Annotated in this window: 75 protein-coding genes (1 of these 75 running past the window's edge); 3 read left to right on the top strand and 72 right to left on the bottom strand. The window is 60.2% G+C overall.

Going from position 1 to position 50,177, the window contains the following annotated elements; translation table 11 throughout:
• The 72 genes from Q0Z69_RS07810 to Q0Z69_RS07455 all read right to left on the bottom strand — a co-directional run.
• Positions 1-172: the 5' end (the start) of a CHAP domain-containing protein gene (locus Q0Z69_RS07810; protein WP_298031730.1), read on the bottom strand. The gene continues 641 nt to the left of window position 1, outside the view; only the first 172 of its 813 coding nucleotides appear in the window; its start codon is at positions 170-172; its stop codon lies off the left edge, out of view.
• 3 nt (positions 173-175) lie between these two features.
• On the bottom strand, positions 176-379 hold the full coding sequence (locus Q0Z69_RS07805) for a hypothetical protein (RefSeq protein WP_367272264.1): 204 nt from the start codon (positions 377-379) through the stop codon (positions 176-178).
• Positions 380-392: 13 nt separating this feature from the next.
• Positions 393-701 (bottom strand): hypothetical protein, encoded by a 309-nt coding sequence (locus Q0Z69_RS07800; RefSeq protein WP_298031726.1) that lies wholly within the window; start codon positions 699-701, stop codon positions 393-395.
• A gap of 65 nt (positions 702-766) precedes the next feature.
• Positions 767-1,228: a hypothetical protein gene (locus Q0Z69_RS07795; protein WP_298031725.1), complete on the bottom strand. Its 462-nt coding sequence runs from the start codon at positions 1,226-1,228 to the stop codon at positions 767-769.
• Positions 1,225-1,602: a hypothetical protein gene (locus tag Q0Z69_RS07790; protein ID WP_298031722.1), complete on the bottom strand. Its 378-nt coding sequence runs from the start codon at positions 1,600-1,602 to the stop codon at positions 1,225-1,227. The genes Q0Z69_RS07795 and Q0Z69_RS07790 overlap by 4 nt, the downstream gene beginning before the upstream one ends.
• Entirely contained in the window at positions 1,544-2,767 is a 1,224-nt protein-coding gene (locus tag Q0Z69_RS07785; protein ID WP_298031719.1) for an RNA-directed DNA polymerase, read from the bottom strand. Before Q0Z69_RS07785 ends, Q0Z69_RS07790 begins: the two co-directional genes overlap by 59 nt.
• A gap of 1 nt (position 2,768) precedes the next feature.
• The gene (locus Q0Z69_RS07780; protein ID WP_298031716.1) at positions 2,769-3,032 is read right to left on the bottom strand and encodes a hypothetical protein; all 264 of its coding nucleotides are present in this window, start codon (positions 3,030-3,032) and stop codon (positions 2,769-2,771) included.
• A 217-nt stretch (positions 3,033-3,249) separates the two neighbouring features.
• Positions 3,250-5,943 (bottom strand): hypothetical protein, encoded by a 2,694-nt coding sequence (locus Q0Z69_RS07775; protein WP_298031714.1) that lies wholly within the window; start codon positions 5,941-5,943, stop codon positions 3,250-3,252.
• A gap of 14 nt (positions 5,944-5,957) precedes the next feature.
• On the bottom strand, positions 5,958-6,551 hold the full coding sequence (locus Q0Z69_RS07770; protein WP_298031712.1) for a phage tail protein I: 594 nt from the start codon (positions 6,549-6,551) through the stop codon (positions 5,958-5,960).
• Complete coding sequence (locus Q0Z69_RS07765; protein WP_298031710.1) at positions 6,538-7,698, bottom strand: baseplate J/gp47 family protein; 1,161 nt, start codon at positions 7,696-7,698, stop codon at positions 6,538-6,540. Before Q0Z69_RS07765 ends, Q0Z69_RS07770 begins: the two co-directional genes overlap by 14 nt.
• Positions 7,688-8,008: a GPW/gp25 family protein gene (locus Q0Z69_RS07760; protein ID WP_298031709.1), complete on the bottom strand. Its 321-nt coding sequence runs from the start codon at positions 8,006-8,008 to the stop codon at positions 7,688-7,690. The genes Q0Z69_RS07765 and Q0Z69_RS07760 overlap by 11 nt, the downstream gene beginning before the upstream one ends.
• 6 nt (positions 8,009-8,014) lie before the next feature.
• Positions 8,015-8,416, bottom strand: a complete 402-nt coding sequence (locus Q0Z69_RS07755; protein ID WP_298031706.1) for a phage tail protein — start codon at positions 8,414-8,416, stop codon at positions 8,015-8,017.
• Positions 8,417-8,418: 2 nt separating this feature from the next.
• Entirely contained in the window at positions 8,419-8,763 is a 345-nt protein-coding gene (locus Q0Z69_RS07750; RefSeq protein ID WP_298031702.1) for a hypothetical protein, read from the bottom strand.
• Positions 8,763-10,085 carry an SH3 domain-containing protein gene (locus Q0Z69_RS07745; protein WP_298031699.1) on the bottom strand — a complete coding sequence of 441 codons (1,323 nt, stop codon included), beginning with the start codon at positions 10,083-10,085 and terminating at the stop codon, positions 8,763-8,765. The genes Q0Z69_RS07750 and Q0Z69_RS07745 overlap by 1 nt, the downstream gene beginning before the upstream one ends.
• The gene (locus Q0Z69_RS07740) at positions 10,082-10,294 is read right to left on the bottom strand and encodes a tail protein X (protein WP_298031697.1); all 213 of its coding nucleotides are present in this window, start codon (positions 10,292-10,294) and stop codon (positions 10,082-10,084) included. Before Q0Z69_RS07740 ends, Q0Z69_RS07745 begins: the two co-directional genes overlap by 4 nt.
• A complete protein-coding gene (locus Q0Z69_RS07735) occupies positions 10,291-13,827 on the bottom strand; it encodes a phage tail tape measure protein (RefSeq protein ID WP_298031694.1) in 3,537 nt (1,178 codons plus the stop codon). Before Q0Z69_RS07735 ends, Q0Z69_RS07740 begins: the two co-directional genes overlap by 4 nt.
• Before the next feature lie 18 nt (positions 13,828-13,845).
• Positions 13,846-14,004 (bottom strand): hypothetical protein, encoded by a 159-nt coding sequence (locus Q0Z69_RS07730; RefSeq protein ID WP_298031690.1) that lies wholly within the window; start codon positions 14,002-14,004, stop codon positions 13,846-13,848.
• A gap of 41 nt (positions 14,005-14,045) precedes the next feature.
• Positions 14,046-14,489 carry a phage tail assembly protein gene (locus Q0Z69_RS07725; protein ID WP_298031687.1) on the bottom strand — a complete coding sequence of 148 codons (444 nt, stop codon included), beginning with the start codon at positions 14,487-14,489 and terminating at the stop codon, positions 14,046-14,048.
• Positions 14,490-14,531: 42 nt separating this feature from the next.
• Positions 14,532-15,047 carry a phage major tail tube protein gene (locus Q0Z69_RS07720; protein ID WP_298031684.1) on the bottom strand — a complete coding sequence of 172 codons (516 nt, stop codon included), beginning with the start codon at positions 15,045-15,047 and terminating at the stop codon, positions 14,532-14,534.
• An 18-nt stretch (positions 15,048-15,065) separates the two neighbouring features.
• Positions 15,066-16,481, bottom strand: coding sequence for a phage tail protein (locus Q0Z69_RS07715; RefSeq protein WP_298031681.1), 1,416 nt, complete (start codon positions 16,479-16,481; stop codon positions 15,066-15,068).
• A 13-nt stretch (positions 16,482-16,494) separates the two neighbouring features.
• Positions 16,495-16,857, bottom strand: coding sequence for a hypothetical protein (locus Q0Z69_RS07710; RefSeq protein ID WP_298031678.1), 363 nt, complete (start codon positions 16,855-16,857; stop codon positions 16,495-16,497).
• Positions 16,823-17,344 (bottom strand): hypothetical protein, encoded by a 522-nt coding sequence (locus tag Q0Z69_RS07705; RefSeq protein WP_298031675.1) that lies wholly within the window; start codon positions 17,342-17,344, stop codon positions 16,823-16,825. Before Q0Z69_RS07705 ends, Q0Z69_RS07710 begins: the two co-directional genes overlap by 35 nt.
• 3 nt (positions 17,345-17,347) lie before the next feature.
• Positions 17,348-17,920, bottom strand: a complete 573-nt coding sequence (locus tag Q0Z69_RS07700) for a hypothetical protein (protein WP_298031672.1) — start codon at positions 17,918-17,920, stop codon at positions 17,348-17,350.
• On the bottom strand, positions 17,917-18,282 hold the full coding sequence (locus Q0Z69_RS07695; RefSeq protein ID WP_298031669.1) for a hypothetical protein: 366 nt from the start codon (positions 18,280-18,282) through the stop codon (positions 17,917-17,919). The genes Q0Z69_RS07700 and Q0Z69_RS07695 overlap by 4 nt, the downstream gene beginning before the upstream one ends.
• Entirely contained in the window at positions 18,279-18,737 is a 459-nt protein-coding gene (locus Q0Z69_RS07690; RefSeq protein WP_298031667.1) for a hypothetical protein, read from the bottom strand. The genes Q0Z69_RS07695 and Q0Z69_RS07690 overlap by 4 nt, the downstream gene beginning before the upstream one ends.
• Positions 18,738-18,895: 158 nt before the next feature.
• Positions 18,896-19,252 (bottom strand): hypothetical protein, encoded by a 357-nt coding sequence (locus Q0Z69_RS07685; protein ID WP_298031664.1) that lies wholly within the window; start codon positions 19,250-19,252, stop codon positions 18,896-18,898.
• Positions 19,252-20,337, bottom strand: coding sequence for a major capsid protein (locus Q0Z69_RS07680; protein WP_298031661.1), 1,086 nt, complete (start codon positions 20,335-20,337; stop codon positions 19,252-19,254). Before Q0Z69_RS07680 ends, Q0Z69_RS07685 begins: the two co-directional genes overlap by 1 nt.
• 15 nt (positions 20,338-20,352) lie before the next feature.
• On the bottom strand, positions 20,353-20,748 hold the full coding sequence (locus tag Q0Z69_RS07675) for a head decoration protein (protein WP_298031656.1): 396 nt from the start codon (positions 20,746-20,748) through the stop codon (positions 20,353-20,355).
• Positions 20,749-20,753: 5 nt separating this feature from the next.
• The gene (locus Q0Z69_RS07670; protein WP_298031654.1) at positions 20,754-21,995 is read right to left on the bottom strand and encodes a head maturation protease, ClpP-related; all 1,242 of its coding nucleotides are present in this window, start codon (positions 21,993-21,995) and stop codon (positions 20,754-20,756) included.
• Positions 21,992-23,647: a phage portal protein gene (locus Q0Z69_RS07665; protein WP_298031650.1), complete on the bottom strand. Its 1,656-nt coding sequence runs from the start codon at positions 23,645-23,647 to the stop codon at positions 21,992-21,994. The genes Q0Z69_RS07670 and Q0Z69_RS07665 overlap by 4 nt, the downstream gene beginning before the upstream one ends.
• Positions 23,648-23,752: 105 nt before the next feature.
• The gene (locus Q0Z69_RS07660) at positions 23,753-24,010 is read right to left on the bottom strand and encodes a hypothetical protein (protein WP_298031648.1); all 258 of its coding nucleotides are present in this window, start codon (positions 24,008-24,010) and stop codon (positions 23,753-23,755) included.
• A gap of 10 nt (positions 24,011-24,020) precedes the next feature.
• The gene (locus Q0Z69_RS07655) at positions 24,021-25,964 is read right to left on the bottom strand and encodes a phage terminase large subunit family protein (protein WP_298031645.1); all 1,944 of its coding nucleotides are present in this window, start codon (positions 25,962-25,964) and stop codon (positions 24,021-24,023) included.
• Positions 25,954-26,514: a hypothetical protein gene (locus tag Q0Z69_RS07650; protein ID WP_298031643.1), complete on the bottom strand. Its 561-nt coding sequence runs from the start codon at positions 26,512-26,514 to the stop codon at positions 25,954-25,956. The genes Q0Z69_RS07655 and Q0Z69_RS07650 overlap by 11 nt, the downstream gene beginning before the upstream one ends.
• A gap of 297 nt (positions 26,515-26,811) precedes the next feature.
• Positions 26,812-27,333, bottom strand: coding sequence for a ParB N-terminal domain-containing protein (locus Q0Z69_RS07645; RefSeq protein WP_298031640.1), 522 nt, complete (start codon positions 27,331-27,333; stop codon positions 26,812-26,814).
• Positions 27,326-28,489 (bottom strand): phosphoadenosine phosphosulfate reductase family protein, encoded by a 1,164-nt coding sequence (locus tag Q0Z69_RS07640; protein ID WP_298031637.1) that lies wholly within the window; start codon positions 28,487-28,489, stop codon positions 27,326-27,328. Before Q0Z69_RS07640 ends, Q0Z69_RS07645 begins: the two co-directional genes overlap by 8 nt.
• Positions 28,480-29,079, bottom strand: coding sequence for a ParB/Srx family N-terminal domain-containing protein (locus tag Q0Z69_RS07635; protein ID WP_298031635.1), 600 nt, complete (start codon positions 29,077-29,079; stop codon positions 28,480-28,482). The genes Q0Z69_RS07640 and Q0Z69_RS07635 overlap by 10 nt, the downstream gene beginning before the upstream one ends.
• Positions 29,076-29,861: a phosphoadenosine phosphosulfate reductase family protein gene (locus Q0Z69_RS07630; RefSeq protein ID WP_298031632.1), complete on the bottom strand. Its 786-nt coding sequence runs from the start codon at positions 29,859-29,861 to the stop codon at positions 29,076-29,078. The genes Q0Z69_RS07635 and Q0Z69_RS07630 overlap by 4 nt, the downstream gene beginning before the upstream one ends.
• Positions 29,858-30,850, bottom strand: coding sequence for a hypothetical protein (locus Q0Z69_RS07625; protein WP_298031630.1), 993 nt, complete (start codon positions 30,848-30,850; stop codon positions 29,858-29,860). The genes Q0Z69_RS07630 and Q0Z69_RS07625 overlap by 4 nt, the downstream gene beginning before the upstream one ends.
• Before the next feature lie 237 nt (positions 30,851-31,087).
• Entirely contained in the window at positions 31,088-31,480 is a 393-nt protein-coding gene (locus Q0Z69_RS07620) for a hypothetical protein (protein WP_298031625.1), read from the bottom strand.
• 21 nt (positions 31,481-31,501) lie between these two features.
• Positions 31,502-31,756, bottom strand: coding sequence for a hypothetical protein (locus Q0Z69_RS07615; protein ID WP_298031620.1), 255 nt, complete (start codon positions 31,754-31,756; stop codon positions 31,502-31,504).
• Positions 31,749-31,928, bottom strand: a complete 180-nt coding sequence (locus tag Q0Z69_RS07610) for a hypothetical protein (RefSeq protein WP_298031618.1) — start codon at positions 31,926-31,928, stop codon at positions 31,749-31,751. The genes Q0Z69_RS07615 and Q0Z69_RS07610 overlap by 8 nt, the downstream gene beginning before the upstream one ends.
• The gene (locus Q0Z69_RS07605; protein WP_298031616.1) at positions 31,928-32,227 is read right to left on the bottom strand and encodes a hypothetical protein; all 300 of its coding nucleotides are present in this window, start codon (positions 32,225-32,227) and stop codon (positions 31,928-31,930) included. Before Q0Z69_RS07605 ends, Q0Z69_RS07610 begins: the two co-directional genes overlap by 1 nt.
• Positions 32,224-32,751, bottom strand: coding sequence for a J domain-containing protein (locus tag Q0Z69_RS07600; RefSeq protein ID WP_298031613.1), 528 nt, complete (start codon positions 32,749-32,751; stop codon positions 32,224-32,226). Before Q0Z69_RS07600 ends, Q0Z69_RS07605 begins: the two co-directional genes overlap by 4 nt.
• Positions 32,729-33,094, bottom strand: coding sequence for a hypothetical protein (locus Q0Z69_RS07595; protein ID WP_298031610.1), 366 nt, complete (start codon positions 33,092-33,094; stop codon positions 32,729-32,731). Before Q0Z69_RS07595 ends, Q0Z69_RS07600 begins: the two co-directional genes overlap by 23 nt.
• A 17-nt stretch (positions 33,095-33,111) precedes the next feature.
• Positions 33,112-33,339 (bottom strand): hypothetical protein, encoded by a 228-nt coding sequence (locus Q0Z69_RS07590; RefSeq protein WP_298031607.1) that lies wholly within the window; start codon positions 33,337-33,339, stop codon positions 33,112-33,114.
• 12 nt (positions 33,340-33,351) lie between these two features.
• Complete coding sequence (locus Q0Z69_RS07585) at positions 33,352-33,744, bottom strand: hypothetical protein (protein ID WP_298031604.1); 393 nt, start codon at positions 33,742-33,744, stop codon at positions 33,352-33,354.
• Positions 33,741-34,175 carry a YopX family protein gene (locus Q0Z69_RS07580; protein ID WP_298031602.1) on the bottom strand — a complete coding sequence of 145 codons (435 nt, stop codon included), beginning with the start codon at positions 34,173-34,175 and terminating at the stop codon, positions 33,741-33,743. The genes Q0Z69_RS07585 and Q0Z69_RS07580 overlap by 4 nt, the downstream gene beginning before the upstream one ends.
• 7 nt (positions 34,176-34,182) lie before the next feature.
• The gene (locus tag Q0Z69_RS07575) at positions 34,183-34,347 is read right to left on the bottom strand and encodes a hypothetical protein (protein WP_298031599.1); all 165 of its coding nucleotides are present in this window, start codon (positions 34,345-34,347) and stop codon (positions 34,183-34,185) included.
• Positions 34,344-34,814, bottom strand: a complete 471-nt coding sequence (locus Q0Z69_RS07570) for an ASCH domain-containing protein (protein ID WP_298031596.1) — start codon at positions 34,812-34,814, stop codon at positions 34,344-34,346. The genes Q0Z69_RS07575 and Q0Z69_RS07570 overlap by 4 nt, the downstream gene beginning before the upstream one ends.
• Positions 34,811-35,038, bottom strand: a complete 228-nt coding sequence (locus Q0Z69_RS07565; RefSeq protein WP_298031593.1) for a hypothetical protein — start codon at positions 35,036-35,038, stop codon at positions 34,811-34,813. Before Q0Z69_RS07565 ends, Q0Z69_RS07570 begins: the two co-directional genes overlap by 4 nt.
• Positions 35,035-36,369 carry a ParB/RepB/Spo0J family partition protein gene (locus Q0Z69_RS07560; RefSeq protein WP_298031591.1) on the bottom strand — a complete coding sequence of 445 codons (1,335 nt, stop codon included), beginning with the start codon at positions 36,367-36,369 and terminating at the stop codon, positions 35,035-35,037. Before Q0Z69_RS07560 ends, Q0Z69_RS07565 begins: the two co-directional genes overlap by 4 nt.
• A 50-nt stretch (positions 36,370-36,419) precedes the next feature.
• Positions 36,420-37,277 carry an N-6 DNA methylase gene (locus Q0Z69_RS07555; RefSeq protein WP_298031588.1) on the bottom strand — a complete coding sequence of 286 codons (858 nt, stop codon included), beginning with the start codon at positions 37,275-37,277 and terminating at the stop codon, positions 36,420-36,422.
• A gap of 3 nt (positions 37,278-37,280) precedes the next feature.
• A complete protein-coding gene (locus tag Q0Z69_RS07550; RefSeq protein WP_298031585.1) occupies positions 37,281-37,514 on the bottom strand; it encodes a hypothetical protein in 234 nt (77 codons plus the stop codon).
• Positions 37,507-38,214, bottom strand: a complete 708-nt coding sequence (locus Q0Z69_RS07545) for a DNA translocase FtsK (protein WP_298031583.1) — start codon at positions 38,212-38,214, stop codon at positions 37,507-37,509. The genes Q0Z69_RS07550 and Q0Z69_RS07545 overlap by 8 nt, the downstream gene beginning before the upstream one ends.
• A gap of 17 nt (positions 38,215-38,231) precedes the next feature.
• Positions 38,232-38,744 carry a Holliday junction resolvase RecU gene (locus tag Q0Z69_RS07540; RefSeq protein ID WP_298031582.1) on the bottom strand — a complete coding sequence of 171 codons (513 nt, stop codon included), beginning with the start codon at positions 38,742-38,744 and terminating at the stop codon, positions 38,232-38,234.
• Positions 38,741-38,941, bottom strand: a complete 201-nt coding sequence (locus tag Q0Z69_RS07535; RefSeq protein ID WP_298031579.1) for a hypothetical protein — start codon at positions 38,939-38,941, stop codon at positions 38,741-38,743. The genes Q0Z69_RS07540 and Q0Z69_RS07535 overlap by 4 nt, the downstream gene beginning before the upstream one ends.
• Before the next feature lie 2 nt (positions 38,942-38,943).
• The gene (locus Q0Z69_RS07530) at positions 38,944-39,486 is read right to left on the bottom strand and encodes a hypothetical protein (protein WP_298031575.1); all 543 of its coding nucleotides are present in this window, start codon (positions 39,484-39,486) and stop codon (positions 38,944-38,946) included.
• 71 nt (positions 39,487-39,557) lie between these two features.
• Positions 39,558-40,109: a replicative helicase loader/inhibitor gene (locus tag Q0Z69_RS07525; protein ID WP_298031571.1), complete on the bottom strand. Its 552-nt coding sequence runs from the start codon at positions 40,107-40,109 to the stop codon at positions 39,558-39,560.
• Positions 40,106-40,834 carry a hypothetical protein gene (locus Q0Z69_RS07520; RefSeq protein WP_298031567.1) on the bottom strand — a complete coding sequence of 243 codons (729 nt, stop codon included), beginning with the start codon at positions 40,832-40,834 and terminating at the stop codon, positions 40,106-40,108. Before Q0Z69_RS07520 ends, Q0Z69_RS07525 begins: the two co-directional genes overlap by 4 nt.
• A 28-nt stretch (positions 40,835-40,862) precedes the next feature.
• Positions 40,863-41,393 (bottom strand): single-stranded DNA-binding protein, encoded by a 531-nt coding sequence (locus Q0Z69_RS07515; protein ID WP_298031564.1) that lies wholly within the window; start codon positions 41,391-41,393, stop codon positions 40,863-40,865.
• Positions 41,383-41,649, bottom strand: coding sequence for a hypothetical protein (locus Q0Z69_RS07510; protein WP_298031561.1), 267 nt, complete (start codon positions 41,647-41,649; stop codon positions 41,383-41,385). The genes Q0Z69_RS07515 and Q0Z69_RS07510 overlap by 11 nt, the downstream gene beginning before the upstream one ends.
• On the bottom strand, positions 41,642-42,019 hold the full coding sequence (locus tag Q0Z69_RS07505; protein ID WP_298031558.1) for a DUF3268 family zinc-finger domain-containing protein: 378 nt from the start codon (positions 42,017-42,019) through the stop codon (positions 41,642-41,644). The genes Q0Z69_RS07510 and Q0Z69_RS07505 overlap by 8 nt, the downstream gene beginning before the upstream one ends.
• Positions 42,016-42,234 (bottom strand): hypothetical protein, encoded by a 219-nt coding sequence (locus Q0Z69_RS07500; RefSeq protein WP_298031555.1) that lies wholly within the window; start codon positions 42,232-42,234, stop codon positions 42,016-42,018. The genes Q0Z69_RS07505 and Q0Z69_RS07500 overlap by 4 nt, the downstream gene beginning before the upstream one ends.
• Positions 42,231-42,773, bottom strand: coding sequence for a hypothetical protein (locus Q0Z69_RS07495; protein ID WP_298031551.1), 543 nt, complete (start codon positions 42,771-42,773; stop codon positions 42,231-42,233). Before Q0Z69_RS07495 ends, Q0Z69_RS07500 begins: the two co-directional genes overlap by 4 nt.
• The gene (locus Q0Z69_RS07490) at positions 42,770-43,381 is read right to left on the bottom strand and encodes a hypothetical protein (protein ID WP_298031549.1); all 612 of its coding nucleotides are present in this window, start codon (positions 43,379-43,381) and stop codon (positions 42,770-42,772) included. The genes Q0Z69_RS07495 and Q0Z69_RS07490 overlap by 4 nt, the downstream gene beginning before the upstream one ends.
• Positions 43,381-44,334 (bottom strand): ATP-binding protein, encoded by a 954-nt coding sequence (locus tag Q0Z69_RS07485; protein ID WP_298031546.1) that lies wholly within the window; start codon positions 44,332-44,334, stop codon positions 43,381-43,383. The genes Q0Z69_RS07490 and Q0Z69_RS07485 overlap by 1 nt, the downstream gene beginning before the upstream one ends.
• 2 nt (positions 44,335-44,336) lie before the next feature.
• The gene (locus Q0Z69_RS07480; RefSeq protein WP_298031543.1) at positions 44,337-44,564 is read right to left on the bottom strand and encodes a hypothetical protein; all 228 of its coding nucleotides are present in this window, start codon (positions 44,562-44,564) and stop codon (positions 44,337-44,339) included.
• A complete protein-coding gene (locus Q0Z69_RS07475) occupies positions 44,561-44,932 on the bottom strand; it encodes a hypothetical protein (protein WP_298031541.1) in 372 nt (123 codons plus the stop codon). Before Q0Z69_RS07475 ends, Q0Z69_RS07480 begins: the two co-directional genes overlap by 4 nt.
• Before the next feature lie 185 nt (positions 44,933-45,117).
• Positions 45,118-46,182 carry a DUF932 domain-containing protein gene (locus Q0Z69_RS07470; protein ID WP_298031539.1) on the bottom strand — a complete coding sequence of 355 codons (1,065 nt, stop codon included), beginning with the start codon at positions 46,180-46,182 and terminating at the stop codon, positions 45,118-45,120.
• Between the two features lie 13 nt (positions 46,183-46,195).
• On the bottom strand, positions 46,196-46,405 hold the full coding sequence (locus Q0Z69_RS07465) for a hypothetical protein (RefSeq protein WP_298031536.1): 210 nt from the start codon (positions 46,403-46,405) through the stop codon (positions 46,196-46,198).
• Positions 46,406-46,409: 4 nt separating this feature from the next.
• On the bottom strand, positions 46,410-46,760 hold the full coding sequence (locus Q0Z69_RS07460) for a BRO family protein (RefSeq protein ID WP_298031533.1): 351 nt from the start codon (positions 46,758-46,760) through the stop codon (positions 46,410-46,412).
• A 15-nt stretch (positions 46,761-46,775) separates the two neighbouring features.
• Positions 46,776-46,982 carry a helix-turn-helix transcriptional regulator gene (locus Q0Z69_RS07455; protein ID WP_298031531.1) on the bottom strand — a complete coding sequence of 69 codons (207 nt, stop codon included), beginning with the start codon at positions 46,980-46,982 and terminating at the stop codon, positions 46,776-46,778.
• A 151-nt stretch (positions 46,983-47,133) separates the two neighbouring features.
• Between Q0Z69_RS07455 and Q0Z69_RS07450 the strand changes: the two genes are divergently transcribed.
• From Q0Z69_RS07450 to Q0Z69_RS07440, 3 genes are all read left to right on the top strand, one after another.
• Positions 47,134-47,664 carry a helix-turn-helix domain-containing protein gene (locus Q0Z69_RS07450; protein ID WP_298031528.1) on the top strand — a complete coding sequence of 177 codons (531 nt, stop codon included), beginning with the start codon at positions 47,134-47,136 and terminating at the stop codon, positions 47,662-47,664.
• A 229-nt stretch (positions 47,665-47,893) separates the two neighbouring features.
• Positions 47,894-48,337 (top strand): hypothetical protein, encoded by a 444-nt coding sequence (locus Q0Z69_RS07445; protein WP_298031525.1) that lies wholly within the window; start codon positions 47,894-47,896, stop codon positions 48,335-48,337.
• 205 nt (positions 48,338-48,542) lie between these two features.
• Complete coding sequence (locus Q0Z69_RS07440; protein ID WP_298031522.1) at positions 48,543-50,108, top strand: recombinase family protein; 1,566 nt, start codon at positions 48,543-48,545, stop codon at positions 50,106-50,108.
• Positions 50,109-50,177: the final 69 nt, after the last annotated feature.

The following is a 50,177-nucleotide window of genomic DNA, read 5'->3' as shown; positions in this document are numbered from 1 at the left end:
AGCCGTTCTTGCGGCCGTTGTAGACGCCCAGGGCGTCCAGGTCGCGGGCATACTTGGTCCAGTTGTTGTCTCCGACATTTGCGGTAGGGTCGTCCAGGTCTTTGTTGGTCTCCTTCTCCAGATAGCCGATTTCGGCGCGGGCGGTAGCAAGGAGCCTTTCAACGGCAGTCATATGTCAGCCCTCCTCGCCGCTGGAATCGCCGGAGGATTTCTGGCTTTGCGTCCCGAAATAGAACGCAATAATAACCGCGTAGATGGTCATAAAATCCTGAGCGATATTGCCGGTAACGGCCAGATAGGCAAATACGGCGGTCAGGGTCAGAGTGACGATGGACTTCACGCTGGCCAGCCGCTTGATGACTTTGTCCTTGATGCTCATAAACAATTCCTCCTCAATTCAGATGGTCGGTCGCCTGTTCATTTAGGAAAGCCAGGTATTTGGCCCTGGCCTTTTCGTAGGCATCAACCGCGTCCTCGACCTCGCCGTTGGCGTGGCCTCTTTTCATGGCCATGGCCACTGCGTAGGACATCTTGGCTGTGGCCATTTGCATCTCCAAGGACAACAGGCTTTCTTTCTTCCGGGCGTTGGCCCGGGCGTCGGTTTCCTCCTCCCGTTTCTTCCAGCGGGCATTGATAAGCAACATGGCGATGCTGACGCAAAGCGACGGGAGGACCGCGACAAAAAGGGTTTCGATGGTCATACTCATACCTCCTGGGGGCGCAAAAAAGACAGCCCCCGGAGGGGCTGCCTTGGCGCTCTGTTTTGTTACTCTACCCGGTCCCAGTTGGCCGAGTAGGCGCTGGGGGAAAAAGCGTTGTTGTCCACCTTGGAGCGGTAGACGGCGGCGGGGTTCTCTGCGTCGGGATCTGTGCAGCACTCCCCGGTCATGTATACGCCGCTGGTGCCGAGCGGAGCCACATAGGGCTTCGCCCGCGCGGGGTCTTTGGTATGTGCCAGCCCCCAGATTGACCGGAGGCCGGAGGGCCGCCCCTCATAATGGGCGGCATTGTACGGCTGGAGAAGCGTCCAGACCTGGCCCTCGTCCTGCACCGGCGCACCCCGGGGCCAGCTGGAGTAATCCTTTTGCGGGTCGAAGGCTGGCACCTTGTCCTCTTCGGCAATCAGGGCGGTGCCGTCCATGTCGGCGGAGCGGGCGCGCAGATCCAGGGCGTCGGCACGGCCGCGGGCGCGCATCATCTCCAAGATCATCTCCTGGCTGCTGTTCATGCCTGGTTCACCCCCTCGCTGTACGCGGTGGCCATTTGGTCCCAGACGGCCTGCACATCGTCCTTGCTGGCGGAGTTCTCCTCCAGGTAGGACACGCGGCCCTCTAGGTCTCCAGGCTCGCCGCCGGGATCTGCGGCCTTGGCCTGTTCCAACAGGGTGTCGAAGTTGCTGGCGATGTCCTCCTGCAAGCTGCCGGTGTCGGCCAGCTCCAGGTGATACTCGTCATACTCCCAGCCCTTGATGGTCAGCCCGTCATGGTCCTCCTGGAACTGCCTGGCGTTCTCATAAAAGCGGACGAGGAAAAAGCCCGGCTTTTTAGGCTGCTCCTCCAGCGTAAAGGCGCCGCTGGGCGGCAAGTCGCCTCTTACCTTCATAGCGCACGACCTCCTTCAAGTTTCGTACCCCTATGGGGTCAACATATTTGATGCGCACATTGTGGCTGTCACAATGCTTGAGCTGCCCGATCCGGCTGAGCAGCGCGGTTGCCTGGTTGTAGGATATCGGCTGGCCGGAATCCAGCTTCTTTTGCACCCGCCGGCATTGGCGGGTAAAGCGGAGGAAATTCCGCTTGCGCATGGTGATGTAGCTGTGGCCAAAGCGGTAGCCGACCGCTGCTACCATTCGCGGGTGCCGGAGCTGCCGCTGGCGGTCTGTCATGGTGAGCCGGCGCCGCTGCGCCTTGCGGGTAAAGGTGGTGCGGTACACCTGCCAGTCCCCTTTTAGCCTCAGCTCCAGGGTCTGAAGCACCCGCGCCGTTTCCCGCATGGCGGCGTGGAGCAGCTTCTTATTCGGCCCGGTGGCCACGATGTTGTCCATGTGCCGGGTCGTAAACTTCACGCCCGGGTGAGCCAGGAGCATGCGGTCAAGCGGCTCCAGGTAGAAATTGGCCAGCCATTGGTCGATGTAAAGGCCGATATACAGGCCGACGCGCCCCCGGGTGATGTCGCGCCAGGAGAGGCCCCTGTCCAGGGCTTCCCGCAGGGTGATTTGCTCGCAGGTGATGCAGATGGCCACCAGCAGCAGGAATTCCTTGTCCTTGACCTTCCGCTCCAGGGCGGACATCAGCCGATCCAGGGGAATGGAATCATAGTAGCTCTTGACATCGGCTTCGCTGGCATAGGCGCTCTGCTTCGGCCTGTCCTGCATGGCGTGGCGCAGCCGCTTGTGGATGCGCTTCCCGCCCCGGTTGGGGACGGAGGAACATGACCACGGCGACATCCCGCGCATGAGGACATCCATCATGGCCTGGCAGACCATGATGTGCATGAGTCCGTCCTTCCAAAAGGACACCCGGAATGTGTCCCGCCATTTCTGGCTGGAAGGGTCGTAAATGGTTTTCTTCCGGGGCGTCTCCGGCTTGAAGCTGCGCTCCCGGACGATGGACTGCATCCGCTCTATGTAGAGATCCGTGTTGACCAGGACTTTGCGGACATCCTTCCGCTTTTTCTTCTTGCTCTCACGGGTCCCGATGCGGATACACCGGCGGATGAAGGCGGGGTCCTCCATTCGCTGGTAGATATAGCCTACTCTTTTCGGCATGTCAGGATAAGCCCTCCTTGTTTGTCTGCGGCGCTGTTCGAGCCTTGCGGCCTACTAAGATCCGTCCTGACGACAAAATTTTCACCGAGCGGTGAGGGGATACCCGCGCATTGACAAAAAGAGAGCAAACAAGAAGCCGCCCGCCGATGTTGCTGTTGCTGTTGCTGGACGAGTTGTTGGCGTTGAAGTACCAGAGACCGGCGTTGCCGGTGTTGTTGTAGTTGCCACCGACCATCAGCACTTTCCAGCCGGTGTTCGAGTTCACAGGAACAGAACCCCGACGCGCTGCGCAGATATTCCCGTCTTGATTATATCTGCGATGCTGGCCTCATGCGGAAAAACGGCAGAAAATAACGGAATCCGTTATTTCAAAAATATATAAACCGGGGGCTTCGCCCCCGGACCCCCATGGGGCCGGTGCCTCTTGTCGCTGGTGCGCTGCTGACCTGTAAGCTCCGGGGGCTGCGGCCCCCGGTCCCCCATTAGGGATCTACAAGGAGCCGCCCGCCGATGTTGCTGCTGCTGTAGCTGGACGAGTAGCCGGCGTCGAAGTACCAGAGACCGGCGTTGCCGGTGCTGCTGCAGTGGCCACCGACCATCAGCACTCTCCAGCCGGTGCTCGAGTGCACATAGTCCGGGATGCAGGTCGTTTCACTTCCTCCGTTCTTTGTCGGGAGGAACGCCCACGGGAAATTGGTGCTCGCGCCGATCTCCGTAATCCAGCCGCTATCGCAAAGGGTGATGCCGGCCGCCGTGTAGTTGGAGTCCGTGTCGTCGGCATAGTTGGCCGGGGTAAGGCAGATATGGACGACGCGCTCCTTGAAGTTGATGCCGTCGATCCACTCCCAGATGCTGCCCCAGGGATCTTCGATATGGCGATACTGCACCTGGGTCTTGCCGTCGGTGCCGTCCGCCCGGCCGGTATGGTAGTTCATGCTGTCCGTGCCGCCGGTGGTATGCGGAGAGGAATTGCCGTCCACATAGCCGCGCCCGACTTTCTTCTGGCTGTCCCAATCGGCGAACTCCACCAAGAACAGAAGCCAGACCGCGCACCAGGAGGCGTAATCGTACAGCCGCCATTTGGCGCCCTTCTGCTTCGCGCCGGTGCGGAACGCGCCCCGTGTCTGGCTGGCAAGCGGGGCCTGCCCGGTCACCGTCTTTTGGGCGTTCACGCTGCCGCTGGTGTTGTACCGGCCCACATACTTCCCGGAGCCGGGGTGCTTGGTGAAGCCGGTCTTGGCCTTGTCCGCGACATAGAAATACCGCTTCTTGCTGCCGGCATCGTCGATGATTCGGAAGTAATACTCCGGGATCAGCACCACGGTATCATTCGCCCGGGAGAAGCCGTTGGAGCCCTTCTTGGTGAAGCTGCTGCCGGAAACATTGTACTCCTCCATGCCGGCCCAAGGCATGAGCTGGTCAAAGGGGGAGCTGCCGGTGCCGGTGCCGACGGCGGGCTTCGGCTCGGTGAGGATGTCCACATTGACCAGGTGATTCGGGTCGCCCGTCTTGGTCAGTCTGGAGCAGGCGGTGGAGGTGCCGCTGTAAGTCCAGCACACGCCGACGATCTTCACATAGCTGAGTTCCAGCGTGTAGCCCTGATAGGCGGAGCAGTTCACGCTTCCCTCGGCGCTCTGGTCGTCCTTGGTGGCCACGGCCTTCCAGGTGCCGGTCTCCGGCAAGTAGAATTTCGTGGTCGTTCCCGTGGTGGAATTGTTGGTGAAGCTGTGGCTGTCCTTGCTCACCGTCAGTTTGCTCCCGGCGTCGATGGTGACGGTCAGCGTGATAAAGGCCACCTTTGCGGTATAGCTGCCGCCGCTGTCCGTCACATTGGCTGTGGCGGTGCTGGAAGTGCAGCTCTCCTTGGTGGCCTTGACGGTGTACTGGCCGGGGTAGTTGACGGTGAGGGCGCATGTACCGCTGCTGCCGCAGGTGCCGGTATAGCGGTGCGTCCCATTGACCGCCTCGACTGATGCGCCGTTCTCCGCCGTGACGGCGAGGGTGGCCGCGAAGTAGGACAGTGTGACGGTGTACTGCTTGACCTGGTCGACCACGACGGTCGCCTTGTCGGAGGTCTGGCCGGACAGGGTCGCTTGAAGCTCCCAGGTGCCGTATCGGGGGAGGTTGAACACGCAGGTCCCGTCCACGCTCGTCCCGCGCAGGACGGTTTCGCCGCAGGTACAGGTGACCTCGGAGCCGGTGGCCACGGTAACGGTGATCTGCGGCTTCACGCCGCCGCCCCCGCTCTCCGTCCAGGTGTAGGTACCGCTCTCGTCGTCCGCCTCGGTGCAGACGAAGGTCTGGCCGGTCTCGGTGTTGAGATAGGTCTGGCCGACTGCGCCCTTGGTATGCTCGTCTGGGTCACTGGTGCCGGTCAGGGGTTTGGCCCCGTCAATGGCCTTGCCCATGGCGTCAAGGGCATCGCTCAGCCGCCCCCCGTTGTAGGTCAGGTCATCGGCGTCGGTGGCCCCGGCCTGCTTCCAGGTGGTCTTGCCTTCCTCCGACTTCTCCGTGCAGACATATTCCTTGCCGCTGTCCTCGTCAAAGTAGTGCTGCCCGACAACGGCCTCCGTGTCCTCCGTGGGCGCGCCGTGCCCGGACACCATAGGCAGCCCGTAGTCCTCTCCTGGCGTCGCTGCGGTGATGTTCCCCTGGCCGTCACCCTTCAACAAGCCCTCGACCATAATCTTGTCCTGCTTCGTTGCAACGGCCTCGGAGACCATTTTCGTGACGGTCTCCAGGGTGACCACGGCGCTGGAGTCGATGTGCAGCTCCAGCTTGCCGGTGTTGTCAAAGGCCAGGAGCGCGTAGAAAGTGTAGACGAAGTCGGGGGAATCGTCCTTGCTCGGAATCGGGATATCCCTGTCGTTCTGGAACAGGGCGAGCAGCGTAGAGCCGCCGTCGTCCAGGCGGCCCCAGATGCCGTACTGGCTCAGATTGTACCCGGCGTCAGGCGCGGTGATCTGAAGCTTGACCTTATACCCGGCGGCCAGCTGCTCCCCGGAAATGATGCTCGCCGTCTGCTTCTGGCTGGCCAAGGTGGTCTGGGCCATCAGCGTGGCGACGGATACCCTGTTGGTGCCGGCGGCGGCGCTGTCAATGTGCAGCGTCTTTTCGCTGGCCCACTGGCTCAAAAGCGCATTTCCGGCGTTGGTGATTACTCCGGTCCATGCCATAAAAGTCCCTCCAATCAGTAGCGGACGGCGGTGGCCCCGTCAACGATTTCGCTGCCGAGATAAGCCGCATAGGCGTACTCTGTGGCGGTGCCGCCCGCATCGTAGTATTCAACCTCGTCCAGAACGGAACGCAGGTTTTTGTAGAAGTTCACACGCTCCAGCACGCGGGCGTGCTTCTCGGGATTGACGCCCTGGTAGGTCGCGTCCAGCTGCAGCCGGAAGTGATACGGCTCCCCGCCGTATTCCCACCATTCGGAGATCTGCGTCTCCGGGTAGATGGCGGAGATGGCGGTGATGACAGCCGCGGGCGTCCCCAGCATGCGGTGTACGCGCCAGCTGTTCTTTAGCGTGGCTCTCTTCTCCTCCAAGGTGTAGTCGGCGTCCCACCAGTCCACCTTGAAGTCCTTGGCCAAGATGTCCAACAGATCCTCGGGCAGCTCGTCGATGCGGGAGTAGATGGAGATGCTGGCTATCTCCGGCACGCGCGCGGCTAGGACTGCGCAGATGGCGGCGGCCATGGCCGTGATGCTCTCGTCGCCGGTGAGCGCCGGCGGGAATGCTTTGAGCAGATTGTCGGCGGTGATGCCGTGGGCGTCATTCATCTTCATAGCCCCCATTCGTCACGGAGATTTTCCCGACCTTGGCCACCTGGGGCGTGTACTTGGCAAGGTGCGTTTCCTCGTCAAGCTCGGTACCCGTGTGCAGCACGGTGAACTCCGGGGCGGTGAGGACGATCCGCTTGATGCCGACGCCGGCCAGGTATTCCCGCAGCTTGTCCGGGTTGATGTCCCGGCCAAACTTGGCGCACTGCCAGGCGGTGTATTGCTTCACGGCGGCGTCAACATCGGCCTGGATAGCCTCGGCGCTCTTTTCGGAGTCCGACTGGATGTAATAGGTGAATGTGATGTCATAGTCCTTCTGCTCCGCGTCGGCGGAGAGGACATGGTCTGTCAGCGGCCGCCGGGTGGCGTCGGTGCAGGCCGCGAGCATGGCTCGCTTGGTTTCCTCGGTGGCCAGGGTGCCGTCGTTCATAAGCGCGTACAGTTTGACGACACCCGCGCTGGGGCTGTTGGCCACGACATCGGCAATCTCCGTGCTGACGCTCTTGGCCCAGTACACATAGCTGCCCATGGCGCCGGCGGTGGAGAACGCGTCCATCGAGGCGCGCATGAGCGCGTAGAATTCATCGTCAGAGGCGGCGTCTGCGCCGTCGTCGGAGACCGTGGTATTGGAGCATTCGGAGCAGTAATCGTACAGGTCAACGAAGGTGTTGATTTGCCCGATGGCATAGCCGTTGCCCGCGACGCCTGCGGTCTGGCACCGGATGGGGACATCCACATAGGTGCTGCCGATCTCCACATAGGCGTCCGCGATGGTCTCCCAAATGAGGGTGCTGCTGGAGTCGGTCACGCGGGTGCCCGCCGGGATCAGCACCGCGCTCTGCTGCGCCTCGGAGATATGGAATCGCTCGGTGCAGACGGCGGGCTGGGCGGGTGGCCGCTGGGCCATGGAGATCAGCTCGGCCAGCGCGTCCAGGTTCTCCCCCTCCGCGCGGCTGGGGATATTCTGATTGCCGGTGCGGTTGTTGATGGCGCGCTCCTGGATGACGACAGCAGCGACAAACTGGATAATGAGCTTCTCCGGGCTTGCTGGCCGGACGGTCACGCCGGTGATGCTCTCATACAGGGAAATCAGCTGCGCCTCCACGGTCTCGGTGTCCGTCGGCACAAACTGATAATCGGTATTACGACTCAATGATGTTCACCTCCACTGTGGGAATCAGCCGCCCGGGGGAGGCTGGGTCGTCGGTAAAGAAAACATTGATGACCTCGGCCCGCGGCTCATACTCTTCCACGGCCTCTTTGACCTCGGAGAAAAGCATCGCCTTGGCCACGGGCATGGGCTTATCGACAAAACGCTGCGGCAGGCCGAAGCCGCGATACAAGGGGCATGTCCCCTGGCGGGTGGCCAGGATCAGGGCCACATTCTGGCACACAGAGGCGATGGTTTCCTCCTCGTTCAGCTGCACCCGCGTAAGGTCAGCGGCGGATACGGTATAGCTCATTCCTGCTCACCCCCTCAAATACTCTTGCAGGCTGATTGTCACCTTGGCGCTGGTGACATTGCCGTGGATATCGAAGGTCTGCATCGTCATCTCATGGCTGAGGACAGACCATCGGTATTTGCCATATCCTTTGTCCCCGATGACGAGCGGAACGGCGATGCCGTTGCGCTCATAGTTCCAAATCTTGACGACCTCGGCGATGGGGTCAACGCCCAGGTAGGCGGACAGGGTAATCTCGAAGCTCATGGTGTCGGGGTCCAGGCCTGTGAACTCGGTCAGGGCGTTCATGCCGTGGCGCTGGTGCGTGGCGTAGCGCGCGGAGCCGCCCCATTTCACATTGTCGATGGTTTCGACTGTCCTGGACGACACTTCAAAGACGACCTCGCCCAGACATCCGATAATGGCCATAATCAGATCCCCCCTAAGATGTAGCCGTCCCCGTCCCGCACCGGCAGGTACAGGACGAGGACGGTGTCATTGACTTTGGGCATCCAATAGGTCAGATGGGAGCCGGGAAGATGGTCGTGCGCCGGCTCTGTACTTGCGGAGCCGCCGCCGGTGTAGGTGTCGGTGATGACATGCGTATGCTCCATATCCGGCTCGATGTAGAAATTCGCGCCGTAGTGCTGAATCACAGGGAGCCAGTCCGATGTGATGCCCGTGTTGCGGAACTTGACGCGGGCCTTCCGCTGGCCGCTTTTGATGTCGGTTACGGTGCCGACCTGGACAAGTCTTTCGAGGATGGCGTCGTCCATCAGTATCCCTCCAATACTCGCCGGAGCGTTACCTGCACCGTGTAGCCGCTGCCGGAAACGGTGTGCTTCGCCTGCTTCACGATATACTTGCCGTCCCAGGCGCCCCAGCCCTCCAGGGTCATGGTCACGCCGGCGACGATGTCCGGGTTCCCGGGCATCGTGAAGGTGGCGGTCTTGGCGTACTTGTTATGCAGCCGCAGATATTTCTCGGCCAGGGTCTTGGCCTCGCCCACGCTGGACACCTTGGCGGTGATCTCCAGCTGCTGGTTGTTCTTCGCGTCCTCCTTGTAATCCTCCACCTTGGCCACCGCCGCGATGCAGGCGCCGCTCGGCTGCACATAGCTGACGCGGCAGGAGGAATACTGCGCCTCCGCCGTGCCGATGTTCAGACTGTACTTGGTGTAGCTGTTCCCGCCTTTGCGAATCGTAAAGGCGGCCGGCTTGGATTCATAGTCGGCCTGGTCGAACAGGATCAGAAGATTGTTGGTAACCTTTAGAGAGATGCCCGCGCCGTGGCACAGGACGGAGAGGAACGAGATGTCGCTCTCGTTCCTCTGCTCCACGCGCTCATAGTACGGGTCGCTGACGGAGAGGAACATACAGGTCATGCCGTTGCCAGCCGCCATCTCATTGGCGATGCCGGACAGGTTGTACGCCTCCCACGCCTTGGATTTCTTGGTCTGGCGGATCTGAGAGGAAAAAGGCAGCGCGGCCGCCTTAAAGGTCAGGGAGCTGGGCGGGCCGCTCGCGGCCACGGTATCCAGCTCGAATTGCCCGCAGTCCAGCACCTTGTCCGAGCCGTCCCCGTTCCAGTTCTGGCGGATGATGACGGCCTGGAGCTTGAAGCCGGTCTTGCCGGCCGCGGCCGGTGCTGCCTCGCTGCTCTCGCCGGTCTGCGTGATGTAGCTGGCGCTGACATAGGCGGATTTGCCGTTGTAGTCGATGGACGCCCATCCGTTCTCAATGGACTTGACTTGAATGACCGTCCCGCACACCAGCGCCCCATAGCGGGAATAGCTCGTTCCCGGCCCGGAGCGGACATTCAGCCCTATCTTGGGAGTTACCTTGTAGCTGGTGGTTCCTCCGCCTCCTGCGGCCTCTCCTGCGCCGACAGAGGCCGCCGCGTCGACCATGGCGGGAATCCATTTGGTAAGCCAGATCCCCTCCCGGTCATGGAGCTTGATTTGCAGGTCGTCGGATTCGTCCTCCTCGTTGTCGATGTAGGTGAGCGAATCCAGGTAGGGGCGGATGTCCTTGGTGATATCCGCCCCCTGCGCTGAAATCTGGACCAGCGCGCGCCTGGCCATGTTCTTATCGCTCATCCGGCCACCTGCTTCCACGGGGGCAATGTGCTGCTGGGGTTGGCGACGGGGTCAGGCAGTTTGAGCGTGACGCCGGCGGGGAAAGTGAGGTAGTCCAGGTATTGCGAATTCAGCTGCATGAGCTTATCCGTGTAGGCCACATCCCCAAGCTGGGTAAAGGCGATGGTGTCCCACATGTCCCCCTGGACGGTGGTATAGGTCTTGCTCAAATCGTCACCCTCCTTCTGTCTGCGTCCGCCTCTTCGATGACCGCCAGCACGCGCTCGGCAAAGTCATCTCCGTAATCGCGCAGCGCCTCAACGGTTTCCGGCGTGGCGTTCCCGGCAATCTCAAAGATTACCTGGAGCTGGATGCCTCCGCCGTAGCCGCCGTCTATGGCGCTGAGCGCCCCGCCGGCGGTCATGCCGGACAGCGCGGAGAGCAGCTGCGGGGCAAAGGCCATGATTTGATAGCTGTCGGCGCTCGCAGCGTCCACGCCGGCGCCAATGGCTTCGGACATCGCCTTTTGCAGATCCGGCTCCAGAGCTTCGGTTTCCTTGATGTAACCGGCCCAGGTCATATCTGCCTTTTCCTGCATGACGCGGGACGGGCTGTGGATGTCCAGTTTGGCGTCGATGGCGTCAATGGCTGCCTGCGCGATGCGGGAGTAAGCCGCCTCCACCTGCGGCTGCATGGCTGCCGCGCCGTCAATGAAGCCCTGGATGGTGGCCTTGCCGCTCTCCGCAGCTTCAGTCCCCAGGTCCATGGCCTCGATATCGGCGGCAAGCTCTTCCTGCAACTCGTCCATGGTGGCGGTGAAGTCGGTCTTGAGGTCTGCGATGCTGCCGGAGGCTTCCTCCTGCTGTGCCTGAAGTTCCTGCCAGTTGGCCACCATTGCGGCCAGATCCTCGTCGCTGGCGCTGGCCATGCCGGCGATGGCGTTGACGCTTTCCTCGCTGCCGTCCGCAAAGGACGCGATCATGTCGCTCAGGCCCTCGATGTCCCCGGCCCGGTCGGTCAGGGATTGCAGGTTGGCATTGTAGTCCTGCCAGTAGGTGATCTGACTCTCCAGCGCGGAGTTGATGATGCTGGCGCTGGTTTCGACTACGGCGGCCGCCTCGTCCCAAAGGGCATATTGGCCGCTGATGCTGCTATATGCCGCGCCGTAGGCCTCGTTGTACGCTTCGGTCAGCTCGGCCATGCGGCTGGTGACGCTCTCGATTGCGCCGTTCAGTTCGGCTGTCTGCTGGGCGGCTTCCTCGGATACGCCGGTGGCGGTTTCGGTCGCTGCCATCAAGCTCTGCACGGCCTCTTCGGCGGACGCGATCTCGGCCTCGGCCTCGGCCACCGCCTCGGCGTCCTCCTCCATGGCCTTGTTGTAATTCTTGATGGACTTCTCCGCGATGCGGATCTCGTCGTTGGTGTCATAGATGGAATCTTGCAGATCCCAGTATTCATCGGTCAAAAAGCTGGTGGCATCGGCATACCAGCCGTACTCTTCGTAGTAGGCATCCGCCTGTTCCTGGGCATCGGCCCACAGCTCGTCCATGCGCGCATAGGTGTCGGTGAGCTTTTGGTTGGCCGTATCCAGGTCAGCTTGTGCCTTGGTCAGTCCGATGCTGTTCTGCTCGGCCTCGATCAGCACGGCGGAGTAGCTTTCGTACATGGCGGTGAGCTGGTCCTGGTACGCCTGCTGCATGGCGTTTTGCCGCCACGCCTCGGTGTTGGCGCGCAGGGCCTCGGTGCCGCCCTCGATGCTGTTGGTCTCCAGGTCGATATGATCTGCCAGCTCCGGGACGACCTGGCAGAGCAGAGCCAGGGTATTGTGATACTGCTGCTGTTCCTCGGTGGAGAGGCTGGCGTAGTCGCCCATTTCCTCCAGCTTGGAGATGTAGGTGTCCGCGACACCGGCGGCGGCCATGATCGCCGTAGCGGTTTCCTGATAGGCGCTCTTGGCGTCCTCCATCGTTTCGCCCATCTCCCGGGCGGCCTCGGTCAGCTCTTTGACAGAGGGGACGCCCTCGTTGGCGGCGGATACCAGGGCAACGATTCCGGCGGTCAGCGCGGAAACTGCACCAACTGCCAGCATAATTGGCCCCGCGACAGTGAAAAGAGAGGCAAGGTTGAGCGCTTGAATTACTTTCACTACCGCTGCATAGGCGGTCAGGGCGACGACTGCCGTGCCGACGACGGCCACGAACGCGGCGATAGCCTTGACCAGCGCCGGGTGCTGGCTTATGAATTTGCTGATCCCGCCGAACAGGTCAGCGGCCACCGCGTACAATTCGCGCATGACCGGCGTGAACTGCTCGCCGATGCTCATTTTGAGGCCGTCCCAGGCGGATTGCATCAGCACCAGCTCGCCGTTCATGTTGTCGAGCTTGATGTCAGCCATGCGCTGGGCCGCGCCGGAGCAGTCGTTGATGGTGGCGGTCAGGGAGCCGTAGTCCTCCTCGGTCGCATTGAGGATAGCCAGCAGGCCGTTGTAGCCGCGCGCGCCGGCGATGGCCATGGCGTTGTTGACGCGCTCGGCCTCGGTCATCTGGTCGAAGTATCCGCGCAGCTCGTCGATGGTAGAGCCAAAGCTCTTCATGGTGCCGTCTGCTTTGATGGCGGAATACTCATACTCACCGAATGCGTTGCTGGTGAGGGTGACGCCCTCCAGGAGCCCGTTAAAGGTGTTCTTCAAGGCTGTGCCGGCAACGCTGCCCTTGACGCCGCTGTTGGCCATCAGACCGACAGCGACGGCCACATCTTCGACGCTGTACCCCAAGGCGCCCGCGATAGAGGCGCAGTTCTTGAAGGTCTCTCCCATGATGGAAACGCTGGTGTTGGAACTCGTCGCTGCTGCTGCCAGGACATCGGAGAAGTGTGCCGTATCCGCCGCTGTGAGGCCGAATGCGCTCAGGTTGTCGGTGACAATGTCAGACACCATGGCCAAGTCCTCACCGGACGCTGCGGCCAGTTGCAACACGCCGTCCATGCCGTTAAGCATCTCGGTCGCGTCCCATCCGGCCATGGCCATGTAACCCATGGCGTCGGCGGATTCCTCGGCGGTGAATTTGGTGGTCGCGCCCAGCTCTTTGGCCAGCGCGCTCAGCTCGGCCATCTCGTCGCCGGTGGCCCCGGACAGAGCCTCGACATTGGACATGGCGTATTCAAAGTCGCCCGCCGTGCGCACACATTCCATGTACGCCTCGGAGATCTCTTTCAGGGCGGTTGCAACGCCCGCTGCGACGATGGCATTGCCGACGGCATTAAAGGCCTCGACGGACTGTGTGCCGAAGTTCTGAGCGCCCTTGGCGGCCTCCTCCTGCTTGGCTTTCAGCTCGCCCATCTGCGTCCCCAGGCGGGCGCTCTCTTTTTCAAGTGCGCTGGTGTCAACGCCCGCTTCGCGCAGGGCGGAGTCCATCTGCTGGAGCTTCTGGGTCTGCTGATTCAGGGACGCCGTGGTGCGGTCGATTTGCTGCTGCTTGGACAGCAGCTTATTTTGCAGGTCGGAGGAATACTCCCCGGTTTCCTTGATCTCGCGCTGGATATTGTCATACTGCTTCTGGAGCAGAGCCAGCTTGTTCCGGGTCGCCTCCACCGACTGCTGCTGTTTCTGATATGCGGAAATATCGCTCTGGGTCTTGCTGAGGGCCTGGATCTCTTTCTGCATGGCCACCAACTGCTGCTGGGCCTTGCTGAAAGTTCCGCTGTAACTACTTCCCAGCTGCGCATTGAGCTGGAATAGCATCTCATATTCCTTGCGGGAAGCCATGCGTGCCCTCCTTTCCCGTTATTTTCGTCGGTGTGCTTGCTTGATGCTTTGCCTCGCCCGCTGCCGCTCGGCGTTCTCTTTTTCGACTATGGCGTTGCTGGCCTTGATCCATGCGACCAAGTCAGGCAGCGGCAGGGACAGCCAGAACGAAACAGGCGTGTTGTTGTTCTTGGCCATAATGAGGCATTGAGTACGGAGCCATTTCCCGCCGTCGCCGGTTACAGCCCCAAGCGAAGTAAAAAACTGCGCGCTCTCCCGCGGATGCGGTTGTAGTCCGCAATCGGCATGCGCCGGAACGCATCAATGCCTACCCGGCGGCCGTTGACGGTGGTGGTGCAGGCGCGCATGGCCATGCGGAGCAGGTACTCGCCGGAGAACTCCAGCGCGATGACGGCCTTGCCCATCATCTGCAGCTCGTTCTCAATGGCAAGGCTGTCCTCGGCGGTCAGCCCCGCCCAGTCGAAGGTCAGCTCTTCCACGGGGGTCCCGTCGACCATGAACGGGCGGGAGAAGGTGTGCGTATAGGTGCCGGTGCTTTCCTTAGCTTCCGCCTCGGCCACAGCGAACTCGGCAGGGTCGACGGCGGCCGGCACGTCGGCGGCGGCGCTGTCGGGGGCGTTGATGATGTCGTTATCCATGGTGGTACTCCTTTCCAAATTCAAAGAAAATGCCCGTGGCGGGTTTCCCCACCACGGGCTGTTTGGTTACTTGCCCAGCTTCTTGCGCAGGTCGGCGCAGTAGTCCACGCCGTCAACTTCGCAGATCTGGTTGAAGGGGTCGATCTCCCACTTCTTCACGCCCTCCTTGTAGGCGGCGTAGTAGTACACGCTGTACTCGCCGTTGGCGTCGGAGGCCGTCGCGGGGGCAACGGAGCCGGGGTTGATGGACTTGGGGACGATGGTCATCACATACTTATCCATCAGGAGCTGCTTTTCCAGGGCGACAGTATCCCAATACTGCTCCACGGCGCGCAGCTCGATCTGGTGCTTCTTGGGCGCGCCCAGGCGGGCGGCCGCAACGGTAGCGTCCCGGAAATTCATGGTCAGGCTCATGGCCTGGATCATGCCAGCCAGGGGCGTCTCCACGGTGCCGGTCACGCCGGCGCCGGTGATGGAGGCGGTCATGTATGCGATGTTCGGCAGGGTGACGCTGGCAATGCCGATCAGGTCAACGCCGTCCTCATACACATAAAAGTCAATATAGGCTTCAGGCTGCTGCATTACTTATTCCTCCCTTCATCACGCCTGGAGCGCGGCGGTCACATAGGACGCGTCGTATTCCAGGACGAAGTCGATCTCCTGAGCGGGGCTGGGCGGGGTGATGTAGATATGGATCTTGACGATGCCCGCCATGAGATTGGTCAGCGGGTTCTCCGCCTCCAGCATCTCCACGCGAGCGCCCAGGAGGTAGCCGCTGCCCACCAGGCCGTTGAGCCAGATGTTGGCGGTGTCCATGACGGTGTCCAGCAGACGCCGGTTCATCGGCTTGTCCAGCTTGCTCCAGAAGGTGCGCACCAGGCTATTGCCGACCCAGCTAAACATGCGATTGACGGGAATGAAGTAGTCCTTGACATCGGTGTTGCTGGGATAGCACGCGGTGTAGTTGCCCCAGGCCACCCAGCCGCTCATGAAGTTGAGGGCGGTGACGATGCCGTTGCCGTTGAGGATATTGGCCTGGGTCAGCGTCAGGTCGACCTCGGTGCCGTCCTCCAGGCACAGACCGTCCATCTGGAGATTCTTGTTGGACGGGCTCTCATAGGGGCAGCCGCCGTTGTCGGTATCCACCTGAGCCATCAGGCCGGCCAGCTGCGTCGACAGATGGAACTTGTACTCGCCCAGCTTGACCATGGGCCAGCACGCGATCTCGTCATCATCGACGATGTTGGCGCCGGTCTTTTTGGTCAGGACATCGTCATAGGACCGCGCGCCGGAAGCGCCGGTGTCGATGTCGATAAGAGCCTTGGCCGTAAACAGGCCGTTGATGCTGCCCGCCTTGGTGGCCATGACGGCGGCCACGGTGGACTCATGGGAGAAGCCGGGGGCGCAGATCAGGTCGGGGACGATGCCCAGCTTGGTCAGGCACAGCTCCACGCTCTCCATCGCAGAGGCGATGTTGGCGGCGACGACGGTGGAGGGGGTGACCTTGTTGTAGGACACCTTCAAAGTTTCCTCGTCATACGCGCCGCCGTCGGCCAGCAGCTCAATGACAAGGAACTCCCCATCGTAGTAAGCGCTGTAATCGGTGCCCTTGCTCAGCTCGTCGCTCTCCTCCTTGGTCACCTTGAGATTGTCGTCGTTGATGGCGGCGATAGGCAGCTTGACCTTGTGATCGGTCACCGGCTGGCTCTCTTCCTCCTGGGACTCGGTCATGGAGGCGGGGTCAAGCACATTGACCATGATGACCGGCTGCGCCGCAAAGAGCTTGAAGTGCGAATACATGAACTCGCAAAGGGTGTAGTTCTTCCAGTCGTCCGAGTACCCCAGCTTCTCCACCGCCTCGGCCCAGCTCGTGCAGAGGACGGGGGTGCCCGCCGCAGCGGGGGAAGCGGCGGTATGCACAGGCGCCAGACCGACCACGAAGGGAACGCCGGACTCCGCGACAACGGGAGTGCTGACGCTGGTCGCCTGCTCAGACACATAGACGCCATGATTCATACAGTTTTCCTCCTTACTTGATGCCCTTGGCCAGCGCGTGATAGTTCACATACAACAGGTTTCCGGGCTTTTTGACTTTGATGTGATCCTCCGGGAGCGTGGAGCTCCCGACAATCAGGGTGGCGATAAGGGGATACCGCTCAATGGCGCCGGACAGGGAGGCGATAACCTCCTGCTTGCTGCCGGTGAACACGGTTCCCCTCTGGATTACGCCGATGATGGTCGGGCCAAGGTAGACGCAGAAATCGTCGCGTCTCTCGGGCTTTTTGGCCGTCTTTCCCTTGGCTCGCTTTGCGGGGGCCGGAGCGCGGGTCACCTCGCCGGTCTCCGCAGGCACAGCCTCAACGGAGGCTGCCGGGATTTTCTGATCTGCCATAAGGTAGCACCTCTCTTCTGACTTCCGGGAGCTTCCACATGGATACCATCTCCCCAGCGAAATACGGGGCGGTGTCGTCGGGGTAGAGCAGGTATTCCAGGCCGGTGTCAAGGTCAAGCTCAAACTGCCTGCCAATGACGACCTTGCGCAGCAGCTCAATGCGCAGCCGCTCCATGAGGTTGAGCAGCATGAGCGCCCCCTCTTCCTCGTTCTCGGAATAGACGCAGAAGATGGAGCGCACCTGGGCTTTCGATTCGAGCCGCTGTCCGCCGGGCTGCTGGTCGCTGCCGGTGATGATTTGATGGATGATATACGGGGCTTTCTTGAATGCGGCGGTGCCGTCCGGGAGGCGCATGCGATAGACCTGTGCGGCGCGGGGCTCGGGGGGCGCTTTGTCCTCCTTCTGCTGCCTGACCGGCAGGATCAGGTCTTTGATGGCCTCCTCGGTAAAAGCCTTTAGCTGGTCTAACAGGGTTACTCGGTCCATGGATTATCCTCCCCATCCGTTGAGTACGCGCAGGATCTCATGCTCGATGCGCTTGTCGAAGGTGTCCCGGATGGTCTCGTCCATCTTCTCGATGACCGCCTCGGACTGCATCATGTGCGCGGTCGACGGGCCGTACTTCTGCTCCACGGGGAAGCGGGGCGCCCCGACGCGCTCAAAGACAGCGGCTGGCCCAAAGATGCTGGCCACAAAAGCGTGTTCCAGCGTGGCCGCGCCGCCGTTGCGCTTCACCTGGGTCTGCACCAGACCGTCCTTGGAGAAGCGCGTGTTGAATGTCAGCAGGGGCAGCACCCGCCCGGCGAAAGAGATTTTCATGCTGGCCACCCCGCCGGCGCCGCCGGTCAGGCGCGCCTTCTCGGTGACATTCCGCATGAAGTCCCCCTTGCTGATGGTGTACTCGGCGGCGGCGAACTGTCCGGCCTTGGTCTTGGCGGAGTCCCCGGCACGCTTTAGGGCGGCAGACGCCGCTTTCCAGACGCCGCCGGGAACGCCGGCCAAAATCTTATTGAGCCGCTCCAGGCTCTGGCCGCCGACATCGTCAACGGTGATGACACTCATTCGTCAATCGCCTCCAATTCCACCCGGAGCATACCCATCTCGCAGACGGAGGAAGCGACATAGAACTCCCGGAAGAATCCGACGGCGCCCTCCTCGTCATTGATGCGGATGCGCTGCCCTTTCTCGGGCTGGTGGCCGTCCAGGTCGGACAGCGCACAATGCAGGACAGAGGAAACGAGAAAAAGCCCCTGGACATGGTCACTCGTCAGCTGGCGGCGATCCTGCTCTTTGAGGCCGGACATCACAATGGGAATATCCTGATAGACCGCCCCATCGTACTGGATGGTCCGCCGCTCGGCGTACTCGTCCAGGTTGAGAAAAACGCTGTGGACATCCTCCGCGACCATGTCTTTGAAGCTCATTCTACCGGCCCCTCCACGCTGAGGTCGGGAGGGGTGCCGCCCTGGACGGTATCGTCATCGTCCTGGTCGTCCCCGCCCTCGTCCTCGCCGCCGTCGGCATTGCCGCCGGTGTCCTCGTCGCTGCCCTCGCCGTTGGAGGTCTGCCCGCTCCCGTCATCGCCCCCGGGCTGGTCGCCCTCGTCGGGGTCGGTGTCCGGCCCGGGCGTGACCTCTGCGGAAGTGATGGCGGCGATGTAGTCTGCTTTGAGCTTGCACTTGGACACATCGACGCCCATCTTTTCCGCCAGCTCGGTCAACTGCTTGACGGTCAGCTTGTCGAGCTGGACGGGGTCAAGCGTGGCCTTTTCCGGCTCGTTAGAGCCGCCGTCGCCACCGGGAATGTTGTCGCCCGCCCCGGAGCCGTCCTCGCCGTTGGAGGGCGTTGCAACGGGCGCAGCGGGGTAATCCTCGATCACTTCCGCGGCGTCGAGCGCAACAAGGCGCATCGCCTCCTCGTCAGGAACCGTAACGGTGCCGCCGGCATAGACGGTCTTGACCCGCCTGGTGCCGGGCGGCGTATAGCCGTAGCCGCCGCAAAGGATTTTCACTTTCTTCACGATATAGCCTCCTGTTCTTACTGCTGCTCCAGTGTCAGCCCGCCGGCGCTGTAAACAGCCTCGGCGGATTCGCCGTTCCGCTCGACCTTGACCGTCAGGGTGTCCTCCGTAGAGTCCACCTTCCAGACGACTTCCCGGCTCTCGTCAACAGGCTTGTCCTGGACGGCGCTGGTGGAAATCTTCACATCGGCGTCCGCAGGAGCCACGATCTTGGTCGCCAGGAAGTTCCCCTCGGCTCCCTTGTCGTAGGCCGTGAAGTCCGTCACATGATGGAGCGTCCCATGGAACACATTGCTGCTGTCAACCGTGACGCCCGATTGCAGCGTACTTACCTCCATGCCCAAAACTTTGGCGTCGTCAGGCAGGGAGGCCATCAAGGGCCCACGCCAATGACCTTTTCGGCAAAGATGTAGGGGCAGTAGTTCCTGGGCGCGGCCAGAGGACGGGCACCCAGGCGCAGCTTACGGATATCGTTGGGCTGATCCAGAATGAACTTAGGCACACGGGCCGCCGCATGGGAAGTGAAGTCGGTGGAGCCGAAGTCGATCTGGGTGATCTGGCCATACATCAGGTGGCCGCAGCCGGGGGCGGCGACCATAGCGCCGTCAGAGGGGAACATGGTCTGATCCTTGTCCTCTTCGTCCAGGTAACGCTCGTCCACGGAGAACAGGTTGAGCATGAAGCCGCCGAAGTTCAGCACGCCCATGAACACAACGCCGTCGTACTGGGTGAGCTGCTGGCGAATCTCACCGACGATGATGCCGCTGTTCTTGTCCAGCAGCTCGCGCAGCTCCTTGTCCTGGAGGACGCATTCGGCTACATCGGAGCCAAGGATCAGGTCGGAAGCCGGCAGGCCGCGACGGGACAACATGCGGCACATGGCGGTGACATCGGCGCGGAAGTTGCCCTCCGGCGTGTCCCACTTATTGGCCACAGTGTAGGTATGCTCAGACCGCGCCCCATCGAAGAAGGACACATAGAGGACTTCGCCCTTGGTCTTGTCGTCGATGTAGGTCTGCATGGTGCAGGCGTTGTTGATCATGGTCTGGGCGCACATCCACTCCTCGCGGAGCCGGATGCGTCGGTCCATGTCGCTCAGGTCGTCGCGCTGGAGCCGGGCGGCGCGCTCGGCGGGGGTGGAGTTGGCATAGATAGCCTCACCAAAGCCACGCTTGCGCAGGTCGTCCAGGGTCAGCAGGCGGGACGGAGCGATAAACGCCGGCTGGTACTCGTGGATGGCATAGCCCCGGCGATCCATGGGGATGTCGCCCACGCGGTCAGAAACGAACGCGGCCATCTTGCGGTCGCCCTTGCGGTACTCGGTCAGCACCTTGTCGGCGGCAAAGATGTCGCTCTCGCCGGTGGGGAAATACCTGTCGCGGAAGAACGACGCCCGAGGCACGATTTCCTCGGTGATGGCCATGAGGATATAGGTGTCAAAGAAATTCAGCTCATTCATGGTGTTTTTACCTCCTTAGACTGCGGCAGACGCGGCCTTGAACACAATGCCGCGCATACGCAGATTGTCCAGGTCAGCAGCCTTCAGAGCGTACTCGTCCTTGGTGATGACCTTCTCCGGGTCGAAGCAGCCGGCGATATAGACGGGCACGGTCACATCGTCCTTGGTGTCGACCTCGATGTCGTCACAGAGGATGCAGCTGGGGGTGACCTCAGCTCCGTCGGCCATGATGTAAAGCTTGCCGTCCTCTTCGCCGGCCTTGAAGCCCAGGACGGTGCCGCGCTTGTAGGTGACGGCCTCGCCGCTCGCCTTGGCAATGACGCCGCCGCTCACGGAGGGAGGGGGATAGATACCGGTGATCAGGCCGTCAAACTCCATCTCACCGATTTTCGCGCTCAGATTCTTCGCCATCGTGATTACGCCTCCTTCTTGCCAAACAGGCCCTTGACCTGCGCCCTGGCTTTCGCCATGCGCGCCTCGGGGGTGGTGGCCTCGTCCTCGCCGCCGTCACCGTCGTCTGCGCCGGGAGCGGCGGGAACGCCGTTCGCGCCGGATTCGTCGGCATCATCGGCCAGGTCAGCCAGGAACTTCTTGCCGTCCTTCGCCGCTTTCTTGGCGGCGCGGTAGGCCAACTGCTCAGCGGTGCAGGGATGCTCGCCATACTTGGCCTCCTGCACCATCGCGGGGTCAAACAGGCCGGCCACCTCGTCGATTGCGGCGATGCGGTCCCGCTCGGCCTGCGCTGCGCTGGTCGCGTCATTGTCGCCGGCAGCTCTGGCAGCGGCTTCAATCTGCTCGACCAGTTCCGGGTGCTGTGCCCGGAGCTCTTCCATGGTCATAGAGTTTCCTCCTTCATTACTGCCGGTGGTTTCCGGCTGATGTGTATTTGCCGCATCCGGGGTGTCGACCTCGGCTGTGACCGTGGGAATGGTGTCGGGCGCGAACATTCCGGGGGCAAGGTGCATCTTCCGCCCGCGGATAAACAAGGAGCGCCCGTCGGCACTGGCCGCGATGTCAAGAGGCTCTGCATCTTCCATAAGCTCGTCTGCAAAGCCCTTTTCGACGGCCTCTTTGCCGGTCATGTAGGTGGTGCTGCCCATCATGTGCAGCAGGACGGTATCCGACAGCCCGGTTTTCCGGGCGTAGATGGACACCTGGGATTTGTCATAGGCGTCGTTTTGGTTGGCCTGCTGCCGCAGCTCGTCGGAGTTGTAGCCGCCGAACAGGAACACCCAGCACTTGTGGATCATGATAAGGCTGGACGGATTGACCCGGACGGTGTCGCAGGCGCACATGATAAGGGAGCCGCCGGACATGGCCACGCCGTCAACGACGCAGGTCAGGCTCGTCCCGGCATTGGCCAGCTCGCGCAGGCGGTTGTGGATCAGCACGGACACGCCGGCATCACCGCCGCAGCTGTTCATGCGAATCGTAATTGACTTACAGCCAGAGACCTTCTGCAAATCCTCCAGAAACTCGCTCTCGATGATGTAGTTCCCGGGGATAGGCTCGCCGGTCCACGGGTCCACGGGCTGGCTCTCAACGATGTCCCCGTACATCACGATCTCGGCGGCATCGCCGTCCACGGTGGCCATCGTGTAGGTCTGCCGGTTGATGCTGACGGCAGGGGGCCTCCGCCCCTTCTTGGCAATGCTCATGTTTGATTACCTCCTTGGTTGTTTTGCGGCGGCTCGTCGGAGCCGTCCCCGTCGCCGCCGTCTCCGTCGGGTGGCTCGGACTGGACGACCGTGACCTGCTGGCCACCGGCGGTTTTCAGCAGCTCGTTCTCCCGGGCAAGCTGTTCCACATTCTCCTCCCAGTCCCCGCTGCTCATTTCGCGCGTGACCTGGTCGTGGGTCTTGATGGCCTGGTCGACAAGCAGCAGCGCGGCCTCGGCCTCCTTCTTGGGGTCAAGAGATCCCTGGACGGGCCCGATCCACCGCGTACCGCACCAGGCCTCCCGCACCAGCAGGTCAGAGAAAAAGCCCGGGGCTTTGATGCGTCCCAGGGCCACGGCCTCTGCGATAAACAGCTCATAGACGGGCTGGCAGAAGTCCTCCACCAGCCACGCGCGCCGCATTTTGAAAGCCTCCCACGCCTCCAGCAGCGCGCCACGGCTGGCAGAATAGCTGCTGTTGAACTCCTTGACCAGCACATCGTAGGGCAGCTCCAGCGCGGAGCCGACCAGCCGGCACAGGGTTTTGACGAAGGTTTCAAAGCCCGCCGTCGGGATATTCGGATTGCCAAAAGCAATCGTTTCTCCGGGAGCCAGGTGCGCAACCGTCCCGGGGCCCATCTCATACTCGTTGGGGTCATTGGAGATGTTGTCCTCCGGGTTGGTGTCGTCTGGATTGCTGGAGGGGACTCCGGCAATATCGCCGGCGCCGACCTCTCCAAACGGCACCGCCGCCGGGTTGGTCTCCGTCTGAATCCAGGCGGTGAAGAAGCTCTGCACCAGGGCGGCCATCAGCTCGCTTTCCGTGTACCGGCGCAGCTGCAGCAGCGGCTCTATGACCTGGGCCAGATACGGCACGCCACGGTATTGGTCGGGGCGCTCGCTGTCCACGATATGCAGAATGTTAGGTAGGCCGGTCTTTCGCCCGTAGGCCTCCACGCGGGTCCACTTGGGGACTTCGCTGGTGACCTGGAGCGGGTAAACATTGCTGATGTAATAGGCCACCACATGGCCGCTCTCGTCCACCTCGACGCCGTCATAGATCTTGTTGCCGGCGCCGGGCTTCCCCTCCGGGACTTTGCCCTCGGTGAAGCCGCTGACGGTGAGGCCCCCGCCGTACTCCGCCGGCGTGGATACCCGGTCTGCCTCGATTACATGCAGCCGCATGGTGTAGGGGTTCAGCGGCGTGGCCGTTGCCCTCTTGATAAGCACAAAGACATCGCCGCTCATAAGCCAGGACTTCATGACCAGCTGCTGCAAGCCGGCAAACGAATTGAGGCCAAGGGCATCGCAGTTCTGCTTCTTGCACCAGAGCCGCCATTCCGCCTCGGCCTGTTTCTGCCACGCTTTCGCTGCCTCCGGGGCCGCGCCCAGGGTGTCCCGGTCGATGGTGCTGCGCATGGTCAGGCCGGTGCCGACGACCTTGGTGCGGTTGGTGTTGATGGCCGCCGTTGCAACGGGAGAGGCCATATAGAGCATCCGCGCCCGCTGGCGCAGGGTGAAATTGTTGCGGTTGATGTCATCACTGGGAGAGCCACTGTTCGGGCGGAAGCTCTTGAGCGCACGCCGTGTCAGGCTGGCCCCGGCCTCGCTGTACCCTTTGGCCTGGGGCTGGCTTTTTTTCCAGACGATCAAGCTATCATCGCCTCCTATCTCGAAAATAAACAGGCGGCCCGATGGCGAAAGGAGCCACAAACTCCATCGGGCGCCTGTGGTAAAGCCCTTTCGGGCGATTACCCGTCACCAATCCCGGGGGAGAACACCAAAGACCTTGCGCGGCCCTTGGCCGCTCAGCTCGGCGGTCAGCTCGTCGACCCTGTTCTCCATCTCGCGGATCTCTTCGGACAGCACCGGCAGGTCCAGTCGGGTCAGCTGCCGGTCGTCAATCATGTAGCTTTTTACCCCGCCTTTGAGCAGGGCGTTGTAGGCACCATAGAGGCGGTCTAAAGCCTCCTCGCAGAACGCGAGGCGCCTCTTGATGATGGTCTTGCTGGCCATGTTCATCACCTCACCAGTTGTCGTAGTATTTATTCAGCCCGGAGCCGCGCTTTTTCTTTGCGGGGCGCGGGGCGGGGGCGGCAATCGCCGGCGCGGCCGGCGCCCTTGGGGTTTCGCCCCGCGCGGCTTTCAGCTTGCGGTCTATCTCGTCCAGGTTGGCGGGCAGCGCCTTGAACGCGGCCATGGCATAGTTTCGGCAGTCCAGAGCCTCGTTGCGCTCATGGCCGGGGATCTTCTTCCATACCCAGGGCTGCTTTTTGTTCGGGTCATATTCCTTCCGCTCGGACAGCAGGCCGGCGAAAAATCCGGCTCCGTAGTCATCGCGCCGCGGGAAATGGCAATACTTCATGCCCGGGGTCTGTACCCGCAGATTGTCCATGATGATTTCCTTGCCCGCATCGACGCCGAGCTGGTACTGCCAGCAGGTCCCGAGATAGATTTTGTTGATGATGATTTTCTGCTGCTTGGGCGGAGCGGTAAAGGGTCTGTCCTGCCCGGGCATGCCCTTGATGCAGAACACCTTTTTGCGGACGCGCCGCGCGCATTGCTGGCGGACTTCATAGGTGAAGTGCCCGCCCTCGTCCACAAAGGTCATGTTGACGCGCAGCCCCAGGCCGCCCTCGAAGCGGTAAATATGGTCGATGACCTCGTCCAGCTGCTCCCATGTGCTGTCATCATCCGGGCGGCCCATGATGATACCCTTGCGGATACCCCAGGTCTCCCCGAAATGGCCGTGCCCGACGACCTCAAACTCCAGCCGGTCATCTTGCGTGTCGACGCCGCAGGTCAGCACCAGGACGCCGTCCGGCAGTTCGATATCCGTGCCGTCCTCGCGCTTGCCGTAATCCTCCCGGCGGGCCATCAGACTGTCCTCGTCCTCCAGGTCGCCCCGGTCCTCCCAGAGCTGGCCGAAGCAGGTGTTGTAGACGACCTGCAGCTTTTTGCTGCTGCCGGTGGCATTCAGAAACTTCAGGACGATGGACGACCAAGCGGCCCATTGGCTGACAAAGGCATTGAGCCAGAAAGAGCGCGTCCCCTGCTCATAGGCGTCGGGGTTGTCTGCCTCCCAGCGCGCGGGCTGGCGCTTCATGGTATGCTCGTCGGACACGCACCCGCACTCGGGGCAGACATAATAGACCGACTTGATCTTGTAGGTGGTCTTGCCGGCCACCACCGCCTCGTCATATTCAAAGCGGATGTCCGCCCACTGGATTTCATGGTATTCTCCGCAATGGGGACAGCGGGACTTCCACCGCTCCATCGTGCCGGTCGCATAGGCGGCCTCGATGGCGCTGGCGTTCTTGACGGTGGGGGTGCTGACTTCCACAGCCTTGGCATTGTAGAAGGTGGTCTGTCTGGCCATGGCCAGATCCCAGGGGTCGCCCTCGTTGCCGGCGCTCGTCGCCCATCGGTCACGCTCGTCACCGAACACATAGCGGATGGGCTTGGACGCCAGGGCGTGAGCCTCGGTGGAGCCGCACATCGTAAGGATGCCGCCGGGGTATGTCTTTTGCAGAATCGTGTTTGAGCTATCCCGGCTCTTGGGGTCGGACACCTTTTTCCGCAGTGTCGGGCAGTCCCGTATCATCGGGGCAATCCGCAGCTTGGAGTATTCCTTGGCGTCAATGGTCGTCGGGTGGACGAACAGGATGGAGCCGGGGTCCTCGTCGATGATGTATCCGATGCAGTTGTTAAGGAACTCGCTCTTGCCGACCTGGGACGCGGCCACCATGACGATGTGCCGCACCTTTGCGTCGGTGAAGGAGTCCATCACCGCCCGGAGGTATGGGGTGCGCTCGTTCCTCCAGGGGCCGGGCTCGGCGGCGCTCTCCGCCGACAGCCGGCGCCGCTGCTCCGCCCATTGGGACACGGACAGCTCGGCGGGCGGCTGCATGCCGGCCATGACCTTGGAGATGACGCGGTTTAGGCGGATAGCGTTGTACTCATTCGTCATCGTCATCACGCTCCGACCAGTCGCGCCGCTCCCGCACCCGCTCTTCGTATTTCTTGGGGTCGTAGCGATAACCGGCCAGCTCGCGCATGACCTTGTAGACCTCCTTGCGGATTATCTCGGAGGCCTCGGCAGGAGTGTTCGCGGTTACGATGTCAACGGCCAGCCGCCCGGGCAGCGCATTGAGCGCCCCCCGAATGGTGTAGATCAGGTCCTCGGTCATCGCGGCCACATCCTCGGAGCGGTGCATCTTGCCCTGCAGCTCCTGGGCTTCCAGTCTGGCGATGGTCGCCTTGCTGGCTTTCATGGTCGCCTCGGCCTTCCGGCGCCCCTTTTCGATTTTGGCGTCCTCCTCGTCCACGGGGTCGGTGGAAATGAACTTGATATATCGCTGGACGGCATCGGCCAGCCTCAGTCTGCCCTTGGCCACCGTCAGCAGCGTCCCGTCCTGGATCATCTGCTGCACCCGGCGGCCAGACAACCCCAGGACGGAGGCCAGCTCGGTAGTGTTGACCTCGGTATCCTCGGTGATTTTCTGCGTGGTTCCAGCCATATATCAAACTCCTTTCCAGAGAAAACCCGCGAAAGCCGTAAGACCTTCGCGGGTTCCTCTCTTGATACCTGTTCCGGCGTAACGAAATGCCGGAAATTTTCCCTACTAACTGAGCGTTTTTTGGGGTCGACGCGCCCGCGGCTTAGGGGCCGGGGGTGTCACAGTACCTTTTGCGGCTCGTTGCAACGCCGATAAAAGGCACTCAGAGGGGTTTTGCCTGCGTCTGCGTGTTCTCGCCTATGACGCAGAGCAGCGCGTCTCCTGCGGGCTGGCAGGGCGCGTGCCGGGGCCATGGGCCTATACCCGCGTGATAATCTCCGCCCTACTGTATGTTGTGCCTTTGGCCATGAGGCGAATGAAGTCGTCTTTGGAGAAGTCGGACAGTCGGAATATTTCCTCTGGGCGCATACCCAGTTGACGCCCTATCTCTTTGACATCTTTGCCTTCGGCCATAAGCTTCTTGACGATAGCTTTCATAGGCTCCAGCAGATGCGTACCACGCGCGCGGTTGTGCGTGATGGTGCCGTACATATCTTCGGCCTCGTCCTCATGGGTCACGATGACCACAGGGACTTTGCCGCCCAGCTTCGTGCGCAGCGGCTCTCGCCCTGCGACTGTCCAGCGGTGGAAGCCGTCGATGATTGTGAAGTCGGGTCGGACAACGATGGGCAGCGTCCAGCCGTTGGTGAGGATTGACTGCACCAGCAGGGCCAGGTTATCCTCGCTGACCTTGTTGGGGTTGTAGTCATTGGCGCGCAGCTGGTCATGGTCTACCCATTGGAGCGAGCCGAGCGGGGCGAACAGATCCATCTCAGCCATTCTGTCCACCCCCTTCCTGCACGCGGAATTTCTTGGCGTAGTCCGCATAGGCTCCATACACATCCTGATAGATGGCGCGGAGGGTGCGCAGTTTGGGGTCGCCCGCGATAAGGGCATCGTGCATCTTCCTGTAATCGCGTGGCCGGGCTATGCCGTCGATTTTCGTGTAGCAGCGGCGATACCGCTGGCACACATTCCTGGTGGTGGGATTGGTGAACAGCTTGGCGTAGTCCTCAAAGAGCATTTTTCGGACCAGCTCTTTGTAGTCCTTGTCGTCCTGGCCCTCGCTCTTGGTGCGCTTCCGGGTGCTGCGCTTATAAAGCTCGCTGTCCCAGTAGAGCAGGGTCATATAGGCGTTCGGCTCGCGCTTCTCGATTTGCGCCCAGAGCTTCGGATCTGTTTCCGCCACATGGCGGAGGCCCTGGAGGCTGTCGATGCCGAAGAAATTGGAGATGCGCAGCGCCGGTCGGCTGACGCCGCTCTGATACAGCCAGAGGTAGGCTTCCGGGATGTCCAGATGGTTGTCCCGGATATAGAGCCAGATGTCGTTGTCCTTCCAGTCGTAGATGGGGTAGATGGTGTTCGTCCCGGTGATCCCCGGACGGCCGATGCCCAGGTTGGACATGTACTGGAGGCGCTGCACCGATTCGGCGGCGCGCACCCCGGTCATCATAATGCCGTCCTTGGTCACATGGGGCAAAAAGGATTGGTAGTTCATCTTCCCGACGCCGGAGAGGTGCGGGTCTGACCTGATGGCAAAGGGCGGCGGCTGCCGCACCCAGACCGATTCCTTCCCCGGCTCCCAGGTGATCCAGCTCTCGTCATTGGTGAGCTGATTGAAGCAGGACACCTGTTTCAGCGGGAGGCAATACCAGCGGAACTTGGCGCCGGTCAGGAGGAACTTTTTGCGCCACTGCATCGTCATGTCGATAACGCAGTCGTAGATGGCCTCCTCGTCGATGAAGATAAGGGTCAGCTGGGCGGGGTCGATTTCCCCGCGCTGGATCAGCTTGTAGACCACATCCGCCATGCAGATGGAGTCCTTGCCCCCGGAAAAGCTCATGTAGACCGGCAGGCCGTTGGAGAACACATTTTTGACGCGCAGGAATGCAGCGTCCACGCAGCTCATGGCTGCCCTGGCTCTCTTTACAGCCATATCCGCTCACCGCACTTCGGGCAGATGACACAGCGGCCAGCCTGGCCCTGGCTGTCGCCCTCGCCGGCCGGGACTGCCGGGGCGGGCTCTGGAGCCGCAGCCTCTTCCTGCCGGCGCATGGTTTCGCCGGCGCTCCTGATCTGCTCCCGGCGTTCCTCGTCTACGGTGCCATAGCCGGCCATCATCTCCTCGACTTCTCCGGCATCGGCCACCAGGGAGCGCAGCAGGTCGTCATCGTATCCGGGAACATCCAGGTCGTCACCCAGCTCCGCGATGAAGGCATCAAAGACAGACATATCGTCTACGCCCAGGTCGAAGATGCGGTTGTCCGCCAGCATGAGCTTTTTCTTCTCGTTCTCGGTCAGGCCGGTGACAACATAGCAGTCCGCCTCGGTCTTGCCAAGGGAGAGCAGCGTTTCATACAGGCCGTTGCCGGCCAGCATGACATTGTTCTCGTCCACCACGATGGGCCGGATCTGCCCGAACATCTCCACGGAGCGCCGGAACTCGGCCAGCTGCTTATCGGTGTGCATGCGCGTGTTCTTGGGCGGCCGCTTCAAGTCCGCGAGCTTCTTGACCACGACTTTCATTCGCCGGTCACCCCCTCCAGGAAGTGACGCGCACTCGACAGGCGGGCAGCGGCGTTGATGACGATGGACGGGTCAATCTCGTAGACCTCGCGGTAGCCCTGTTCCACGCTCTGCATATACATGCGGGACGGCCAGGGGTGCGTGCCGCACTTAAAGCCGTTCTTCCACCCATAGATGGGAGGCAGCTCCAGGCCGTGGTAATGGACATAGGCCAGCACCATCTCATGTGGCCAGTCGGCCAGGGGCGCATAGCGCACCTCGCCGGAGTTCTTGTGGATTACATTGCCGGCGCCGACCACATTCCCGTCCGCCTTGCGGTGGCCGACCAGGATCATGTCCAGCTTGTGGTCGAAGAAATACTTGGTGAACGCCGCCCGCTGGACGATGGCGTACCACCGATTCAGCTCGCGCCCCTTGGGGAATATCATGGACTGCCGGGACGCGAGCCATTCCAAGTCCTGCCCGGTATTGATGACCTCGCAGCCCTCGGGCTTGTGGGTGAGGCACCAGTCCAGGAAAGCGGGGTACTCCAGCTCGGTATGCGCGAACATACAGGCGGTGATGCCGACCTCCCGGCAGATGTCAGAGAGGACGATACTGTCCTTTCCTCCGCTCCAGCAGTAGGCCACATTCTTACCCGCCGTCGCCGCTTTAATGGCCTCCTGAGCCGTTGCAACGGCGCTGTCAAGTTCTTCCCGGGACACCAGCTCCTCGATATGCTCCATGGCATTGATCCAGCGGTCATTTTCGATGCGCTGCTTCCGTCCGAGTACGATTTTCATGCGCGCACCGCCTTTCTGCTGGCCATGTGCCAGACGAGGGCGGCGGCGATGGCCGCCAGGACGATGTAGACGCGGATCGTGGCCATGAGTGACCATGCCCCCAGGACGCCGAGCGGAATTAGGAATTGCCACAGCGCCACCGCAGCCACATTCACCGCCAGCCCCAGCTTCCGCCCGAATACCAGGTAGATGCTGTACTGGAAGGAGGACAGGGAGGATATGGCGATCAGCGTCACGAGGACGGCCTTGGCGATATTCAGCGCCGGGGAGAAGCTGGTCCAGCTCATGATGAAGATAAAGACCAGGTAGACACCGAACAGCAGCCCGCCGTTGACGAAGGCGCGCCGGACATTGATTTTGGCCGTCCCGTCCTCGTTCCTGTCATTGTAGTCCAGGATCTCGAAGTAGTACGGGTAGAGGAACGCGCCGGGGATCAGCAGCAGGCAGTTCTTGATGCCGGTGCCGATATTCTCAGCGCCCCAGGCCAGGTGCAGCATGTTCCCGTGAGATGCGATGATAGCCGCAGCCGTCACGCCGGCCACCAGGACATACACCAGCGCCCAGCTGACATGGTCGGTCAGGATATTCCGCACCATGCCAAAGCGGAACAGCAGCACCACGAAAAAGACGGCAAACAGCAACGCCACAGCGATGCCGAATTTGCCGCCCAGGTCGGTGTCCGAAAATACGCTCTGGATTCCGTTCATACTCACCCAGCACTGGAAGGGGCACATCAGCCCGACGATGATCTTCATCGGCCTGCTGCGGAATACCTCCCGGAGCTTCGGAATGGCCGGCGCCAGCAGGCCGAACACGATGCAGGCCAGGGTGTTTCCCAGCGCCCAGAGCAGGAAGGGGAGAATGCCGTAATCGTGGGACATGGCCATGCCGTTGATAAGGGAGCCGGCATTGGCCCAGGTCGCCGCTATGCTCATGGAGTAGTACAGCGACGGATTTTCCTTGAATCGTTGCTTGATTTGTGAAAGCACAAAACTTTCCTCCTTTTTTGGCGTATCCACCACCGGCGCCGTTTGGCGATTGGAGCCGGCATTGGACCGGGTCGCCGCGCAAAGGAGAAACGCGACGGCCAAAACCTCCTTTCCAAAAGAATGACGGCCACCCCCGGAGGGGTGACCGCCTGGCTTGATTTAGGATTTAACGAGCTTACCATAGCACACAGGATACGGCGTTTGCAAGCGTCACGGCGCGTCAGGCCGTTGCAACTTTTACGGGGAGAGGTATCGGTAGCAGGCGGATTTGACTGCGTCCTCCGTGTTCCGCCCTCCGATGACGGACGCGACCTCTCCCCAGGTGAGGCAGCGAATAAAGCGCAGCCGGAAGATAAGACGGAGCTGGTCGTCGTCGATGGCGCGTATGTACTCCAGGATCTCCCGCTCGTCCTGCTTGATTTCCGCCTCCAGGTACTCGATGCGCGCGTCCATGTCGGCAATCTCCGCCGCCAGGTCGCCGACCTTATCCTTTACGCCTGGGGCATGGGGCATGCCGGTCAGAACAGCCGCCCCGGGGCAAGCCGCAGCCCGCAAAGACTCCAACATCTCCTGAGCCTTTGCCAGCCGTATTCTCAATTCAAAATGCTCGTTCAATCGTTGTAGCGTCATTGTGGCTTGCCCCCCTGTTGATTACTTCCTCTTGCTGAATTTCCTCGCCTGCGGACAGGTGGCGAAGTGCGGCACATACCCAAAGTCGGTCACCCCGCCGCGCATGGGCCGCAGCTCGCAGCTGATAACCTTGCCGTCCATCGTGACGGCCCGCTCTTTGCCGCCGGCCACCGCCCGGAACGGAATCAGGCGCGGGTCGCATGGCATACTCTTTCCGGCCGTGGTCTTGACCCAGATGATTTCAGCGCCGCAGCCGCGGCAATAACTCTTAGCCATATTTCTTCCCTCCAAGCGGGATCTCCATCTGCATCTGCATCTGCTGGGGCGCAATTTCCTCAACAGACACGACGCGGGTATCCCCGTATTTCTCCAAGTCCTGCGCGATCTGCTCCTTGATGCCTATGGCCTGGCCGGCGGGGCGGTTGACATGAATGGTGATGACCAGCATTACCGTTCCACCCCCGCGAAGCTCTCCCGGACGGCGCTGGCCCCCTCGCCAAACTCCACGACATGGAATCGGCCTTTAGGGTGCACCCAGACCACCGTGCCCCGGAGTACCCGCGCCCCGTCCTTGTCCGCAGACGGGGAGATGGTGAGCGGCTTGCGGAGGACGACATCTCCGACGCGCACATGGCGGCTCGCCAGGATTGGCGCGGCCGGCGTGGCCTTTGGGGTTTCCGCCTGGATTTCCGGCTCCAGCTCCGGCGCCCGCTGCTGCATCTGCCTACGCTTTTTCTTCCTCGTCATCGTTCGCCACCCTCCTTCACAAGCTCCAGGCAGGCTTGGTAGTTGTCGCTGAGCGCCGCAAACGCTTTGCCGTCCCCGCCCATATCGGGGTGCGTAACCTTGGCCAACCTGTTAAACTGCCTCTTGACCTCCTCGACGCTGGTAGGGCGCTCGGAGAATCCAAGGGCCACGAAGCACGGCTCCAGGTCGTGCGCTGCCGGGAGAGCAGGGACGCCAACCAGCAGCATGTCCAGCGTGAAGATGCCCTGCTCCACCGCGCGGGCCAGCCCCTCCAGGGAGTAGACGATGGAGGCAAGCAGGTCGGAGGCATAGATCAGGCCGCGCCCACACTCCGAGGACTTCCGCGATGAATTCTCGAATCGGTAGGCGGAGGCACCATAGCGCATCTCCACCCAGCAGGTCGCCCCCGCGCGGCTCTGGCTCCAGTCCCATTGGTATTTTTCGACGCCAAGCCGTTCCATCACGCGGCCCAGCTTCCGCTCAAAGAAGTCCAAGTCGCCGTTATACTGTTTCTTCCCTGCCATGAGTATCCTCCTCGGTGGCCCGCAGCACTTCTGCGCCGCGCCGTTTCAGCGCGGGCAGAAGCTTTTTCTGCTGGGTCTTGATTTTTTCAATCTCCCGCTCATACCGCTCAATCGTGCTTTGGCGGAAGTGCTTCCCCTGCGCGAGCCGGATCTGCCGCTGCCAGCTCTGCCGCGCGGCTATCAGCTCGCGCATCATGGGGTCTGTGGTAATCACCTGATATTTGGCCAGGCAGTAGGGGCACTCAAAAAACTGCACCTGGAGATCCCCGGCCTCTATCTGTTGAAGCCTCTGTTCAGCGGGGAAAAACAGCTCCCCGCACTTATTGCAGATAACGCTATCCATTCTCTTGGCACCTCCTGTCACCAGCCCAGCTTTCGGCCGCAGTTCGGGCAGAAGTGCATGGGGATGTCGAAAGTTTCCTCATGGGTCATGGCCCCGTCATCGCTGAGCCCCTGGAAGCAGACGGCCATCAGGCAGTTGTCCGGGTAAACCTCCAGCTGGCCGGAAACATTCGGGGCACCATATTCCGTCTGGATAATTTGCTCCTGTTCGCACCACTCGCAGGGCTTTTTCTTCCGTCCCGCCATTTTATCGCCTCCTCACTTTTGCAGCAGTGACCGCAAGACGCGGTTTTCATTCTCCAGCTCGTCCAGCCGCCTTTTCAGCTTGGCCTTATCTCCGGCGCGGCTGATGTACTCCTCCAGTTTCCGGGCGATGTATGAGCTGCCGTCATAATCCAGGGTGTAGAGCCAGAGGCCGCTGTTCTCCATGTTGATGCCCACGATGCGGGCCAGCTGGTCAATGACCTCCTGGGCCGCCGCCACCCGCTTCAGGTATAAGTCGTTGCTTTTGTCTTTCAGCCGGCACAGCATCGCCAGGGCCTTTGCGGGGAGATTGTCGTACCTTGTGGTGTCCGACAGGTCGAAGCTCACCCCCGGATACTGCTCCAAGCGCTGCTCGAACTGCTGCCGGGTCAATTCTTCTGCTGTCATGCGCGGTCGACCTCCTCCAAAAGTTCCGGGTTGTCCCAGCGGTTTCCGCTGACCGCAAACTCATCGTCTTGGGCCAGCACCCAATCAAGGTCAAAACCTCCGTCGTTTCCGAAATACTCGCTTTCGGCGCTCTTCCAAAGCATGAACCTGGACCCATCGTAGACGACCACTCCACGGTACTGTGTATCGCAATCGTTATAGTCGAATACGGAGAAATCGCAGATATCCCCCTCAAAAATCTTCTGGCCGCTTTGGTTTTCCAGCCCCGTGTACTGCCCGACGGTAGCAGGATCTACCGTGTCTGACCAATTCCAGTAGCCCGTACATTCATCGCGCCCGATATACGCCTTTCCGTCATTGGTCTTGGTTAGAAATCCGTATGCCCACTCTCCGTCAACAATCCGCTTGCCGCGGAAAAGGATTTCACGCATTGCGGCCCTATCTCCTTTCAATTTTCGTAGTAATGTCCTTTGGGTCAACGCCATTCTCGGCCGCCAAGAGCTGGATCGTAGCTTCCGCCTCCCCCTTGAATGTGCCACGGAATGTGTAAGCCAGCAGTTCCTCCCAGCCACGGTAATAAAACACTATGTACGGTTCTTTCATGCTTGCCCGCCTCTCCATTCCCAGATGCCCTGCATTCCCTTCACGGGGATAGGCTCGGGCAGCGGCGTCATGCCCTCAAACTCCCAGGCGAATCGACCGGGGGAATAATCCCCCAGGTCGATTTCCTGTTCTGTCAGGCGGGCGACAAAAGCCTCGTCAATCGGGTTGCAACGCACCAGGCGGGCCGTTCCGATGATGGCCCCGGTAGGTAATTGGTAAAGCTCAGCAGGGCCAGGGAAGAGCCTGTCAAACCGCTCCAGGGTGCGCCGGTACGAATCGTCCAGGTCGTCCACCGTCGCGGCGATTGTCCCGCGCACCAGCTCGTCGATGGTGCGCTGCACGGGCTTCGCCGCGGCGTGGATGGCGATAGGGCCGCGGTAGTTGGTGGCCCAGCTCCGGGTCTCATACAGTTTCGCGCCCATCACCAGAAGCGACGCCCAGGGCTGCCAGATGGTGATAGCTTTCATAAGCCAAACCGCTCCTTCCAGCCTCTTTCCGCCGCCAGCCGGTCAAGGTCGGCCTGCGCCTCGTCAAAGGTGGGCTTCCAGGTGACGGCAGCCAAGCCGCGCCAGCCCGTATCGCCAGCTTTATCCGGCTTCTGAAATCTGGCCTTGTAGTTCTGGCCAATGCCGCCCATGACCTTGTACTTCCAGCCGCGTTCATCGACATAGCATCTTGCCGGCAGGCTCATTTCTGCTCCACCCCCGTTTGGAATATCTCATGCGTACCGTTCTGGAACGCCTTTTCTTCCTCGGATATCTCATAGCCCAGCTTGTCCAAGAAGGCGTAGCACATGTCCAAGGCCTCATTTTCCGCGTATTCGTATTCTCCCCAGCTCCTGTAATAGCCATCACCTGGCTCTACGCTCTGATAGGCCAACCGAACAATGGTTTGCTCGCTGCTCCCCAGAGCCTTGATGATTTGGTCGATTGTCAGGTTTTCTGGATCGAAGTCCTCGTCTGTTTTGAGCGACGGACAAAGAAGCTCCAGGTCATCTCCATCAAGGGAGATGTCAAAAGCAACGCCGGAAATCAGGAGTTGAGCCGTGGCCGCTGAGATCAGCTTTTTGCAGGCGGTGGCGCTCAGGTTCATCACGAAGTCGCGGCGGAGTTTCAGACAGCGGTCGCTTACTTCCTTGACAGCGGCCTCCCTGGCTTTGCTCCTGTCCCTGGATTCCTTCCACGCAGCATCACGCGCCGCCTCAGCATCCAAATCAGCCTTGTCTTTTTTGCGGTAGAGCTTGCATCCCCAGGGTTGCAGAATATACATATACTCACGGGTCTTGGCGTCCTCCGGGATCTCAATAGGCGTATCGCTCCAATAGTCCGGGCCTGCCACATACGACCACTCGCGGACATCTGCCGGTGCCTCTACTTTTTTTGCAAAGGTAGAGAGGGTTTCTTCGATATAGGCTAACCGGGCGGCCTTCTTCTGGTCATTCAGAGCTTTTTCCAGTTTCGCCTTGAAATCCGAGGTGCCGATAACTTTCAGCAGTTTGTTCTTCTCTTTTTGGTCGTTTATCTTATCCAGCTCCATGTAGTCAAAAAGCGTAGCGCCCCTCTCCGCAGAATTTTTGAATTCCTTTGGGTCAAGGTCAAGCAGCTTCACCCTGCGGCGAATGGTAGTGCCGGAGAAGCCAGACTTCTGCGCGATCTCTTCCACGGTGGCTCCAAGGTTGAGCATCATCTGGAAGCCCTGAGCCTGCTCATACACGGTGAGGTCGCTGCGCTGCATATTCTCCAGGAGCATGGTCTGCACCTGCTCCCGCTGGTCCATCTCTGCGATGACGCATGGAACTTCAGTCAGTCCGGCCATCTTCGCCGCCGCCAGCCGACGGTGGCCAATAATGACCGTAAAATCGGATATGGTGCTGGTCAGGTCATCGACCACAACGGTCAAATTCTGAAAAATGCCGTTGGCCTTGATGCTGTCGGCCAGCTCGGAGAGGTCGCCCAGGTCTTTCCTGGGATTGTCGGGATGCGGGTGCAGCCGGTCTACCGGCAGATAAATCATTTCAGACATGATGCGCTCCTTTCATGTGCCGCCAGTTTCGGAGGGCGGCTCTCCGATTTTCAAAATAATGATAGCTGCCCTGTCTTTGTTTCTACGATACCCGGCTCCGGCTCGGCAGCCGTCTCCGGAGCCGGTTTCTCCGCTTTCGGTGTTGTCGGCATAGACTGAACCAGCATATTCACTTGCGCCCACGCTCTTCGCCAGTGCCAGACATCGCGGTAATACATGGGCGTAAACCATACATTTCCGCCGCCCCTGGGCAGTAGGCCACGCGGGTCATAGCTGGTCGATGGGTTGGTGAGGGTGTTGTCTACCACGATATATCCAGGGCACCCCATAAGGCTCAGCTGTATGTAGCACAAGCACCCCGCCAGGAAATCCACATCCTGCGCAACAAAGAGGACGGAGGTTTGATAGTTGACCTCCAACCGGCGGCACTCATTCGCAAAGGCGATAAGCAGTGCGCCGGCGCCACAGGCCGGGTCATTCACGGACACCCAGCCGTCCTTTTCAATCCTCGCCTCAAAGTCGTTGCCGATGGTCATGGAGGCCATCGCTCGGCACACATCATACGGAGTAAAAAACTGGCCTTTCCACTCGTTCCCAAGGCCAAGGGCCATAAACAGCTCGCCGAGGAAGTCCTGATCCGGGTCGCGGTCCATTTCTGCGACGACCTCATAAAGCATGTCGGGGAATGCCCTCAGCTCTTTTTCGGAGTATTTCGCAGCCCGCTCCTGATACATCTTCTCGCGGCTTTCCTGATATGGCCCGCCCATCGTATTCGCTATGCTGATGGCTGACATGATGATGAAATCCTGCCAGATGTCCCATCTGGAATAACGACCGCTCAAACCCTCTATCAGCCTGACGATGTTCTTCTGGGCTTCATTCCGAACATGACGGAGAGCATTCCCCATTGCTTACCCCTCCTGTCTGCCGTCGGCCTCGGAGGGGGCCTTTTCTGCGTTCTCGTTTGCTGCCTTGGCCCCGGCTTTCAGCCCGGCTTCATAGCCGCGCCGCCAGATGCGCCCCAGGTAGGCGGTCAGCTCAATCTTGGACATGTGCTTGACGGCCTTGTAGTCCTCGCGCTTCATCTGAGCGGCAGCAGCCACGGCCTGGTCGGTGAATTTCGACACCATGCGGGTGTTACTCATTGTCGGCACCCTCCTCGTCAGGCTCGTCCGCCGGAAGCACCTCCCGGGGGTTGCCGCCGTTGTAGGGACCGACCACGCCCATATCCTCCAGCGTGTTCATGATCCGGGCGGATTCGGCATAGCCGATATTCAGCCGGCGCTGGAGCAGGGCGGTGGTGGCCTTGTTCTCGGCCCGGACAACGGCGATGGCCTCCGCGATGCGCGGGTCATCGTCGGCCAGAAGATCCTCGTCGTCATCGACCAGCTGAGCGTCCTCGTCATCGTCGAATTCCTCCAGCGGCTCCGCGCCGTCGGGCGGGTCGTTGGCCTCGTCCTCGTCGATGACAGGCATCAGGCCGCTGCGCAGCGCGTTCTTCTCCAGCACATCCCGGAAGAAGAACTGCTGCCAGTAGGTGATCATCTTGACCAGGATGGACTCAATCTTGGTGCGCAGCACCTTGGAGATGGTGAATGTGCCGCCGGTGACCTTGGTGGTGAGGACGCCGTCCTCGAAAATCCAAGACATGGAGGCGTCGGGACTGCGGTATCCGACTTCCTCCACATTCTCCAGCATGGAGATCTGAGCGTCCATGCCCTGGGCCGGGCGAATGGTGAACACGATGGGATACTTGTCCTTGGCGAAGCGATAGACCAGGTCATGCTCGTCGCACAGCCCCTGCATCTTCTTTTTCTGGGCCTCATACATGGAAATTTCACTCATTTTTACACAAGCTCCTTTCAGCTTAAAATCAGTAGCGTGCCGTTCCACGCTGTCTGTACTCGGTGGTTTTCTAACTCTGCCTCGGTGATATACTTCCGGCCGTGCAGCTCCTTCATGGCCGCCCATTCTTGCCAGGGGACACGATAGACCTCGCCGGACATGAAGCCGACCAGGACGAAGCACCGCGCCCCCAGGCGGGTGTGCTTGTCCATGTACTCCGCCTGGATCGGCAGCACCCGGCTCTGCTCGATGCGGTCTGCGGTGGTGAATTTGGCCTCGAACATGACCGCGCGGCCGCCCTTGATGACGCCCTTGTAGTCCGGCTGCGCCTGCTTCTCGAAGTAAGCGATAAACTTGCCGTTTCCCAGGCTCTTAGTCGGTCGCATAGGCTCCGGGGTCTTTTCGACAATGGCAAAGCCCTTGTCTTTGTAATACTCGAAGCTCGCAGTCAGGCGGTCCTCAAACTGCTTGCCGCGCGCCTTGGCCAGCTTCCCGAGCAGCTGCCGGCGCGGGTCTTTCTTTTGGCTCACCGTCTGCGCCCCCTTCGCCCCCGGGCGGCTGCGTCCTCAAGCTTGTTGGCGGCCAGCACCATCGCCCCGGCGACACCGACAACCGCGAAGAGGATTATGAATCCGTGCGGCAGCTCTGCCAGACCATCGGCACACAGCGCCGCGCCCAGGATCAGGCACATAGCCGCGCTGTAAAGGACGGAGATCAGTCGGTCCATCGTCACCCCTCCTCATACGGGCTGGGTAAGCTCCAGTCCCATTGAGTGCCGCCCCGGTAGGCGGAGCGGAAATAATTGTGCGTCCCATCTCCACTAAACCACATGTACTCGGGGGGAAGCACCCGGCCCACGCTGCCGATGCAGGAATCTTCTGCCCGCCAGCGGGCCAGTACATCGCGCACAAGCGCCTCGATGTCGGGGGGCACAGGATTACTCGGCCTGTATCCGTAAAACTGATTTGGGGCCGTTGCAACGGCGATTATGTCCCCTCCACCAGCGTCAACACGATTGAGGACGCACCATACGACGGCGGCCTGTTCGGTGGTGGAGCAGATGCCCGCCTCTCCGTAGACCAGCTTCGTCAGGATCTCAACCGCCTCGGCGTCCGCGTCTGCTTCTTGACTGGTTACTTGACTGGATACGACTGGAGCGGTGGTTTCGGGGAGCAAAAGCGTTACGGCGTCTGCAATTTCTAAGTTGCCGGTTTGGGTCGCCTCCGGCGCCGGCGCTGGCGTGTCATCTCTGCAGCGGAATCCGATAAGCACGCTCAGCGCCGCGACGAGGGCGACAAGAGCGATAAGCGGCGCGAGAGGCCGCCTTGTCCTTTTTCTGTGCATCATTTACCTCCTAACTGCTTCCGGGGCGGGGCGATGGCGTGGGCGTCCTGTGTGCCGCCGGTCAGCGCGTTTTCCCCGCGAAGCAAAATCTCATAGGCCTGGGCAAAGCCTTTGTGGTTGTAGACCTCAACGGTCTCTGTGTGCCCATCCCCGAAGGTGTGGACTTCTGTGGTGATCAGCTTGTCGGGGCCGCCCATGCTGTCAATCGCGGCGCGAACGGAATCGGGCGCTTTTGCGTAGACCATCTCCGGGGTGTCGCCCAAGTCCAGCGGCAGCCGCAGCATCCCCCAGGCACTACTGACCTTTTGCCGGATCTCCGCCTTGACTTCATCGGCCTTGGCCTTGAACTCGGCTATGGTGGGAGGAAACTTGCACTCCCGGCACAGCTTGACCACAGCCTGCTGGCCTGTCCAAAAATCCACATCGGGGAGGCATGTGACCCACAGATTGATGGTCGGCGCGAGCTTCTTGATGCCGCCCTTGAATATCTCGGCGTTTGGGTAGGCCAGGAGAAGCACGGCAAAGATTTCTGTCATCTCCCTGTGGGTCATAGGTCGTCAGCTCCATACATGGAGTGCAGCTGCTCCAGGTCGCTCATGGCTCCGGCGCTTGCCGCCGGCTGGCCGCCTCCGCTGCGGGAGATACCCCATCTGTCCCGGTGGCATTTGCGCAGGACCAGGTTCCAGTCCTTCCACTTGTTCTTGTTCCCTGTGGCCTGCGCGCTCTCGTCCACATAGGTGATGCAGCGGGTCAGTTCTTCCTCGCTCATATCGGAGAGCAGGGCGGCATATTGGTCATCGGTCAGCCGCACCCAGCCGTAGGCGCCATACTTATGCCGGGTGTCCTCTTGGCGGGTGTCGTTCTCCGGGATATACGGGGTGTCGACGCCGGGGCGCTCGTTATAGCGTTTGGCCAGGTACGCTCTGAAGCCCTCGCACTTGACCTTGCGGATCTCTTCCAGCAGGGGCTTTGTAATCTTCTCGGAGCCCGTCCAGTTGTAGCGGTACCAGTTCAACACCAGCAGCTCCTTTGTCGGGGCGCTGTACCGAATTACATTGTGCGTCCCGTCCAGGCGCCGTAGCAGGCGTTCAACCGAATCCGTGTTGTACCCGGTCTCGTTGGCTATCTGCCTAATGCTGACCTCGTAACAGCCGCACAGATTGGTGTGCGGGTTAGTCATGCAGTAGAGATAGATGTACCTGTCCTCGGGGGTAAAATCGTCCACCACTTTGGTGTCCGTCCAGAAGTTCATGCTGATATTCCGGTATTTGGCCATCTCGGGTCACCTCCTTTATGGAGGAATATCAGAATGGCAAATCCCCGTCGTCCTCTATCTCGGTGAAACCCTCTCCATAGTCGGGACTCGGATACCCGCCGGCGGGTGGCCCTCCGTATCCTCCGGCCTGGGGGTATCCCCCGGCGGACGGATAGCCGCCGCCCTGGGGGTATCCCCCGGCGGACGGATAGCCGCCGCCCTGGGGGGCGTAGCCGCCAGACGGTGCGCCGTCACTGTCGCGCTTGCTGTCGCCGAAGTACATGTTCTCGACGACGACCTCTGCGCTGCGGCGCTTGTTGCCGTCCCGGTCTTGCCAGTCCCGCAGCTGGAGCCGCCCGGCGACTACGGCCATCCGGCCCTTGGAGAAATACTTGGCGGCAAATTCCGCCGTGGATCTCCACGCCACGCAGTCGATAAAGTCCGTCTGGCGCTCCCCGCTCGAATCCTTGAAGTCCCGGTCAACTGCCAGGGAGAACGAAGCAACGGCGGTGTCGCTCTGTGTGTGCCTCAGCTCCGGGTCGCGGGTCAAGCGGCCCATGAGGACGATTTTATTCAGCACCGTCCTCGCCCTCCTCCGGCAGCTTGACCGTCACGACCTGGCTCGCCGCCTTCTCCCTGGCCTTTTTGATGGCCTTGTAGATCTCGTCGACCCGGTAGGACGGGCCGTCCTCGATGACAACCCCCAGGACATTCAGCTCCGTCTCGGCCCGCAGCAGCTGCTCATACCGAGCCATGGGGATAAAGATACGATCCATGCAGATACAGGTTTCGCCCTCGCTGATGGGGCGGAGTTCGGATTCGTCAAAGTTAATCATTTTGGAATCTCCTTTCGTTGTTCATGATTTGAATTACCTGCTGGCACTGGGCCACATCGAACATGCCGATATGCGTCTGCTCGACCGGGAGGCCCATCTTTTCGGACAGCCACGCATAGGCGGCGTTCCGACGGTGCCGGAATTTCCCGTATTTCCAGATGGGGTCAAAGGCATTGTGCGCGGCCATCTTCCACCGGCGCAGCTCCGCGTCAGCCAGGCGACCCAGGGGCTTGTCCGTGCCCTTGTGGACTCCGACATAGGCTCCGCAGTTGCGGCACAGGTAGACCATGCCGTAGCTGCGGCCATAGATCTCCTTGCTGTCCACGAACGCAGCCCGCCGGCCGCAGTAATCGCAGTAGACTTCCCTCATTCGGCCACCTCTGCCGGCCCGGAAAAGAAGCGTTTGCGGCAGGCGTAGGGGTCAAACACGATTTCGGCCGTCCTGGAAAACTCCTCCTTGTCCCCGGCCTCATAGGCCCGCTCCAAAATGCCATACATGGCCGTTTCGTAAACGAGCTGCATAAAGGCCTCTGCCGGGATAGTGACTTGCTCGTTCTCTTTGAATATCTTGCTAAAGTTCATCATGCTCTGCTCCACTCCTCTTTGTACCGGGCGAGCTGCTCCGGGGTGTCTGTTTCGATGCCCAGCTCCCGGGCCTCTTCAATGGCCCCGTCAATGAGGCGCGCCATTTCCGCGCTGTCCATGTCGGATGTGTGCTTGTAGACCAGGTAGCAGCGGAACTGCTTCCCGTTTTCCTCGCGGGTGTCGAAGCAGCGGACATAGGGATAAATCTTGTCCACATCGACGGAGGCGGGGAGTTTAAAGCCCACCGTTTTCCCGTCCGCGTCCTTCTCCAGCGCGCCGTACTCGACCACGAGGCTCTTTTTGACGGCGTCATCGCTTCCGCCGCGGACAGCCGCGATCCGGTTGACCAGGACATGGAAATAGGCGTTGGCGGACTTGGAGCGTTTCTCCCGGTGCTTCTTGATTTCCACATCCAGCTCCGCGTCTTTTAGGCGGTCAAAATCCTCCCGGAAGTCCCTATCAACCTCAACCGTGATGCGGTACTTTCGGTTGAGGCCGAGGGACAAATCTACCAGCCGCCCACGCATGGGGCCGCTCATTTGGCCTCCCACTTCTGCTGGTACAGCGCCATAAGGTCAACCGCGCGCAGCCAGTCGAAGAAGTCCAGGATGTCCGGGATGATGCTCCTGGTTTCGTCCCGCCGGTAGGTTTCCGGCCAGACCGCGCTGCCATTGCTGGCCAGGTAGGTAAACTGCTGCGCTTCAGGCACCAGCTCAAAGTACATGGGGTGCTGGGTGCTGTCGTAGAACTTCCCCGGGGCGTAGTTCTTGGTGAACTTGATGTCAACGATCTCCCCGGCTTTCAGCCAGTCCAGCCGGCCATGCAGCACCAGGGTCAGGCCGCCGACCTCCACAGTCTTGTTGACCTTGTACTGAGGCACCCCGCCGCGGACACGGCCGGCGATTTTCGCGGCGGCATCGTACCACTGCTCGCCCGCCGCAGCCCGGCCATAAACAATCCGCGTCACCAGGGACTCAAAGTCGTTGCCGTTCTGCATCGCTTCCGTCGGCGGGATAGGCTCGCGCCGGAGAGTCCGCATGAAATCGGCTGCTGGGTCACGGTCTGTCGTCAAATCCTCATAGGGATTCTCTTTGAGGGCATAGATCCAGGCGGCCAGGAGGGAGTGCGTCATCAGGTATCGGGCCATTACTTCGCCCCCTCCGCAGGCGGAGCCGGGGTGTACTTGCCAAGCACCTTATCGAACATCAAGCCCAGCTCCTTGATTTTGTTGTTCCAGATGACACCCAGCTCCTTGTTGGAGGTCAGCGCGTGCTTGATGGCCTTGTACTTGGGCATGGCAGCGTTGGCGGTGTCGGCGTCGGTGATCCCGGCGATGATGGAGCTGCCCTCGACCATAGCGGCCTCATAGATGGCCTGCTGCTCGGCGTTCTTCTGGACCTCCGCCACCGCGCGGGCGTTATACTCGTCAAAGAGCTTGGTCAGGAAGTCGTTGGGGCTGGTCGGCCCGAGCGCGGGGATTTTGCGGATACCGTTGATGCCCCTGGTGCCCTTGGCGAAGTACCGCTCGCAGTTGGAGAAGCCGATGGTGCGGTCGTTGCCGTAGATCTCGACGAAGCCGCCCAGGTCCATCGGCTCCCAGACATTGTTTTTGGTCTGTCCCTCTACCTTGATGCGCAGCCTGGTATTATCGCCGTCCTTTTCCTCCGTGGCGTGGAACACGATGACAATGTTCTTCTGGAGCTCGTAAAAGCAGTAGTCCATCAGACGGACGAACTCACGGCCCACGACGCCATAACCAGGAAGGGAGAGGGAGCCGTCCCGCTTTCCATTCTTGGGGTCTTTCTTGATGGCCCAGATGGACATGAGGGAGATCAGCTTCCCGCCGGTGTCGAAAACGAGCGTGTCAAAGTCCTGGAGGTTGATGGGGGTGAGGTCGCCCAGGATCTCGTCATAGGTCTGGGGCTGGATGTACGGCTTGCGGTAGCGCGGCTCGATGCGGTCGATGCCGAAGTCCACATCAATGTGCAGGGGATTGGGGGCGGACAGGGCCAGGGTGGACTTGCCGATGCCGGGGTAGCCGGCAATCAGCATGCGGATCTTCTTGACGCCCTCCTGGATATCATTGGGGTTGCGAATCATAATCAAATACTCCTTTCATGTTCCGGGAAGCACTCAGGCACTTCCCATGCGTCTTTGGTTTCCATACAGATGTCACAGCCGACATAGGCGCCGAAACGGTCTCGGTAGACGGTTTCACATTCCTCGCCGCAGACAGGGCAGCGCGGGTATTTCGGCTCTTTGCCGTCGGGGTAGCCGGTGCGCTCCATGTTCTGAATGACCGGATGGTCGGGGATACCATACAGATTCATGGCGTCCCTCCTTGGGTGTAGAGTTTTGCCATGGCTGTAATCCATTCCTGGGCGGTGGCGTAGCCATCGGCCTCCATGCGCTGTTGCAACGCCTGGAATAGCTCGCTTTCCAACCGCGCTGATATTCTGCATGTCAGGCGGTGGCGGTCTTTCCTGCGCCTCTGGAGCGCCTCTTTAAGCTCCGGCGCGAACCGGGCATAGAGGGCGTCCATCGCGTCCTGGCGGAGAACAACGCCATAGGCGTCCCCGTTCTCGCACTTGCTCTGCACGGTTTTGTCGTACTTGGGATACAGGGCCTGGACAACGGAGACCATGTCTTTGGCCGGAATGCTCTTGGCCAGGCGCAGCTCTCGCAATTCCTCAGCCATAGGCCACCCCTCCGTCCTTGACTTTCGCCGGCCAGAGCGGTAGACTTGCCTTGGGTACTTTTACCTGGGGTCGTTCCGGTTGCAGCGGGGCGGCCCCTTCTTCGTCCCTGCAATCGCACCGTTCCCCGGGGTCAAGGTGCGCCTCGCAAAAGGGACAGATGCGGTACTGCATTCGGCACCTCCTTTCACAGCGCGGCCATCTGACGCCAGAGGGCCGGCGCCATGGTAATGATTTTGTAGCCGGTCGCCTCCAGGTCGGTGGCGCGGTCATAGCTCGGCACATCCTGGGCGTGGCGGGTGACCGCATTGGCCAGGCCATAGAGGGAGAGGTCTCCACCGGCAATCAGATGCCCCAGGATTCCCTTGCCCTCGACTTCCGTGAAGCCGTATTCCTTGGCGGCCAACTCCACCACCTTGGGGACGGTGGCCGGCTTCAGCTTCGCTTCGGTGGCCTCGCGCATCTTGTCCACGATCCGGCTGAAATGCGCCTGACTGACAGCGGCCCGGACGGAGTCCTCCAGCTTCATCAGGAAAGCCTTGTCGTCTGCCTGGATAGTTTCGTCCCGGTAGATGCTGAAATCATCGCCGGCCGTGTTAGTCCGGCCCACATGGTATTTCCGCACCGCATTGTCCTGGGCGATCATGCCGTTGGAACATACCAGCCGATACACCAGCGGGCTCACACTAACGCTGCCCATGCCGACCTCGGAATTGGTGATGACCACGCCGGCCTGCACGACATCGCCCTTCTGAATCTCGGCCGTGGTCTTGGGGTCAACGACCTTGATATACATTCGGCTGTCCGTCAGCTCGCAGCTCTCCACCGTGGCGCTGTCGATGGAGCTGATGATGGGGAGGACGGCGCTGGCAATCTCAAAATTGTCGATGCGCCGGTACTTGTCCGAGAGGAACGCCCGGGCAACGCCGTCCAGAGTCCGCAGCATGCGGGGAGTGTCGGGGGTACGGGTGAGCCAACCGTTGACATTCTCGGCCAGGAGGTCGGGGAAGTCGGTGCGCATCCTATCGTAGTAGGGCGCGGGGATTTTGAGGAACTGACCGAGCTGACGGTGCGCGATATCGTTGACGCCATACGGGACGATTCCCGTTTCCGGCGTGCCGACATCCAGCGTGGCCGGCCCGTCTCCGGCGGTCATGTGCATGGCGCCGGTGGTAACGATGAAGTCCTTTTTGGCCGTCCGCTGCCGATCCAACTCAATGGCCAGCTCTTGAAGCGTTCTGCCTGCTTTCATAAAATTGCTCCTTTCATCTTGCGGCCGCAGCCGCCTTTCTGGCAGCGATCTTCGCGTCCATCGCTTCACGACCTCCCGGCTGCCGCAGGATATCGTGAATCAGGTCCAGCGTTGCCGCGGCCAGACCGTCCCTGACCGAATCGGGGATAAGCGAAGTGTCGATGCAGATGACATCTGCCTCCTGCCCCTCTTCCCGGGGCGATATGTACCGCGCATTTTCCATAGTGTCACCTCCTGAAGATTTCCTTTGCCGCCCAGCGATACAGCTCCATCGCCTGACCTTTGCCCGAAAGGAGAGCGAAACTGCGCAGACCACGAAAGTTTACACAAACCACAAGCGTATTTTTGATGCCGATATCCAGTTTGCATTTTTCTTCCGTCGCAATCCGTTTGCTTTCGTGGTTTGGGTTCTGATACCCCAGAGCTTTGCAGATATCCGCAAACACAATCCAGGTTTCGCCCCTATCGGCAACGGCGCGGATTTTGGAGCCGTTGAAATCGAAGGCCTCAATTCGGTTGAAAATCGCTTCGATTTCATCAAGCGTAAGCAGGCTTCTTTTTCGTGCGTACAAATCCATAGCTACCTCCGATTGTCACATCAAGTGACATTCTTCATCAAAAAAAAGTTGCTGAATGGTCACGCCATAATAATCAGCAATCCTCCTCTTGATGTCGTCGCGCGGCACACGCTTATTGCTCTCATACATCCCAAGCGCAGAGCTTGAGACACCGATGTCTGCCGCGACCTTGTCCCTGTTCCTGCTTCCACGCAGGTCTTTAAGTCTTTTCCCGATGTCCAATGTACGCACCCCCTTTCTAAATTGTCACATCAGGTGACAATCCAAGATTAACACAGGCCTGGTCCTTTGTCAACACTTTTTGTGACAAAAATTAATTTTGGCTCTTTACTTTTGTCACGCTTTGTGATACCCTGCAAGGGGAGGGAGTTTTATGAGTAAGTTTTCTGACAACCTTGTGTACCTGAGAAAAAGGGACGGGCTTTCCCAGGAAGAGCTATCTCAAAAGATAAAGATGTCCCGCAGCACAGTCGGCATGCTCGAATCTGGCAGCAGAATGCCCAGCAGGGAAACGCTTGAAACCCTTGCCGATGTGTTCAATGTGAGCACAGACTTCCTCATTGGCCGGGTAGACTCCGGCGAAAACTCTCGCATCTTCCGCGATAATCTGAGCCGAATCATCAACTCTCGGAGCAAGGCTGACCTGGCTGCTGCCGGCATCAACCTCTACGAAGTCGGTTTGATTATAGACGGAACAATATCCTTGTCGTTCGACTGTGCCTGCCACCTTGCAGATCAGCTTGGGGTATCTTTGGACGAAATGCTGGGAAAAGAAAGCCCCGTCACCATGACTGATGACGAGGTTCTAAATGAGATTATTCATTTGTTGGCCGAGCTTCCTTCTGATAAGATTCATGCTGCGACGGAGTATCTTCGTTTCCTGTCACGAAGCGAAGATAAGTAAGTAGTTTTTTCCTGCTGTCCGGCGATAAGGCCTCAATTTCCAAGAGCAAAGATTTCATGTCCGTCATTTTTCCTCATTTCCTTTTCTAAGTTTCTATCGGTGCATGGATATTATATCTTGAATATAGCCGTCGCGGGCATAAAAGTAATTTTATAACTTTCGACTGACAACGACACATAGTATCCTATATACGGGCGAATCTGTTAATTTATACTTGGGAGTTGGTTTTATGAGAAAAGTTACCCTTGCCGGAATCCTTGTTTTGGCGATTCTTTCTCTATGCGCTTGCGGGAACACCGAATCCCAGGCGCAGAACCCGCCAGAGCAGCCCTCGGAAGAATTGACCGGAAATGTTTTTTTGGATGCCAAAGAGGAGAGTTATTCGACATCGGGCGGTGGAATCAGCCGCACCATAACAGTGAGCAAAGATGACGCACTGGCGGCCAGCCCGGAAGATTATGCGGCCTTTTTAGACCACATCGCTCTTTCCAGCGGCCGAATTGAATTGTACGGCCTCATTTTTGATGATGGTACGGGTGTCACCTATTACGGATGCAGCGCCTCAAATGCTGTTTATGGGGAGATAACTTACAAGGGGGTGTCGGTCACTCCATATGGGTACATCGCTTCAAATGATGATGGCACATACGCTTATGTAGAATACGAGGATTGAACATACCCTATTCAAACGGTTATATACCGTATGGATAAGGGTGCAGAAAATGATTTATCCGGTTTCATATCGTAGCGATACACGCGCGCGGGCGCGCGGGCGCGCACTGTTCCTGTATCTGTTATCTGTAACTGGAGCTGTGTCTGAAACTGTTTCTGTTTTGAATTTCGATTAAGTACCTGGTAGTAGAAAGGGGGTGGCGCCGTTGGCCGGAAAGCCGAAGCACCCGGCAAAACCGAAGCGAGGGAAAAAGCTGGAGGTCGAAGAGCCCGGAGTCCTCTATGGCCGGTATAGCAGCCACAGCCAAAAGGACATCTCCATTGAGCAGCAGTTTGAGAAAGGGTATGAGCTGGCCGCAGAGTATGGTATCAAGATTGTCGACACCTATGCCGACCGCGCCGTCTCAGGCCGCACCGATAAGCGCCGCGACTTCCAGCGCATGATGGCTGACGCCGCAAAGGGGAAGTTTCACTATGTGATATCCTGGAAGTCCAACCGCATGGGGCGGAATATGCTGGAGGCCTTGATCAACGAAGCCAGGCTTCAGGATATGGGCGTCCGCGTCCTGTATGTGGAAGAGGACTTCGACGACACCGCCGCTGGCCGGTTTGCCGCCAGGTCGATGATGAATGTCAACCAGTTTTACAGCGAGAACATGGCCGAGGATATCAAGCGCGGCCTCTATGACAACGCGGCGAACTGCATGGTGGCCAACGGCCACCTGCCGTATGGGTACAAGGCAGATGAAACGCTGCACTATGCCATCGACGAGCCGCGAGCGGCCGTCATCCGGGAGATATACACCCGCGTGGCCTGCGGGGAGCCGTTCGTCGATATCTTCAACAGTCTGAACGCCAGGGGGATAAAGACCTCATATGGCCGGGACTGGGGCCGCTCCAGTTTCCAAAGAATTATCTCAAACGAGCGATACCGGGGAATCTATATCTACGGCGATGTCCGCATAGAGGGCGGCATCCCCCGCATTGTGAGCGACGAGCTGTACTTCAAAGTTCAGGAGGTGCTCAAAACGAAAAAGAATCCACAAGGCCGCCACCGCATGTATGGCGACTACCTGCTGACCGGCAAGCTGTTCTGCGGGAAATGTAAGGCTCCGATGACCGGCATCTCCGGCACGGGCAGATCCGGCGCGCTGCATTACTACTATGTCTGCCAAACCAGGCGGACGGAAAAGACCTGCGACAAGGCCAACCTCCGGCGGGACGAAATCGAATTGAAGGTCGCCCAGGCCATCAGGGACTATGCCTTGAAAGATGATGTCATCGAATGGATTGCCGATTCCACGGTGGCCTACAACGAGCGCCGGGAGCAGGAGGGCCAGATCGGCGTCCTCCAGGATCAGCTTGCCACCGCCCAGCGCGGCATCAAGAATATCATGGCAGCCATTGAGCAGGGCATCATCACCGAAACGACCAAGGCGCGGCTGCTGGAGCTGGAGGCGGAGCAGTCGGCCATCTCCGCAAAAATCGCTGCCGCCCGCGCCGACATCATCACCGTTTCCCGAGAGGATATCATTGCCGGCCTGGAGATGTTCCGTGATGGAGATGTCCACAACAAGAAGTATCAGGCGAAGCTCTTTGATACTTTCCTGATTGCGGTATATGCCTATGATGACGAGCTGAAAATTGTGTTCAGCTTCTCCGGGAAAAAGAACACCGTCAGAATCCCGCTGGACAAAGAAACCATCGACAATGTGGACAGCGCACCGTCTGACCTTGGTTCGTTTAAGCTCTGCCTGGGTCCACCAAGATAAGTTGACAGACCGCCAAGGGGGGTCTGTCACTTTTTATATAAAGAAAAACAGCAAAGTCATTGCGCCGCA

It is taken from the genome of uncultured Dysosmobacter sp., from assembly GCF_947631165.1.
Lineage (GTDB): Bacteria > Bacillota > Clostridia > Oscillospirales > Oscillospiraceae > Oscillibacter.
The sequence above is the reverse complement of the archived record's forward strand: the minus strand, read 5'-3'. Positions and strand labels throughout refer to the sequence as shown.

Excerpts from the sequence above, each read along its gene's own strand:
- Q0Z69_RS07805 (WP_367272264.1), bottom strand. The coding sequence starts at position 379 with ATGAGCATCAAGGACAAAGTCATCAAGCGGCTGGCCAGCGTGAAGTCC.
- Q0Z69_RS07800 (WP_298031726.1), bottom strand. The coding sequence starts at position 701 with ATGACCATCGAAACCCTTTTTGTCGCGGTCCTCCCGTCGCTTTGCGTC.
- Q0Z69_RS07795 (WP_298031725.1), bottom strand. The coding sequence starts at position 1,228 with ATGAACAGCAGCCAGGAGATGATCTTGGAGATGATGCGCGCCCGCGGC.
- Q0Z69_RS07790 (WP_298031722.1), bottom strand. The coding sequence starts at position 1,602 with ATGAAGGTAAGAGGCGACTTGCCGCCCAGCGGCGCCTTTACGCTGGAG.
- Q0Z69_RS07785 (WP_298031719.1), bottom strand. The coding sequence starts at position 2,767 with ATGCCGAAAAGAGTAGGCTATATCTACCAGCGAATGGAGGACCCCGCC.
- Q0Z69_RS07775 (WP_298031714.1), bottom strand. The coding sequence starts at position 5,943 with ATGGCATGGACCGGAGTAATCACCAACGCCGGAAATGCGCTTTTGAGC.
- Q0Z69_RS07770 (WP_298031712.1), bottom strand. The coding sequence starts at position 6,551 with ATGAAGATGAATGACGCCCACGGCATCACCGCCGACAATCTGCTCAAA.
- Q0Z69_RS07760 (WP_298031709.1), bottom strand. The coding sequence starts at position 8,008 with ATGAGCTATACCGTATCCGCCGCTGACCTTACGCGGGTGCAGCTGAAC.
- Q0Z69_RS07755 (WP_298031706.1), bottom strand. The coding sequence starts at position 8,416 with ATGGCCATTATCGGATGTCTGGGCGAGGTCGTCTTTGAAGTGTCGTCC.
- Q0Z69_RS07750 (WP_298031702.1), bottom strand. The coding sequence starts at position 8,763 with ATGGACGACGCCATCCTCGAAAGACTTGTCCAGGTCGGCACCGTAACC.
- Q0Z69_RS07745 (WP_298031699.1), bottom strand. The coding sequence starts at position 10,085 with ATGAGCGATAAGAACATGGCCAGGCGCGCGCTGGTCCAGATTTCAGCG.
- Q0Z69_RS07735 (WP_298031694.1), bottom strand. The coding sequence starts at position 13,827 with ATGGCTTCCCGCAAGGAATATGAGATGCTATTCCAGCTCAATGCGCAG.
- Q0Z69_RS07730 (WP_298031690.1), bottom strand. The coding sequence starts at position 14,004 with ATGGCCAAGAACAACAACACGCCTGTTTCGTTCTGGCTGTCCCTGCCG.
- Q0Z69_RS07720 (WP_298031684.1), bottom strand. The coding sequence starts at position 15,047 with ATGCAGCAGCCTGAAGCCTATATTGACTTTTATGTGTATGAGGACGGC.
- Q0Z69_RS07715 (WP_298031681.1), bottom strand. The coding sequence starts at position 16,481 with ATGAATCATGGCGTCTATGTGTCTGAGCAGGCGACCAGCGTCAGCACT.
- Q0Z69_RS07710 (WP_298031678.1), bottom strand. The coding sequence starts at position 16,857 with ATGGCAGATCAGAAAATCCCGGCAGCCTCCGTTGAGGCTGTGCCTGCG.
- Q0Z69_RS07705 (WP_298031675.1), bottom strand. The coding sequence starts at position 17,344 with ATGGACCGAGTAACCCTGTTAGACCAGCTAAAGGCTTTTACCGAGGAG.
- Q0Z69_RS07700 (WP_298031672.1), bottom strand. The coding sequence starts at position 17,920 with ATGAGTGTCATCACCGTTGACGATGTCGGCGGCCAGAGCCTGGAGCGG.
- Q0Z69_RS07695 (WP_298031669.1), bottom strand. The coding sequence starts at position 18,282 with ATGAGCTTCAAAGACATGGTCGCGGAGGATGTCCACAGCGTTTTTCTC.
- Q0Z69_RS07685 (WP_298031664.1), bottom strand. The coding sequence starts at position 19,252 with ATGGCCTCCCTGCCTGACGACGCCAAAGTTTTGGGCATGGAGGTAAGT.
- Q0Z69_RS07680 (WP_298031661.1), bottom strand. The coding sequence starts at position 20,337 with ATGAATGAGCTGAATTTCTTTGACACCTATATCCTCATGGCCATCACC.
- Q0Z69_RS07675 (WP_298031656.1), bottom strand. The coding sequence starts at position 20,748 with ATGGCGAAGAATCTGAGCGCGAAAATCGGTGAGATGGAGTTTGACGGC.
- Q0Z69_RS07670 (WP_298031654.1), bottom strand. The coding sequence starts at position 21,995 with ATGAGCATTGCCAAGAAGGGGCGGAGGCCCCCTGCCGTCAGCATCAAC.
- Q0Z69_RS07660 (WP_298031648.1), bottom strand. The coding sequence starts at position 24,010 with ATGGCCAGCAAGACCATCATCAAGAGGCGCCTCGCGTTCTGCGAGGAG.
- Q0Z69_RS07655 (WP_298031645.1), bottom strand. The coding sequence starts at position 25,964 with ATGACGAATGAGTACAACGCTATCCGCCTAAACCGCGTCATCTCCAAG.
- Q0Z69_RS07650 (WP_298031643.1), bottom strand. The coding sequence starts at position 26,514 with ATGGCTGGAACCACGCAGAAAATCACCGAGGATACCGAGGTCAACACT.
- Q0Z69_RS07645 (WP_298031640.1), bottom strand. The coding sequence starts at position 27,333 with ATGGCTGAGATGGATCTGTTCGCCCCGCTCGGCTCGCTCCAATGGGTA.
- Q0Z69_RS07640 (WP_298031637.1), bottom strand. The coding sequence starts at position 28,489 with ATGGCTGTAAAGAGAGCCAGGGCAGCCATGAGCTGCGTGGACGCTGCA.
- Q0Z69_RS07635 (WP_298031635.1), bottom strand. The coding sequence starts at position 29,079 with ATGAAAGTCGTGGTCAAGAAGCTCGCGGACTTGAAGCGGCCGCCCAAG.
- Q0Z69_RS07630 (WP_298031632.1), bottom strand. The coding sequence starts at position 29,861 with ATGAAAATCGTACTCGGACGGAAGCAGCGCATCGAAAATGACCGCTGG.
- Q0Z69_RS07620 (WP_298031625.1), bottom strand. The coding sequence starts at position 31,480 with ATGACGCTACAACGATTGAACGAGCATTTTGAATTGAGAATACGGCTG.
- Q0Z69_RS07615 (WP_298031620.1), bottom strand. The coding sequence starts at position 31,756 with ATGGCTAAGAGTTATTGCCGCGGCTGCGGCGCTGAAATCATCTGGGTC.
- Q0Z69_RS07610 (WP_298031618.1), bottom strand. The coding sequence starts at position 31,928 with ATGCTGGTCATCACCATTCATGTCAACCGCCCCGCCGGCCAGGCCATA.
- Q0Z69_RS07605 (WP_298031616.1), bottom strand. The coding sequence starts at position 32,227 with ATGACGAGGAAGAAAAAGCGTAGGCAGATGCAGCAGCGGGCGCCGGAG.
- Q0Z69_RS07600 (WP_298031613.1), bottom strand. The coding sequence starts at position 32,751 with ATGGCAGGGAAGAAACAGTATAACGGCGACTTGGACTTCTTTGAGCGG.
- Q0Z69_RS07595 (WP_298031610.1), bottom strand. The coding sequence starts at position 33,094 with ATGGATAGCGTTATCTGCAATAAGTGCGGGGAGCTGTTTTTCCCCGCT.
- Q0Z69_RS07590 (WP_298031607.1), bottom strand. The coding sequence starts at position 33,339 with ATGGCGGGACGGAAGAAAAAGCCCTGCGAGTGGTGCGAACAGGAGCAA.
- Q0Z69_RS07585 (WP_298031604.1), bottom strand. The coding sequence starts at position 33,744 with ATGACAGCAGAAGAATTGACCCGGCAGCAGTTCGAGCAGCGCTTGGAG.
- Q0Z69_RS07580 (WP_298031602.1), bottom strand. The coding sequence starts at position 34,175 with ATGCGTGAAATCCTTTTCCGCGGCAAGCGGATTGTTGACGGAGAGTGG.
- Q0Z69_RS07575 (WP_298031599.1), bottom strand. The coding sequence starts at position 34,347 with ATGAAAGAACCGTACATAGTGTTTTATTACCGTGGCTGGGAGGAACTG.
- Q0Z69_RS07570 (WP_298031596.1), bottom strand. The coding sequence starts at position 34,814 with ATGAAAGCTATCACCATCTGGCAGCCCTGGGCGTCGCTTCTGGTGATG.
- Q0Z69_RS07565 (WP_298031593.1), bottom strand. The coding sequence starts at position 35,038 with ATGAGCCTGCCGGCAAGATGCTATGTCGATGAACGCGGCTGGAAGTAC.
- Q0Z69_RS07560 (WP_298031591.1), bottom strand. The coding sequence starts at position 36,369 with ATGTCTGAAATGATTTATCTGCCGGTAGACCGGCTGCACCCGCATCCC.
- Q0Z69_RS07555 (WP_298031588.1), bottom strand. The coding sequence starts at position 37,277 with ATGGGGAATGCTCTCCGTCATGTTCGGAATGAAGCCCAGAAGAACATC.
- Q0Z69_RS07550 (WP_298031585.1), bottom strand. The coding sequence starts at position 37,514 with ATGAGTAACACCCGCATGGTGTCGAAATTCACCGACCAGGCCGTGGCT.
- Q0Z69_RS07545 (WP_298031583.1), bottom strand. The coding sequence starts at position 38,214 with ATGAGTGAAATTTCCATGTATGAGGCCCAGAAAAAGAAGATGCAGGGG.
- Q0Z69_RS07535 (WP_298031579.1), bottom strand. The coding sequence starts at position 38,941 with ATGGACCGACTGATCTCCGTCCTTTACAGCGCGGCTATGTGCCTGATC.
- Q0Z69_RS07525 (WP_298031571.1), bottom strand. The coding sequence starts at position 40,109 with ATGACCCACAGGGAGATGACAGAAATCTTTGCCGTGCTTCTCCTGGCC.
- Q0Z69_RS07520 (WP_298031567.1), bottom strand. The coding sequence starts at position 40,834 with ATGGCCAAATACCGGAATATCAGCATGAACTTCTGGACGGACACCAAA.
- Q0Z69_RS07510 (WP_298031561.1), bottom strand. The coding sequence starts at position 41,649 with ATGATTAACTTTGACGAATCCGAACTCCGCCCCATCAGCGAGGGCGAA.
- Q0Z69_RS07505 (WP_298031558.1), bottom strand. The coding sequence starts at position 42,019 with ATGAGGGAAGTCTACTGCGATTACTGCGGCCGGCGGGCTGCGTTCGTG.
- Q0Z69_RS07500 (WP_298031555.1), bottom strand. The coding sequence starts at position 42,234 with ATGATGAACTTTAGCAAGATATTCAAAGAGAACGAGCAAGTCACTATC.
- Q0Z69_RS07495 (WP_298031551.1), bottom strand. The coding sequence starts at position 42,773 with ATGAGCGGCCCCATGCGTGGGCGGCTGGTAGATTTGTCCCTCGGCCTC.
- Q0Z69_RS07490 (WP_298031549.1), bottom strand. The coding sequence starts at position 43,381 with ATGGCCCGATACCTGATGACGCACTCCCTCCTGGCCGCCTGGATCTAT.
- Q0Z69_RS07485 (WP_298031546.1), bottom strand. The coding sequence starts at position 44,334 with ATGATTCGCAACCCCAATGATATCCAGGAGGGCGTCAAGAAGATCCGC.
- Q0Z69_RS07480 (WP_298031543.1), bottom strand. The coding sequence starts at position 44,564 with ATGAATCTGTATGGTATCCCCGACCATCCGGTCATTCAGAACATGGAG.
- Q0Z69_RS07475 (WP_298031541.1), bottom strand. The coding sequence starts at position 44,932 with ATGGCTGAGGAATTGCGAGAGCTGCGCCTGGCCAAGAGCATTCCGGCC.
- Q0Z69_RS07470 (WP_298031539.1), bottom strand. The coding sequence starts at position 46,182 with ATGAAAGCAGGCAGAACGCTTCAAGAGCTGGCCATTGAGTTGGATCGG.
- Q0Z69_RS07465 (WP_298031536.1), bottom strand. The coding sequence starts at position 46,405 with ATGGAAAATGCGCGGTACATATCGCCCCGGGAAGAGGGGCAGGAGGCA.
- Q0Z69_RS07460 (WP_298031533.1), bottom strand. The coding sequence starts at position 46,760 with ATGGATTTGTACGCACGAAAAAGAAGCCTGCTTACGCTTGATGAAATC.
- Q0Z69_RS07450 (WP_298031528.1), top strand. The coding sequence starts at position 47,134 with ATGAGTAAGTTTTCTGACAACCTTGTGTACCTGAGAAAAAGGGACGGG.
- Q0Z69_RS07445 (WP_298031525.1), top strand. The coding sequence starts at position 47,894 with ATGAGAAAAGTTACCCTTGCCGGAATCCTTGTTTTGGCGATTCTTTCT.